Source organism: Rhizobium sp. 05N49 (assembly GCF_056396805.1).
In genome coordinates this window covers 339,618-396,143 of sequence record NZ_JBFTME010000003.1, presented here as the reverse complement: position 1 = coordinate 396,143, position 56,526 = coordinate 339,618, and the positions used below count along the sequence as shown (strand labels likewise).

The 56,526-nt window shown below is 59.4% G+C and carries 54 protein-coding genes and 1 tRNA gene (1 of these 55 cut by a window edge); 22 read left to right on the top strand and 33 right to left on the bottom strand.

Features of this window, described 5'->3' with window-relative positions:
* Together AC1DF8_RS09160 and AC1DF8_RS09155 are read left to right on the top strand one after the other, a co-directional pair.
* On the top strand, positions 1–1,181 hold the 3' portion of the coding sequence (locus AC1DF8_RS09160) for an ABC transporter permease (protein WP_478153053.1). 73 nt of this gene lie to the left of the window's left edge; the window shows 1,181 of its 1,254 coding nt (coding positions 74–1,254); its start codon lies beyond the left edge, outside the window; it ends in the stop codon at positions 1,179–1,181.
* Between the two features lie 193 nt (positions 1,182–1,374).
* Entirely contained in the window at positions 1,375–3,261 is a 1,887-nt protein-coding gene (locus AC1DF8_RS09155; protein ID WP_112544935.1) for an MFS transporter, read from the top strand.
* 83 nt (positions 3,262–3,344) lie between these two features.
* Here the strand turns inward: AC1DF8_RS09155 and lpxE are convergent, their stop codons facing one another.
* Together lpxE and leuB are read right to left on the bottom strand one after the other, a co-directional pair.
* Positions 3,345–4,079: a lipid A 1-phosphatase LpxE gene (gene lpxE / locus AC1DF8_RS09150; protein ID WP_183849690.1), complete on the bottom strand. Its 735-nt coding sequence runs from the start codon at positions 4,077–4,079 to the stop codon at positions 3,345–3,347.
* Positions 4,080–4,275: 196 nt separating this feature from the next.
* Entirely contained in the window at positions 4,276–5,388 is a 1,113-nt protein-coding gene (leuB, locus tag AC1DF8_RS09145; RefSeq protein WP_112970695.1) for a 3-isopropylmalate dehydrogenase, read from the bottom strand.
* 181 nt (positions 5,389–5,569) lie between these two features.
* Here leuB and AC1DF8_RS09140 point away from each other — a divergent pair, with 181 nt between their 5' ends.
* Positions 5,570–6,502: a pyridoxal-phosphate dependent enzyme gene (locus AC1DF8_RS09140; RefSeq protein WP_478153050.1), complete on the top strand. Its 933-nt coding sequence runs from the start codon at positions 5,570–5,572 to the stop codon at positions 6,500–6,502.
* Positions 6,503–6,564: 62 nt separating this feature from the next.
* On the opposite strand, the gene leuD is transcribed toward AC1DF8_RS09140, so the two are convergent.
* The 3 genes from leuD to AC1DF8_RS09125 form a co-directional block, all read right to left on the bottom strand.
* Positions 6,565–7,173, bottom strand: a complete 609-nt coding sequence (leuD, locus tag AC1DF8_RS09135) for a 3-isopropylmalate dehydratase small subunit (RefSeq protein ID WP_112970697.1) — start codon at positions 7,171–7,173, stop codon at positions 6,565–6,567.
* A gap of 146 nt (positions 7,174–7,319) precedes the next feature.
* Positions 7,320–7,739, bottom strand: coding sequence for a VOC family protein (locus AC1DF8_RS09130; RefSeq protein WP_112544930.1), 420 nt, complete (start codon positions 7,737–7,739; stop codon positions 7,320–7,322).
* A gap of 111 nt (positions 7,740–7,850) precedes the next feature.
* A complete protein-coding gene (locus AC1DF8_RS09125; protein ID WP_007824784.1) occupies positions 7,851–8,081 on the bottom strand; it encodes a hypothetical protein in 231 nt (76 codons plus the stop codon).
* Between the two features lie 113 nt (positions 8,082–8,194).
* On the opposite strand from AC1DF8_RS09125, the gene AC1DF8_RS09120 reads away from it, so the two are divergent.
* Both AC1DF8_RS09120 and AC1DF8_RS09115 read left to right on the top strand, forming a co-directional pair.
* A complete protein-coding gene (locus AC1DF8_RS09120; protein WP_183849686.1) occupies positions 8,195–9,100 on the top strand; it encodes an HpcH/HpaI aldolase/citrate lyase family protein in 906 nt (301 codons plus the stop codon).
* Entirely contained in the window at positions 9,100–9,306 is a 207-nt protein-coding gene (locus tag AC1DF8_RS09115; RefSeq protein ID WP_112970700.1) for a DUF1737 domain-containing protein, read from the top strand. The genes AC1DF8_RS09120 and AC1DF8_RS09115 overlap by 1 nt, the downstream gene beginning before the upstream one ends.
* 2 nt (positions 9,307–9,308) lie before the next feature.
* Here AC1DF8_RS09115 and AC1DF8_RS09110 read toward each other — a convergent pair whose 3' ends face one another.
* On the bottom strand, positions 9,309–9,746 hold the full coding sequence (locus AC1DF8_RS09110; RefSeq protein WP_007824789.1) for a metallopeptidase family protein: 438 nt from the start codon (positions 9,744–9,746) through the stop codon (positions 9,309–9,311).
* Positions 9,747–9,908: 162 nt separating this feature from the next.
* On the opposite strand from AC1DF8_RS09110, the gene AC1DF8_RS09105 reads away from it, so the two are divergent.
* The 5 genes from AC1DF8_RS09105 to bfr all read left to right on the top strand — a co-directional run bounded on the left by AC1DF8_RS09105 (position 9,909) and on the right by bfr (position 16,723).
* Positions 9,909–10,853, top strand: a complete 945-nt coding sequence (locus AC1DF8_RS09105) for an ImuA family protein (RefSeq protein WP_478153046.1) — start codon at positions 9,909–9,911, stop codon at positions 10,851–10,853.
* Positions 10,765–12,312: a Y-family DNA polymerase gene (locus AC1DF8_RS09100; protein ID WP_478153160.1), complete on the top strand. Its 1,548-nt coding sequence runs from the start codon at positions 10,765–10,767 to the stop codon at positions 12,310–12,312. The genes AC1DF8_RS09105 and AC1DF8_RS09100 overlap by 89 nt, the downstream gene beginning before the upstream one ends.
* Positions 12,309–15,788, top strand: a complete 3,480-nt coding sequence (locus AC1DF8_RS09095; protein WP_478153044.1) for an error-prone DNA polymerase — start codon at positions 12,309–12,311, stop codon at positions 15,786–15,788. Before AC1DF8_RS09100 ends, AC1DF8_RS09095 begins: the two co-directional genes overlap by 4 nt.
* A 109-nt stretch (positions 15,789–15,897) precedes the next feature.
* On the top strand, positions 15,898–16,272 hold the full coding sequence (locus AC1DF8_RS09090; RefSeq protein ID WP_112544925.1) for a (2Fe-2S)-binding protein: 375 nt from the start codon (positions 15,898–15,900) through the stop codon (positions 16,270–16,272).
* A complete protein-coding gene (gene bfr, locus AC1DF8_RS09085; RefSeq protein WP_027512212.1) occupies positions 16,238–16,723 on the top strand; it encodes a bacterioferritin in 486 nt (161 codons plus the stop codon). Before AC1DF8_RS09090 ends, bfr begins: the two co-directional genes overlap by 35 nt.
* Positions 16,724–16,809: 86 nt before the next feature.
* Here bfr and AC1DF8_RS09080 read toward each other — a convergent pair whose 3' ends face one another.
* From AC1DF8_RS09080 to rsfS, 6 genes are all read right to left on the bottom strand, one after another.
* The gene (locus AC1DF8_RS09080) at positions 16,810–17,343 is read right to left on the bottom strand and encodes an RNA pyrophosphohydrolase (RefSeq protein ID WP_113204266.1); all 534 of its coding nucleotides are present in this window, start codon (positions 17,341–17,343) and stop codon (positions 16,810–16,812) included.
* Positions 17,344–17,355: 12 nt separating this feature from the next.
* Positions 17,356–18,555 carry a divergent polysaccharide deacetylase family protein gene (locus tag AC1DF8_RS09075; RefSeq protein WP_478153041.1) on the bottom strand — a complete coding sequence of 400 codons (1,200 nt, stop codon included), beginning with the start codon at positions 18,553–18,555 and terminating at the stop codon, positions 17,356–17,358.
* A 77-nt stretch (positions 18,556–18,632) separates the two neighbouring features.
* Entirely contained in the window at positions 18,633–19,955 is a 1,323-nt protein-coding gene (locus AC1DF8_RS09070) for a S41 family peptidase (RefSeq protein WP_112544921.1), read from the bottom strand.
* The gene (locus AC1DF8_RS09065) at positions 19,945–21,354 is read right to left on the bottom strand and encodes a murein hydrolase activator EnvC family protein (protein ID WP_478153158.1); all 1,410 of its coding nucleotides are present in this window, start codon (positions 21,352–21,354) and stop codon (positions 19,945–19,947) included. Before AC1DF8_RS09065 ends, AC1DF8_RS09070 begins: the two co-directional genes overlap by 11 nt.
* 154 nt (positions 21,355–21,508) lie before the next feature.
* Positions 21,509–21,991, bottom strand: coding sequence for a 23S rRNA (pseudouridine(1915)-N(3))-methyltransferase RlmH (rlmH, locus tag AC1DF8_RS09060; RefSeq protein ID WP_112544920.1), 483 nt, complete (start codon positions 21,989–21,991; stop codon positions 21,509–21,511).
* A gap of 119 nt (positions 21,992–22,110) precedes the next feature.
* On the bottom strand, positions 22,111–22,554 hold the full coding sequence (rsfS, locus tag AC1DF8_RS09055; RefSeq protein WP_018114199.1) for a ribosome silencing factor: 444 nt from the start codon (positions 22,552–22,554) through the stop codon (positions 22,111–22,113).
* Positions 22,555–22,762: 208 nt separating this feature from the next.
* Here rsfS and AC1DF8_RS09050 point away from each other — a divergent pair, with 208 nt between their 5' ends.
* Positions 22,763–23,140, top strand: a complete 378-nt coding sequence (locus AC1DF8_RS09050) for a winged helix-turn-helix domain-containing protein (protein WP_018114198.1) — start codon at positions 22,763–22,765, stop codon at positions 23,138–23,140.
* Here the strand turns inward: AC1DF8_RS09050 and modC are convergent, their stop codons facing one another.
* The 7 genes from modC to obgE form a co-directional block, all read right to left on the bottom strand.
* Entirely contained in the window at positions 23,141–24,211 is a 1,071-nt protein-coding gene (gene modC, locus AC1DF8_RS09045; protein WP_478153037.1) for a molybdenum ABC transporter ATP-binding protein, read from the bottom strand.
* Positions 24,208–24,909, bottom strand: coding sequence for a molybdate ABC transporter permease subunit (gene modB / locus AC1DF8_RS09040; RefSeq protein ID WP_113144981.1), 702 nt, complete (start codon positions 24,907–24,909; stop codon positions 24,208–24,210). The genes modC and modB overlap by 4 nt, the downstream gene beginning before the upstream one ends.
* Before the next feature lie 75 nt (positions 24,910–24,984).
* Positions 24,985–25,776, bottom strand: coding sequence for a molybdate ABC transporter substrate-binding protein (gene modA / locus AC1DF8_RS09035; protein WP_113115909.1), 792 nt, complete (start codon positions 25,774–25,776; stop codon positions 24,985–24,987).
* Positions 25,777–26,269: 493 nt separating this feature from the next.
* Positions 26,270–26,869 carry a nicotinate-nucleotide adenylyltransferase gene (locus AC1DF8_RS09030; protein ID WP_246715634.1) on the bottom strand — a complete coding sequence of 200 codons (600 nt, stop codon included), beginning with the start codon at positions 26,867–26,869 and terminating at the stop codon, positions 26,270–26,272.
* A gap of 37 nt (positions 26,870–26,906) precedes the next feature.
* Complete coding sequence (locus AC1DF8_RS09025; protein ID WP_478153034.1) at positions 26,907–28,190, bottom strand: glutamate-5-semialdehyde dehydrogenase; 1,284 nt, start codon at positions 28,188–28,190, stop codon at positions 26,907–26,909.
* On the bottom strand, positions 28,183–29,352 hold the full coding sequence (gene proB, locus AC1DF8_RS09020) for a glutamate 5-kinase (protein WP_112544914.1): 1,170 nt from the start codon (positions 29,350–29,352) through the stop codon (positions 28,183–28,185). The genes AC1DF8_RS09025 and proB overlap by 8 nt, the downstream gene beginning before the upstream one ends.
* The gene (gene obgE, locus AC1DF8_RS09015) at positions 29,345–30,415 is read right to left on the bottom strand and encodes a GTPase ObgE (protein WP_113144976.1); all 1,071 of its coding nucleotides are present in this window, start codon (positions 30,413–30,415) and stop codon (positions 29,345–29,347) included. The genes proB and obgE overlap by 8 nt, the downstream gene beginning before the upstream one ends.
* Before the next feature lie 83 nt (positions 30,416–30,498).
* On the opposite strand from obgE, the gene AC1DF8_RS09010 reads away from it, so the two are divergent.
* Positions 30,499–31,365 (top strand): endonuclease/exonuclease/phosphatase family protein, encoded by an 867-nt coding sequence (locus tag AC1DF8_RS09010; protein ID WP_018114297.1) that lies wholly within the window; start codon positions 30,499–30,501, stop codon positions 31,363–31,365.
* 136 nt (positions 31,366–31,501) lie between these two features.
* Here the strand turns inward: AC1DF8_RS09010 and AC1DF8_RS09005 are convergent, their stop codons facing one another.
* The 4 genes from AC1DF8_RS09005 to rplU form a co-directional block, all read right to left on the bottom strand.
* The gene (locus tag AC1DF8_RS09005; RefSeq protein ID WP_112544912.1) at positions 31,502–32,089 is read right to left on the bottom strand and encodes a GNAT family N-acetyltransferase; all 588 of its coding nucleotides are present in this window, start codon (positions 32,087–32,089) and stop codon (positions 31,502–31,504) included.
* On the bottom strand, positions 32,086–32,742 hold the full coding sequence (locus tag AC1DF8_RS09000) for a GNAT family N-acetyltransferase (protein ID WP_112544911.1): 657 nt from the start codon (positions 32,740–32,742) through the stop codon (positions 32,086–32,088). Before AC1DF8_RS09000 ends, AC1DF8_RS09005 begins: the two co-directional genes overlap by 4 nt.
* Positions 32,743–32,867: 125 nt before the next feature.
* Complete coding sequence (gene rpmA / locus AC1DF8_RS08995) at positions 32,868–33,137, bottom strand: 50S ribosomal protein L27 (RefSeq protein WP_478153030.1); 270 nt, start codon at positions 33,135–33,137, stop codon at positions 32,868–32,870.
* 34 nt (positions 33,138–33,171) lie between these two features.
* Positions 33,172–33,489 (bottom strand): 50S ribosomal protein L21, encoded by a 318-nt coding sequence (gene rplU, locus AC1DF8_RS08990; protein ID WP_007824851.1) that lies wholly within the window; start codon positions 33,487–33,489, stop codon positions 33,172–33,174.
* A 304-nt stretch (positions 33,490–33,793) separates the two neighbouring features.
* Here rplU and AC1DF8_RS08985 point away from each other — a divergent pair.
* A tRNA-Ser gene (locus tag AC1DF8_RS08985) sits at positions 33,794–33,883 on the top strand.
* 53 nt (positions 33,884–33,936) lie between these two features.
* Here AC1DF8_RS08985 and rtcR read toward each other — a convergent pair.
* On the bottom strand, positions 33,937–35,544 hold the full coding sequence (gene rtcR / locus AC1DF8_RS08980; RefSeq protein WP_478153028.1) for an RNA repair transcriptional activator RtcR: 1,608 nt from the start codon (positions 35,542–35,544) through the stop codon (positions 33,937–33,939).
* 297 nt (positions 35,545–35,841) lie between these two features.
* On the opposite strand from rtcR, the gene AC1DF8_RS08975 reads away from it, so the two are divergent.
* The gene (locus AC1DF8_RS08975) at positions 35,842–37,260 is read left to right on the top strand and encodes an RtcB family protein (protein WP_478153026.1); all 1,419 of its coding nucleotides are present in this window, start codon (positions 35,842–35,844) and stop codon (positions 37,258–37,260) included.
* A gap of 77 nt (positions 37,261–37,337) precedes the next feature.
* On the opposite strand, the gene AC1DF8_RS08970 is transcribed toward AC1DF8_RS08975, so the two are convergent.
* The 4 genes from AC1DF8_RS08970 to AC1DF8_RS08955 form a co-directional block, all read right to left on the bottom strand.
* Positions 37,338–39,047: a flotillin family protein gene (locus AC1DF8_RS08970; RefSeq protein ID WP_478153024.1), complete on the bottom strand. Its 1,710-nt coding sequence runs from the start codon at positions 39,045–39,047 to the stop codon at positions 37,338–37,340.
* Positions 39,044–39,694, bottom strand: coding sequence for an OB-fold-containig protein (locus tag AC1DF8_RS08965; RefSeq protein WP_478153022.1), 651 nt, complete (start codon positions 39,692–39,694; stop codon positions 39,044–39,046). The genes AC1DF8_RS08970 and AC1DF8_RS08965 overlap by 4 nt, the downstream gene beginning before the upstream one ends.
* Positions 39,695–39,700: 6 nt before the next feature.
* Positions 39,701–40,846 (bottom strand): PspA/IM30 family protein, encoded by a 1,146-nt coding sequence (locus AC1DF8_RS08960; protein ID WP_478153020.1) that lies wholly within the window; start codon positions 40,844–40,846, stop codon positions 39,701–39,703.
* A gap of 110 nt (positions 40,847–40,956) precedes the next feature.
* On the bottom strand, positions 40,957–41,883 hold the full coding sequence (locus tag AC1DF8_RS08955) for a LysR family transcriptional regulator (RefSeq protein ID WP_478153156.1): 927 nt from the start codon (positions 41,881–41,883) through the stop codon (positions 40,957–40,959).
* Positions 41,884–42,048: 165 nt separating this feature from the next.
* On the opposite strand from AC1DF8_RS08955, the gene AC1DF8_RS08950 reads away from it, so the two are divergent.
* Positions 42,049–43,578, top strand: coding sequence for an MFS transporter (locus tag AC1DF8_RS08950; protein ID WP_478153018.1), 1,530 nt, complete (start codon positions 42,049–42,051; stop codon positions 43,576–43,578).
* Between the two features lie 177 nt (positions 43,579–43,755).
* Positions 43,756–44,013, top strand: a complete 258-nt coding sequence (locus tag AC1DF8_RS08945) for a DUF2934 domain-containing protein (RefSeq protein WP_478153016.1) — start codon at positions 43,756–43,758, stop codon at positions 44,011–44,013.
* A gap of 80 nt (positions 44,014–44,093) precedes the next feature.
* Here the strand turns inward: AC1DF8_RS08945 and AC1DF8_RS08940 are convergent, their stop codons facing one another.
* The 4 genes from AC1DF8_RS08940 to AC1DF8_RS08925 form a co-directional block, all read right to left on the bottom strand.
* A complete protein-coding gene (locus tag AC1DF8_RS08940; protein WP_478153014.1) occupies positions 44,094–45,605 on the bottom strand; it encodes an aldehyde dehydrogenase family protein in 1,512 nt (503 codons plus the stop codon).
* A 41-nt stretch (positions 45,606–45,646) separates the two neighbouring features.
* A complete protein-coding gene (locus AC1DF8_RS08935; protein WP_478153012.1) occupies positions 45,647–46,291 on the bottom strand; it encodes a ThuA domain-containing protein in 645 nt (214 codons plus the stop codon).
* A 114-nt stretch (positions 46,292–46,405) separates the two neighbouring features.
* Complete coding sequence (locus tag AC1DF8_RS08930) at positions 46,406–47,443, bottom strand: hydroxyacid dehydrogenase (RefSeq protein WP_478153010.1); 1,038 nt, start codon at positions 47,441–47,443, stop codon at positions 46,406–46,408.
* A 113-nt stretch (positions 47,444–47,556) separates the two neighbouring features.
* Positions 47,557–48,585: a LacI family DNA-binding transcriptional regulator gene (locus tag AC1DF8_RS08925; RefSeq protein ID WP_478153008.1), complete on the bottom strand. Its 1,029-nt coding sequence runs from the start codon at positions 48,583–48,585 to the stop codon at positions 47,557–47,559.
* Between the two features lie 263 nt (positions 48,586–48,848).
* Between AC1DF8_RS08925 and AC1DF8_RS08920 the strand changes: the two genes are divergently transcribed.
* The 6 genes from AC1DF8_RS08920 (at position 48,849) to AC1DF8_RS08895 (ending at position 55,768) form a co-directional block, all read left to right on the top strand.
* Complete coding sequence (locus tag AC1DF8_RS08920; protein WP_478153006.1) at positions 48,849–50,189, top strand: ABC transporter substrate-binding protein; 1,341 nt, start codon at positions 48,849–48,851, stop codon at positions 50,187–50,189.
* A 91-nt stretch (positions 50,190–50,280) separates the two neighbouring features.
* The gene (locus AC1DF8_RS08915) at positions 50,281–51,183 is read left to right on the top strand and encodes a carbohydrate ABC transporter permease (RefSeq protein ID WP_478153004.1); all 903 of its coding nucleotides are present in this window, start codon (positions 50,281–50,283) and stop codon (positions 51,181–51,183) included.
* Positions 51,180–52,064, top strand: coding sequence for a carbohydrate ABC transporter permease (locus AC1DF8_RS08910; RefSeq protein WP_113115474.1), 885 nt, complete (start codon positions 51,180–51,182; stop codon positions 52,062–52,064). The genes AC1DF8_RS08915 and AC1DF8_RS08910 overlap by 4 nt, the downstream gene beginning before the upstream one ends.
* A gap of 12 nt (positions 52,065–52,076) precedes the next feature.
* Entirely contained in the window at positions 52,077–53,132 is a 1,056-nt protein-coding gene (locus AC1DF8_RS08905) for an ABC transporter ATP-binding protein (protein ID WP_183849658.1), read from the top strand.
* Positions 53,133–53,262: 130 nt separating this feature from the next.
* The gene (galE, locus tag AC1DF8_RS08900; protein ID WP_478153001.1) at positions 53,263–54,246 is read left to right on the top strand and encodes a UDP-glucose 4-epimerase GalE; all 984 of its coding nucleotides are present in this window, start codon (positions 53,263–53,265) and stop codon (positions 54,244–54,246) included.
* Entirely contained in the window at positions 54,224–55,768 is a 1,545-nt protein-coding gene (locus AC1DF8_RS08895) for an alkaline phosphatase family protein (RefSeq protein ID WP_478152999.1), read from the top strand. Before galE ends, AC1DF8_RS08895 begins: the two co-directional genes overlap by 23 nt.
* Positions 55,769–55,774: 6 nt before the next feature.
* Here AC1DF8_RS08895 and AC1DF8_RS08890 read toward each other — a convergent pair whose 3' ends face one another.
* A complete protein-coding gene (locus AC1DF8_RS08890; RefSeq protein WP_478152997.1) occupies positions 55,775–56,278 on the bottom strand; it encodes a DUF1993 domain-containing protein in 504 nt (167 codons plus the stop codon).
* Positions 56,279–56,526 lie beyond the last annotated feature (248 nt).

The window sequence follows — 56,526 nt, the reverse complement described above, 5'->3', positions numbered from 1 at the left end:
TTGCGACCGCGCTCGGCGTTTCCGTCATCCTGCAGGAAAGGGCTCTTCGTCTCGGCAGTGCGCGGGCGGCTGACAAGTTCGATCTCGTCATCGGCGCGGGCGGCAGCGAGACCCAGCTCGTGCTCTCGTCCGTTTTCCTGCAGCCGTCCGCGCTGCCGCTAATGTCCGGCGACGTCCTGGCAAAACTTTCTGCCGATCCGCGCGTCGAATGGGCTGCCCCCGTTGGTTTCGGCGATTCCTTCTCAGGCTATCCGATCATCGGCACGACGACAGCGTTGACGGAAACGATTTCCGGCGGCTTTTCCGAAGGTCAAGGTTTCGCCAGCGAGGGCGAGGCTGTCATCGGCTCGAGCGTTAGCCTGGCTATCGGCAGCGAGATCAAACCGATGCACGGCACGATCGAAACCGGCGGCCATACGCATACGGAACTTGCCTATCGCGTAATCGGGCGCCTACGACCGACAGGCACAGCATGGGACCGGGCCATTCTCGTTCCGATCCAAGCCGTCTGGCATATTCATGGGCTGGAAGCGGGCGAAGAGCACGACCATGACCACGCCGCCGCGGAAGGCGCTCATGAGGAAGCCGACCATCATGCGGAGGCTGAAACCCATGCCGGCCTGAACGAGAACTGGACTGGGGAAACACCCGGTCTTCCGGCCATCCTCGTCAAGCCGAAGACGATTGCCGATGCCTACAAACTGCGGCAGGACTATCGTAATGGCACGACGATTGCCGTCTTTCCCGGCGAAGTCTTGACCAATCTTTATGCGACGCTCGGTGATGCCAAGCAGATTCTTGTTGCCGTTGCCTCTGGTGCGCAGGTGCTGGTCGCAGCCTCGCTGATCCTTGTGACTGTCATCCATATCGGCCAGCGCCGCAGGCAGATCGGTGCGCTGCGTGCCTTCGGTGCTCCCCGCAGTGCCATATTCGGTATTGTCTGGCTGGAGTTCTTTATTCTTGTTGCCGCTGGGGTCGGGCTTGGTTTTACACTCGGCTACGGTGCCGCGCTCATTCTTTCCGGCTTCTTCTCGCAAAGCAGTGGCGTCAACCTGCCCGTCGGCTTCGCCCGTGAAGACGGAGCGCTTGCTATAATGCTTCTTGCCTTCGCCACTGTCCTCGCCGCCTTGCCGGCGGTGCTCGCCTATCGGCAGTCTCCGGCCCAGGCTTTGCGGGGGTGAGCATTGCGGCGGGCCTGTTCCGCCATGCTGTGACCATCCATGCACAAAAATTAGACTAAAGTCATAATCCCAAAGCATCCCTCTTTCTGACTCGTCTTTTCTGTCAAACTCTCGTCAGGCGTGTCGTGGCCAGGGGTATGCTTCGAGGAGAGTAGGCCGCGACCGTTGCTCATCACTCTGTGGAGGACAGACAATGGCAAATGTCGCAAGCGTCGACGGTGCGAAAGCCGGTCCGATGACGGGCGAGGAGAAGAAGGTCATCTTCGCCTCGTCGCTCGGCACGGTTTTCGAATGGTATGATTTCTATCTATATGGTTCGCTCGCCACCTATATCGGCGCGACCTATTTTACCCAGTATCCGGAAGCAACGCGCAACATCTTCACGCTGCTCGCTTTCGCTGCGGGTTTCCTGGTGCGCCCATTCGGCGCGCTGGTCTTCGGCCGTCTCGGCGACCTCGTCGGCCGCAAATACACCTTCCTGATGACCATTCTCATCATGGGCTTCTCGACCTTCCTGGTCGGCATCCTGCCGGGCGCGGCCTCGATCGGCATTGCCGCTCCGATCATCCTGATCGGCTTGCGTCTGCTGCAGGGTCTGGCACTCGGCGGTGAATATGGCGGTGCGGCGACTTATGTTGCCGAACACGCGCCGAACGGCCGTCGCGGTTATTTCACGTCCTGGATCCAGACGACGGCAACGCTCGGTCTCTTCCTGTCGCTGATCGTCATCGTCTCGGTCCAGTCGATCATGGGACCAACTGCCTTCGCCGCCTGGGGCTGGCGTATTCCGTTCCTTGTCTCCGTCGTCCTGCTCGGCATCTCCGTCTGGATCCGGTTGAAGATGAACGAGTCGCCCGCCTTCCAGCGCATGAAGGCCGAAGGCAAGGCATCGAAGGCGCCGTTGACGGAAGCCTTTGGTCAGTGGCGGAATGCCAAGATCGCGCTGATTGCGCTTTTTGGTGCCACCATGGGTCAGGCGGTGGTCTGGTATGGCGGGCAGTTCTATGCCTTGTTCTTCCTGCAGAACGTGCTGAAGGTCGATCTTCAGTCGGCCAATATCATGGTCGCCATCGCACTCTTCCTTGGCACTCCGTTCTTCGTCATCTTCGGCGGACTGTCGGACAAGATCGGCCGCAAGCCGATCATCATGGCGGGTCTTCTAATTGCAGCGGTCACCTACTTCCCGCTGTTCAAGGCGATGACTTATACGGCAAACCCGGCCCTTTACGAGGCGCAGGCGACGATCCGGGCAACGGTTACGGCCGATCCGGCGGATTGCAAATTCCAGTTCAATCCGACCGGTACGTCGAAATTCACCAGCTCCTGCGACATCGCAACGGCGTTCCTGACCAAGAACTCTGTGCCTTATGACGTGGTGCCGGGTCCGGCCGGCCAGCCTGCAACCGTGAAGGTCGGTGACGATACGATCACCAGCTACGACTCCGTTGCAGCCGGTGCTGATGCGGCCAAGACCGGTGCCGCGTTCGAAAAGGGTGTCAATCTTGCCCTTCATGATGCTGGCTACCCGCTGAAGCGCGGCGCTGCCAAGGTTGCCGATGCCAAGCTCGATGCCTTCATCGCTGCCAATCCGGAGCTCACCCTCAATGCCGATGCGATACGTGCCGGCCAGAAGGAAACGCTGCCGGCCGACAAACTCGTTGCCGGCAAGCTGCTGACGGCGGATGAAGCAAAAAGCGTGACGGATATGGCGGTCTACACGATCCCCGGTGCCGGTTCGTTCGCGATGACGGCCGATCCTGCCCGCGTCAACTGGGTGGGGACGATCGCCATCCTCTTCGTGCTCGTGTTCTACGTGACGATGGTCTACGGCCCGATCGCGGCACTACTGGTCGAGCTCTTCCCGACCCGCATCCGCTATACCGGCATGTCGCTACCCTATCATATCGGCAACGGCTGGTTCGGCGGTCTGCTGCCTGCTACGGCCTTCGCGATGAGTGCTGCCGCCGGCAACATCTATTATGGCCTCTGGTATCCGATCGTCTTCGCAGCGATCACGCTGGTCATCGGTATTCTGTTCCTGCCGGAAACCAAGAACCGCGATATTCACGCAATGGATTGAGACGCGGTGGATATCCTGAAATCAAAGACCCGGCGCCCGAAAGGCGCCGGGTTTTTCATGTGTCATTTTCTCATGCGCATCTCTTATGCGTCCGGGAAGTATCGCTTGGACATCGGCCAGCCGTCCGGCGCGAGCCTGAAAAGCAGGCCGTAGCGGGCATAGACGATCGCCGTCAGCAGCGAGAACCAGGCGCCGAAGGCGAGGCCGGCTATGACATCGCTTGGATAGTGCGCGCCGACCATGACACGCGTCATGCCGAGCCAGATGGCGCCGGCGATGAACGGAACTCGGTAGCGCGGGAAGAGCAACGCGAAGGCGGCAAAGAAAGCGCCGACCGTGGTCGAATGGCCTGACGGAAAACTCTCCAATGCAGCACGGCCGGAGAAGGGCGTGAAGGAAAGCACGCCGAGATCCTGGAAATGTTCAGGGCGCGCACGACCGATCGTGCGTTTCAGAAGATTTGCAAGCAGGCCGGAAAAGACGACAGTCGTGAACAGATAGGCGCCGATCCAGCTCACATAGAGCGCCTGGGCCCTTGCCTTTGCGCTTTTCAAGAGTTTGTAGCCGGCTCTGCCGTGAAAGAAGAGCAGGACGCTGGTGAGGATCAGCCAGGCGGAATCGCCGAAATCGGTCAACATTTCCCCAAAGCGCTGAATGGGTTCCGGCAGGTGACCGGCACCAATCGGTGCATCGAAGATCAGCATGGAAAGGATGACGGCATTCAGGGTAACGAAAAGGCATGCGCGCCAGCGCAATGGTGGCATGACGCATCTATTTCTGCGCCAGCGCCTGTCCAGTGAGACTAAAAGTGCCCGCATCCATACTACCCATATAATCCTTTAGGACTAGGAATAGGCAGTGAAGATGCACAGGATTACGACAGAGACCGGGTTTGGTCAGATAATTCTCTTCGATCTTGGCAACGACTGCTCTTGGCGCTGATGGATGAGACCGGGCCAAATAAAAGGCCCTCCGCACGGGTGCGAAGGGCCGAAAAGCGTTTCACGTGAAATATCAGGCGGAAAGCGCCTTGAATTCGGCGAGAATGGCTTCGCCCATTTCGACGGTGCCGACCTGGCGGCTGCCCTGTGCCATGATGTCGCCAGTGCGGATGCCCTTGTCGAGCACGTTTGCTATCGCCTTTTCCAGGTTATCCGCTTCCTTGACCATGTTGAAGGAGTAGCGAAGGCACATGGCGAAAGAGGCGATCATCGCGATCGGGTTGGCGATACCCTTGCCGGCGATATCGGGCGCCGAGCCGTGCACCGGCTCATAGAGCGCCTTGCGCTTGCCGGTCTTGCCGTCCGGTGCGCCGAGCGAGGCAGACGGGAGCATGCCGAGTGAACCCGTGAGCATGGCGGCCACGTCGGAGAGCATGTCGCCGAAGAGGTTGTCGGTGACGATGACGTCGAACTGCTTCGGCTGGCGCACAAGCTGCATGCCGCCGGCATCGGCCAGCATATGCTCGAGCTGGACGTCGGAATATTTCGCCTTGTGGGTTTCCGTCACGACCTGGTTCCAGAGCACGCCCGACTTCATGACGTTGCGCTTTTCCATGGAGCAGACGCGGTTGTTGCGAGTGCGGGCCATTTCAAAGGCGACGCCGGCAATGCGCTCGATTTCGTAGGTATCGTAAACCTGGGTATCGATACCGCGCTTCTGGCCGTTGCCGAGGTCGATGATTTCCTTCGGCTCGCCGAAATAGACGCCGCCCGTCAGTTCACGGATGATGAGGATGTCGAGGCCTTCGACCAGTTCCGGCTTCAGCGAGGAAGCGGAAGCAAGCGCCGGATAGCAGATTGCAGGGCGCAGGTTTGCGAAGAGTTCCAAGTCCTTGCGCAGGCGCAGCAGGCCGGCTTCCGGGCGAACTTCATAGGGAACGCTATCCCACTTCGGGCCGCCGACGGCACCGAAGAGCACGGCATCGGCAGCAAGCGCCTTCTTCATGTCGTCTTCGGAGATCGCCGCACCATGCGCATCGTAAGCAGAACCGCCAACGAGGCCTTCATCGGTGACGAAACCGGCATTCATCGCTTCGTTCATGTAAGCGATGATCTTGCGGACCTCGCCCATCGCTTCGGGGCCGATGCCGTCGCCCGGCAGCAGGAAAAGATTGCGCACTGTCATGAAAGCCTCCGCGGAAAAACAAGCTGCGGCTTCTTAGACCCCGGAAATGGGCATTTCAAGCGAGAGAAGGGGTGAATCGGTACGCCTGGCTTGGTGTCATGTGATGTCCGACACGGTTGCTCCCGTGCTCGCAAACGGGCTAGAACGATAACCCTGCCCATTCTTTTTCGGATATTCGTCCATGTCTTTCGCGCCTCTCCATTTCGACACGCCTCTCTTCCAGACGGCACCTGATTACAGCGCCAGTGGCAAGCCGCTCTGGCTGAAGCTCGATGCGCTGCAGCCTTCCGGCAGCTTCAAGCTTCGCGGTGTAGGCCGGCTTTGCCAGCATGAGGTTCAAAACGGCGCGCGCGAGATCTTCTGCGCTTCGGGCGGCAATGCCGGCATTGCCGCGGCCTATGCCGGACGGGCGCTCGGCGTGCCTGTTACTATCGTCGTGCCCGAGACGACAGCGCCGGACGTGCGCCGGACGATTGCCGCAACAGGTGCCAAGGTGCTCGTCCATGGATCTGTCTTCGACGAGGCCAATGCGCATGCAATCGCTCTCGCTGAGAGCCGCAAGGCAACCTATGTGCATCCTTTCGATCATCCGCTCCTGTGGGATGGCCATGCCACGCTGATCGACGAGGTGGTGGCGAAAGGGGCCAAATTCGACTGCGTCGTTACCAGCGTTGGCGGCGGCGGGTTGCTTGCCGGAATCGTCGAGGGATTGAGGCGGAATGGGCTTTTCGACGTGCCTGTCATTGCCGTCGAGACGGAGGGAGCGGCATCATTTCATGCCAGCCTCAAGGCCAACGAGCGTATTTCGCTACCGGCCATTACATCGATTGCCACCTCACTCGGCGCACGGCAGGTGGCGCAGCATGTTTTCGATCTGCCAAAGCACCATCCGATTGAAAGTGTTCTCGTCAGCGATGCCGATGCCGTTGCCGCCTGCCGGAAATTTGCCGATGCGCAGCGCATCCTGGTCGAACCGGCCTGTGGTGCAGCACTGGCCGTCGCCGATGTCCACGCTGACCTGCTGTCGCGCTTTAACAATCCGCTCATCGAAGTCTGCGGCGGTATCGGCGTGTCGCTCGAAAAGCTTGACCTCTGGAAAGGGAAATTTCTCTGAGACCCGGGCAAGAAAAAGCCGGGCAGAAAGCCCGGCTTGATCTAAAAGCAATTTGATAGGGCTCAGGCAGCCCAGGGGTGCGAAGCGGCGTTCTTCTTTTCGAATTCGTCGATCGCCTTGCCCTTTTCCATGGTCAGGCCGATATCGTCGAGGCCGTTCAGCAGGCAGTGACGCTTGAATTCGTCGAGATCGAACTTGATCGAGCCGCCGTCCGGACCGGTGATTTCGAGGTTTTCGAGGTCGACGCTCAGAACGGCGTTGGAGCCGCGTTCGGCGTCGTCCATCAGCTTGTCGAGGTCTTCCTGACTGACCTTGATCGGCAGGATGCCGTTCTTGAAACAGTTGTTGTAGAAGATGTCGGCGAAGCTGGTGGAGATCACGCAGCGGATGCCGAAATCGAGCAGTGCCCACGGAGCATGTTCGCGCGAGGAGCCGCAGCCGAAATTGTCGCCGGCAACCAGGATCTTTGCCTCGCGGTATGCCGGCTTGTTCAGCACGAAATCAGGGTTTTCGGAACCGTCTTCATTGTAGCGGGCTTCGGCGAAAAGGCCCTTGCCAAGGCCGGTGCGCTTGATGGTCTTCAGATAGTCCTTCGGAATGATCATGTCGGTGTCGATATTGACGACCGGCAGGGGCGCTGCAACGCCCGTGAGCTTCACGAATTTATCCATGACCCATGCTCCATTTCAGCAAAACGTACTTTCTGAATTTGCATCTATTCCAGTTTTCCGCCGAAATGAAGAAGAATCTTTCGCCGATGCAGGCCACGCGACGTTTCGCGTGGCCTGCCGATTGCGTATGTCTTCTTACTAGGCCTTTACTTGGATGGGGCGTTCAGGCCCCAGAGCACGCCGAACGGATCACGAAGCTGGCCGTAGCGATCGCCCCAGAACATCAGTTCGACCGGCATGACCACTTCGGCGCCGGCAGCCACCGCGCGATCCCACCAGAAATCGATATCGTCGATGACAAGCTGGATGGCGAAACCTTCATGGCCTTTGAAGGGATGGCCGTATTCCGGATAGGCATCCGACAGCATTAGCGAGCTGCCGTTGATATAGAGGTGTATATGCATCGTACGGCCGCTTTCATCGGGCGGCACGATATAGGCCTGTTCGGCGCCGAAAGCCTTCTTGTAGAATTCCGCAGCCTTTGCCGCGCCATCGACCGTCAGATAAGGAAGCAGGCCATTCTTGACCGGCGGCATCTTGGCCTGGTTGCTTTCCATCGCGTCCATGCTCGTCCTCCATTCGTTTTTTGAAGTGCCGGCTGAATGCTCGGCTGCTTCAAGGACGTAGCAAGGGAGTGTGAGCCGACAATGTCGGTCAGAATTTTCAGGGAAAAGCGATCAGAGATCGATGATGGTGCCGCGGCCGTCGTTCCAGATGCGCATTTCGCGCTTGCCGTCAGCGCGGGCGCGGACGGGAGCCGGCTTCATCTTCATCGAAAGGGCGCGGCCGACCATGAGCACGGTCAGGATGCCGCCGACGGCGAGCGTGACCGAGAATGTGAGAAGCAGCATGGCTACGAAAACCGTGGCGCCGGCAAGCATGAAGAAGATGGAGCGAATGTTCTGCATTGGTTAGAGACCTTTCTACGGAAAGGAATGTGGTCCTTCTTTTTTCTCTCTGCAAGCCAAGCATGGCTTTTTGTTGTCTTGCCGGGTTTTGCGAAGCTTGGCACTAATAATCCATGAGCCGAACACCACCTCTCCGTTCCCTGCGTCTGCGCCGCTCTGTGCTGAGCGTGCCCGCCATCAATGCGCGGGCGCTTGAAAAGACCTATTCCCTTGATTGCGATGCAGTTATTTTTGATCTGGAGGATTCCGTAGCCCCCGATAAGAAAGCGGAAGCCCGAGACAATCTGAAAGCTTTTTTTGCCGGACCGCCGCTTGAGGGCAAGGAAAGGATCATCCGCATCAACTCTTTGTCATCCGGATACGGGCTGGTGGATCTGGAGCTGATAAAGACATTATCGCCCGATGCCGTTCTCCTGCCGAAGGTGGACGAACCGCAGGACGTCATGGCCATCGGTGATCTGCTTGCCGAAGCCTATGCGCCGGACGAATTGCGCATCTGGGCGATGATCGAGACGCCGCGCGGCGTGCTGAATGCCGCAGCAATCGCCGAATCCGGCCGCACACCGGGATCGCGGCTCGATTGCCTGGTCGTCGGGCTCAACGATCTGCGCAAGGAAACGGGCGTCTTGCCGCAGCCAGGGCGGACCTATCTCGTGCCCTGGCTGATGCAGGTCGTTCTGGCGGTAAAAGCCTACGGTCTCGATGCGCTGGACAGCGTGTTCAACGATTTCCGGGATGGCAATGGCTTCGATGCCGAATGCGGGCAGGGCCGTGCCATGGGTTTTGCCGGCAAGATGCTGATCCACCCGACGCAGATTGCAGCCGCCAACGTGCATTTCGGACCTGACGAGGAGGAGATCGCGGAGGCGGAGGCCATCATCGCCGCATTTGCCGACCCCGCCAGTGAGGGACACAACGTCATCAATGCGAACGGGCGGATGATCGAGCGGCTGCATCTTGTCCAGGCGGAAGCTCTGGTCCATAAAGCGCACCTGATTTCCGCAAGAAAGCCCGCCTGATGAAACTCTACCGCTTCCTGACCGGTCCCGACGACGCTTCCTTCTGCCACAAGGTGACGGCGGCGCTGAACAAGGGCTGGTCGCTGTCGGGCTCGCCCACCTATAGCTTCAACGCTGCGACCGGCCAGATGCAGTGTGGCCAGGCCGTCGTCAAGGACGTCGAGGGCAAGGATTATCACCCGGACATGAAGCTGTCCGAGCAATAAGGTCAGCGTTCGGCCGCTTCTTCGGCGCTTGCCTCAATGCGTTCCATGTCATCGTCGCTGAGGCCGAAGTGGTGGCCGATCTCATGGATCAGCACATGGGTGATGATGTCGCCCAGCGTTTCGTCGTTTTCGGCCCAGTAATCGAGGATCGGACGGCGATAGAGGCGGATGCGGTTCGGCATCTCGCCGGTTTCCACGGTAAAGCGCTCCGAAATGCCGCGTCCCTCGAAAAGGCCGAGCAGGTCAAAGGGTGTTTCAAGCGCCATATCCTCGAAAACTTCGTCATCGGGGAAGTCTTCGATTTCGATTGTCAGATTGGTCGTCAGCTTGCGAAATTCGTCCGGCAGATGGCTGTAGGCCTCCATTGCCAGCGACTCGAAGGTGCTGATCGTCGGCGCATGGCGATCCCGCCAATCATCGCTCCGGTCTACGTGGGCCATGAATATTCCTTCCTTTGCCGGCCCATATAGAACCTTTATCGCCGATTTTCGAGTGCGGAATCAAAGGCAGGAATAAATTCTTATAAAATGACGGTTGACTCTTTATTAGAGCTCTGGAATCCATAGGAACATAACAGGAACAAGACGAATGGAGAGACCGCCATGGCGCAGACCGCCCTGGCGCGCGAGCGGCTTTTTGCGCTCCGCGAAACCATTGCCCGACTGGAGGGAAAGTCCGCGCCGGCGCTGGCCGCAGCGGAACGGGAAGCCCTGTCGGAAGGGCGCGAGCGGCGGCAGGGGCGCATTCTGCCGCGCCTGCCTTTCGGTGTGGAGCAGTTCGATGACGCCTTGGAAGGTGGCCTTCAGCTCGATGCAATTACCGAATTTCGCGCGGCGAGTTCTTGCGATGCAGGGGCGGCAAGTGGTCTGGCGATGGCCATTGCGGCGCGATTGCAGAAGCAGGAGGAGGAGACCAGCAGGCTGCTGCCGCTGCTCTGGATCGGTGATGTTGTCGGTACACTGGAGGCGGGGCGCCCTTATGCTCCGGGGCTGAGGGATTTCGGGCTGAAGCCGGAGAGGTTTTTCCATGCCGCGCCGCGCAAGCTGGAAGATGCGCTCTGGCTGGCGGAAGCAGCCATCGAAAGTGCTGCCTTCTCGGCCGTCGTCTTCGAAGTGCGCGGCAATCCCCTGCATTTCGGCCTGACCGAAAGCCGCCGGCTCAGTCTCAGGGCGCGTGCGGTGCAGCGTCCGCTCTTTCTCCTCCGGCAGGCGGGAGAGGAGGAAGCGAGCAGTGCCGCCTTCCGCCTGCATGTCGAGCCGGCGCCGTCGGATCTGCGACCGTTGCCGGACGGATCAAAACTTTCCGGCAGCATCGGCAATCCGATTTTCCGTCTCACGCTGGAGAAGAGCCGCAATCCGGCCCCGCTCTCCTGTCTTCTGGAGTGGAACCCCCATGAACGCGAATTTCTCCCCGTCAACGAACCAAGCTTCGCTCGCCCTCCAGGCGAACAATCAACGCATTCTGTCGCTCAGCTTTCCGCATCTGCCAACGGACCGCATCGCCCGCAGGCGATGGGGGCTGTCCTGGCGTTCGAAAGGGCGTCCTGAAGCGGCCCCCCTCGTTTGTTCCGGCAAGCTCAACAATGCCATGCGGCTGACGGCGCTGGATGAATTCGCCGAGAAGCTGGGATTGCGGAAGGAGCAGGGCGTTGCCGAGGCGCGCGCCATGTATCCGGCGCTCGATGTCGTGGAAGAGGATCCTGCGGCCGACCGCCGGCTGCTGGAGGCGATTGCTGACTGGTGCGACCGCTATACGCCGATGGTGGCGCTCGATGGAAAGGATGGGCTGTTTCTGGATATTACCGGCTGCGCTCATCTCTTCGGTGGGGAGAGGGCGCTTCTTCAGGATATCCTGTCACGGCTCTTTCATATGGGGCTTGATGCGCGGGGCGCGATCTCCTCGTCGCCTGGTCTTTCCTGGGCTGTCTCCCGTTTCGGACAGGGTGGCGTCGTGGACGACGAGGAGAGTGAGCGCATGCTGATGCCGCTGCCCGTCGCGGCCCTGCGGCTGGAAGGCCAGACTGTCGATGCCTTGAGGAAGCTCGGTCTCAAATATGTCGGTGACGTTATCCATGCGCCGCGGGCGCCGCTGACCCGCCGCTTCGGGCCGGCACTGCTGTTGCGCCTCGATCAGGCGCTGGGCCATGAAGAGGAGCCGATTTCGCCCCGGCTTCCCGTTGCTAGCCTCTCTTCCGAATGTCGCCTGGCCGAGCCGATCGGAACGGAGGAACAGATCCTCGCCGTTACCGGGCAGGTTGCCATATCACTTAAACCCTCTCTGGAAGCGCGCGGCGCCGGCGGACGGGTGTTCGAACTGGTGCTGTTTCGTGTCGATGGCCGGGTTTACCGCATTTCCGTCGGGGCCTCGCGGCCGCTTCGCGAACCGAAGCTTATAGCGGGATTATTTTCCGAGCGCCTACAGGTGATCTATGACGATATCGACGCCGGCTATGGTTTTGAGATCCTGCGCCTGAATGTATTGCGGCATGATCCGTTCAACGATGCGCAGGGTGATTTCGAGGGAGATCGACAGGGGGAAATCTCGCTTTCGAGTTTTGTCGACCGTGTCGCGGCCCGGCTTGGCGCGGATTGCCTGCAGAGCTTCCAGCTTCGGGAGAGCCACGTGCCGGAGCGCGCCGTCATCACGGTATCGGCAATGGAGAACCTTCCGGCACGGCGCAAATCAGAGCAGAGGCGCGCGCTGCCTTTTCGTGAGGAACGTCCGCTGCGGCTCTTTGCAACGCCGGAGCCGGTCGAGGTCGCATTTGCCGAAGTGCCCGACGGCGCGCCGCAAACCTTCCGCTGGCGGCGCCTGCAGCATCAGGTGGCAAGAAGCGAAGGCCCTGAACGAATTGCCATGGAATGGTGGATCGATGGCGATGATGCCGAAGCGCGGGATTATTTCCGGATCGAGGATGAGGACGGCCACCGCTTCTGGATCTATCGCCGGGGTCTCTATGGAGACAGCCCCGATCCTCGCTGGTTCATGCATGGGGTCTTTGCATGAAACCCGAACCGGCATTTTTCGAGATCGGCGCGAAGACGAATTTCTCGTTCCTCGAAGGCGCTTCGAAGCCTGAAGAGATGGTCGTACAGGCCGCCTGCCTGAAGCTCGGCGGCCTCGGCATCGCGGACCGGAATTCGGTTGCCGGCGTGGTGCGGGCCCATGCGCAGGCACAGCAGCTTGAGGAGAGATACAGGAACAGGGATGCGATTTTAGCCGAGGCGAAGAAGAAGGGAAAAACGGAGATCATTTTCGATCCTATCCGGGTTCAGCCGGGTGCCCGCCTCGTTTTTTCGGATGGAACACCTGATGTCCTTGCCTATCCGTGCAACCGGAAAGGTTGGGCAAATCTCTGCCGTCTGCTCAGTGCAGGCAATCTGAAGGAAGAAGCGGTCAAGGGAACCTGCATCCTGACGGAAGCGGAGCTTATGGAATGGGGTGACGAGATGATGCTCGCCCTTGTCCCCGACCGGGCTGTCGTAAATGATCCGGGTTGCCAGCCTGTTCTTGAAGAATATCTGGACCGGTTCCGCAAACGGTTCCGCAAGGCGTTTTTCATGGCGCTGTCACCAGCCTATGACGGTCGCGACCGGCAGGCCTTTGCGGTGCTTGCCATGCTTGCCGCCCGCAACCGGGTGTCTCTAATTGCGACCAATCAGCCGCTCTATCATGACACCGAGCGCCGGCCGCTTTCGGATATCGTGATCGCCATACGGGAGCATGTGGAGATATCGGAAGCCGGATTCCTACTGGCACCGAATGCAGAGCGCTATCTCAAGGATTCACGTGAAATATCGAGGATCTTCCGGGATTATCCGGATGCGGTCGAGAATGCGCAGCTGTTCTTCGGGAAGCTAAGCTTTTCGCTGAATGAATTGAAGCACAATTATCCGCCTGAAAACGATCCTGGCGAAACACCACAGGAGACGCTTGAGAGGCTTACCAGAGCGGGTGCTATAAAGCGCTACCCTGATGAGGTTCCGAAAAAGGTTGATGAACAGATCGCCTACGAGTTGGATCTGATTAAGCGCAAGAATTACGCCTCATACTTTCTGACGGTCCATAAGATCATTCATCACGCCCGCCATGTGCTCAAGGTCCTCTGTCAGGGACGTGGTTCGGCGGCCAACTCAGTCATTTGCTATTGCCTTGAGATCACGGAAGTCGATCCTACAAAGACCACGCTTCTCTTCGACCGGTTCATTTCGATGGATCGGGACGAACCGCCCGATATCGATGTCGATTTCGAGCATGAACGGCGGGAAGATGTCATTCAATCCATTTATGAAAGATACGGTCATGAGCATGCCGGTCTGACAGCAGCTGTTACTAGCTACCGCACCCGTTCGGCCGGTCGCGAGGTCGCCAAGGCCTTCGGTCTGTCGGAAGATGTCCAGTCGGCAATCAGCAGTCTGGTCTGGGGTTGGTCCGAGGACAATCTTTCGGAACGGGATGCGAAGGCGGCCGGCCTCGATATGAAGGATCGGGTGACGTGGAACGTGCTGAAATACGCCTCCGAGCTTTTGAGCTTTCCGCGTCACCTTACCCAGCATGTCGGCGGTTTCGTTATTACGCGAGACCGGCTCGATGAGGTGGTGCCGATCATGAAGACGGCAATGCCGGATCGCTACATGATCGAGTGGGACAAGGATGACCTCGATAATGTCCAGATCCTCAAGGTGGATGTGCTGGCGCTTGGTATGCTGACTTGCCTGCGAAGGGCCTTCATGCTGCTTGAACTACACTACGATGTAAAGAAGACGCTCGCTGATCTCGGCAATAAGGAGCATGGAGAGGAGGGTGAGCCCGTCTACGACATGATGGGCCGCGCCGATACGCTTGGCGTTTTCCAGATCGAAAGCCGAGCTCAGATGAGCATGCTGCCGCGCCTAAAACCACGCGTGTTTTATGACCTTGTCATTGAAGTGGCGATTGTCCGGCCAGGGCCAATTCAAGGCAACATGGTACATCCTTATCTGAAGCGTAGAGAGTTGCGGGATAAGAATCTTCCCATCGAATATCCAAGTGAGAAACTAAAAACTGTTCTTGAAAGAACCCTTGGGGTTCCCCTGTTTCAGGAGCAGGCCATGCAGATCGCCATTACCGCAGCAGACTTTGAACCAGCAGAAGCAGATCGGCTCCGACGGTCGATGGCGACATTCAAGAGAACCGGCACCATTGATAGTTTCCAAAAACGGTTCGTGGATGGAATGATCAAAAATGGCTACGACCCTGAGTTCGCGGAGCAATGTTTCAACCAGATCAAGGGTTTTGGTGAATATGGCTTTCCAGAGAGCCATGCGGCCTCATTTGCTCTGCTCGTCTATGCATCCTCGTGGCTGAAAGCCTATTATCCCGACGTCTTCTGCGCGGCGATGCTGAATTCGCAGCCGATGGGTTTTTATGCGCCGGCGCAACTGGTGCGGGATGCACGTGAGCATGGGGTGAAAATCCTGCCGGCAGATGTCAATCTGTCGAATTGGGAGTGTACGCTTGAAGAGGCGGCTTTTGAGCCGGCAGCAATCGATTTTCGCCACGGCGAGATGCGGGATATCATCAAGACTCGCCATGCTGTTCGGCTTGGTCTTCTGCAGATCAAGGGTGTTTCCTCTAAAGATATGGGAAAGCTCGTCGAAAACCGCGGTGAGAGTTACCATTCTGTACGTGACCTCTGGTTACGCTCCGGCCTGCAGAAATCTGTCATCGAACGGCTGGCAGATGCAGATGCTTTTCAATCCATCGGACTATCACGACGCCAAGCGTTGTGGGCGGTGCGAGCACTGGATGTGAAAAGCGCGACTGAGGAACTGCCGCTCTTCGAGAAGGTTCGCCACATCGATCTTCAGCCTGAGCCGGCTGCCAAACTCCCTGACATGCTGCCGGGCGAACAGGTCATCGAGGATTACCGCTACCTGTCGCTCTCTTTGAAAGGGCATCCCGTTTCCTTCCTGCGTGAAGAGCTAGGCAGGACGGGCGTCACGCGCAATGTCGATCTGCTTCGCGTTACGAATGGGAGGCGCGTGATCATCGCGGGATTGGTGCTGGTACGCCAGCAGCCGGGTTCCGCGAAAGGTGTGATCTTCATGACGCTGGAGGACGAGACCGGCGTTGCCAATGCCATCGTCTGGAAGAAAGTCTTCGAAAAATACCGCGCCGTGGTCATGGGCGCCCGGCTCGTGAAAATCTATGGCAAATTACAAAGCCAGAGCGGCGTCATCCATACCGTTGTCGAACATATCGAGGATATGACGCCGCTGCTCGGTATCCTTCAGCGAGAGACGAAACGCTTCGGCGTCAGCGAACGCTCGGACGAGGTGTTGCGCGCGACACAGGATCACCGGCAGCGGAAGGAGGCGGATAGCCTGGCGCGGGACAACCTGCTCAGGAAGATCGGCGAGAAAAGACCATCAGAGAGGGCGAGGGACGGTGATATCGCGGAGACCGCGAGCGTGATGCCGCGCGGGCGCAATTTCCACTGATTGATCCTCGCGGCCTGGAAATTGATGCTTCTTAAGGACTTACGAACAAGCTCGCCAGTGTGTGATGTCCCGCGGCGGAATCGTGATCGAATGAGGGTCGCGAATTTTCTTGACAGTTCCTATCTTCTTTTGCAGAAAACACGATAGTAAGTGTCATGTTTGGAATGAAGACGTGCTCGTCTGCAGTTGCAATTACATAACCGACAAGGAAATCCGGGACGTTATCAACAATCTTCTCGATGAGGATTGCTGGCAGCTTATCGTTCCTGCGAAGGTCTATCACGCCATGGCCAAGCGCGGCCGTTGCTGCGGTTGCTTCCCGAACGTTGTCGATATCATCATCCAGACAACCGAAGATTATCACGCTCGCCGCCACTCGACGGAAGCGGAAATATTTGATTTCATGTCCCGCCTCAGAGAATTCCATGAAGAAAACAGGAGAGCGGACATTGAAAGGCGACAAAAAAGTCATCGAGCGGCTTAACGAGGCCCTCTTTCTAGAGCTCGGTGCAGTCAACCAGTATTGGGTTCATTATCGCCTTCTTGAAGATTGGGGTTATACCAAACTCGCCAAGAAGGAGCGCGCCGAATCGATCGAGGAAATGCACCATGCCGACCGCCTGGTCGCGCGTATCATCTTCCTCGAAGGCCATCCCAATCTGCAGACGCTTGCACCGCTGCGCATCGGTCAGAACGTCAAGGAAGTGCTGGAAGCCGATCTTGCCGGAGAATACGACGCCCGCACCGCCTACAAGAAGTCTCGCGACATCTGTCATGACGCCGGCGATTACGTTTCCATGAAGCTCTTCGAAGAGCTGCTGGCAGACGAAGAAGGCCATATCGATTTCCTCGAAACCCAACTCGATCTGCTCGAGAAGATCGGTGAAGCCAAATACGGCCAGCTCAACGCAGACTCGGCGAACGAAGCCGAGTAATTCACCATCGACATCCTATCTCGGCCGGTCGCCTTTCAGGCGGCCGGCATCGTTTATTGCGCATCGATGACAGCTTCGTTTGACGCTCAGTCTTCCGGGATCAGGCCGGAAAGATGACGGAATTCCGCCACGACCCGTTCATAGACAGTGCGCTTGAAGGGAACGATCAGGCCCGGCAGTTCCTCCATCGGCTTCCACTCCCAGGCGTCGAATTCCGCCTCATGGCCGCCGGGGGGCGGGTTGATGGCGACCTCGCTTTCATCGCCTTCGAAGCGGAAGGCAAACCAGCGCTGCGTCTGGCCGCGATACTTGCCCCTTAAGCCGATGCCGATCAGTTGCGGCGGCAGGTCGTAATTGATCCAGTCTTTCGCCTCGGCAAGCAGCGTCACGGTCCGGATACCGGTCTCTTCGTAAAGCTCGCGATAGGCCGCTTCCAGCGGGTCCTCACCCTTGTCGATGCCGCCTTGGGGCATCTGCCAGAGCTGCGGCGAGCCGTCATATTCAGAATTGCCGTCAGGGATGCGCCGTCCGGCCCAGACAAGGCCCTCGCGGTTCAGGATCATTACGCCGACGCAGGGGCGATAGGGCAGGTCCTCGGCTCTTACAGTCGCCTGGCTCATGGTTCTCTCCGCTCAGGGATTCTTGGGGTCGTTGACGAGTGCTGCAACGCCGACAATCTCAATGCCGCGCATGGCCGCTTCCTCGCTCCATTTGGAGATCGCGTCAATGCTCTCGTCGAAAGCCGAGGCAACCCCGATTGCCTGGCCGTTGCGGCGAGCGATACGCTCCAATTCGTCGAGTTTCTGCAGGATCGTGTTCACGTCGACCTGGCTGTCCAGTTGCAGATCGGCGAAAGCATAAGGAAGCTCCGTGCCTTTGGCGACCGCAGCCGTCTTGGATTGTGCCGAAGTGCCGTCGTCGAGGAACAGCAGCCCGCGCTTGCCGATATCGCGCATGATCGGCTCCATGGCCTTGGGATCGGAGAGGAAACGTCCGCCAAGGTAGTTCATGATGCCGGTATAGTTCGTGATCTCGCCCATGGATCGGTGCAGGCTTTCGATATTGCGTGCCACTGGCTTCGAGGTCAGTAGCGTATCCGGACCTGGATCATTCGCCGGGTAATCGAATGGCTCCAGCGGCACTTGCAGCAATATTTCATGGCCGCCACGACGGGCATCCTGCATCCAGCGCTGCAGGCTGTTGCCGCTGGCAGCAAAGGCGAAAGTGATTTCTTCCGGCAATTGCTTGATGGCGCGCTGCGTGCCGGTCTGGCTGAGACCGAGGCCGCTGAGGACGATCGCGATGCGTGTGACGCGCGTGCCGGACCAGGGACGCGCATATTGATCCATCGGCCGTTTGCCGTCGGGGCCCGTGATCGGCAGCCGGCCGAAGGGCGTATCTTCCAACAGATTGTCGTTGGGGATGGCCGCCATGCGGGGATCCTGACCCACCTGCATGGCGTCGACCAGAACCGGGCCGTTGCCGTCGCGTGGGCGCGGACTGTATTTGGTGACGACGGAGCCGTCTCCGGTCACCATGCGTTCCACGTTGGCGCCCGAGCTCGGTTCTGAGCGTGGCATGCCGTTTGCTGTCTGATTGCCCGAGGTCGGCGGTTGCTGGATCGTGTCGGTCGGCGGAGCGGCCGTGACATCCTGCGATGCCGGCGGTATCGACCGCTCGAGGCCATCGCCGTGAAATGCCGTGTAAAGAGAAAACCCGCCGATCGCGACAAGACAGATGCTCGCGACTATCTGCCCGATCCGCAATATGCCGGGGCGTTTGCGCGCAGCCTTGCGGTTGCGGCCTAAGGGTGCATGCAGGTCCGTTCCCAATTCCTTGCCCGCTCCAAAACCGGGAAACAGCAGAAAGCCTCAAGGCCGGACAATCGCCCGGCCTTGAAATCGAAGAATTACTTGGCGACCACGGCCTTTTCAGGGTCCGGCGGGAAGGACGGATCGGTCTTCTTGCCGCGCAGCAGGTCGAGTGCGTAGTTGAGCTGGACGTCGTCCTTTGGATCCGGCGGGACATAGGCGACCGAGCCCGAACCTTCCTCAGTCTCGCTCTGGCCCTTGATGTGGCCGCGCAGGGCGGATTCGCCCTCGGTCACCATCTTGCCCTGGAGATCGGCCGGAAGGGGCTCTTCCACCTTGATGTCAGGCGTAATGCCGGTGCCCTGGATCGAGCGACCCGATGGCGTGTAGTAGAGCGCCGTCGTCAGGCGCAGCGCGCCGTTTTCGCCAAGCGGAATAATCGTCTGGACGGAGCCCTTGCCGAAGGAGCGGGTGCCGAGAACGGTGGCACGACGCAGATCCTGCAGGGCGCCGGCAACGATTTCCGACGCGGAAGCCGAGCCACCGTTGATGAGAACGATGAGCGGCTTGTGGTCGGTCAAGTCACCAGGGCCGGCATTGAAGCGGCGCGTCTCATCCGGATTGCGGCCGCGGGTGGAAACCACTTCACCGCGCTCCAGGAAGGCATCGGATACGTTGATCGCCTGATCGAGCAGACCGCCGGGATTGAGACGCAAGTCAAGAACGAAGCCCTTGAGTTTGTCGGCAGGAACCGTCGCCTTGATCTTCTGGATCGCCTTTTCGAGATCCGGATAGGTCTTTTCGGTGAAGGAGATGACGCGCAGGTAACCGACATCATCCTCGACGCGCGACTTGACGGCCTGGACGGCAACGACGTCACGCACGATCGTCAGTTCGATCGGCTTGTCAGCGCCCTTGCGGATCAGCGTCAGCTTGATCGGCGTGTTGACGGCGCCGCGCATCTTCTCGACGGCGTCTTCGAGCTTCAGGCCGCGGACGGACTGGCCGTCGATCTCGGAGATATAATCGCCGGCGAGAACGCCAGCCTTGGCAGCCGGAGTATCGTCGATCGGGGTGATGACCTTGACGAGCTCGTCTTCCATGGTGACTTCGATACCGAGGCCGCCGAACTCACCCTTGGTCTGGGTGCGCATGTCTTCGGCGTCCTTCGCATTCATGTAGCTGGAATGCGGATCGAGCGAGGACAGCATGCCGTTGATGGCGCTCTCGATGAGCTTGTCCTCAGCCGGCGGCGTTACATATTGCGCACGCACGCGTTCGAAGACGTCACCGAATACCGAAAGCTCCTTATAGGTCGATGCTCCCGCCGCCTCTGCAGGCACGCCTGCGGAGTAAATGACGCTCATCGCGGTCGCGCCCATCAGTGCGCCGACCAGAACAAGAGAAGCCCTACGAATCATTGCGTGCCTTTCCAGTGTCTTTGGCGGTCCACCACGGTCGGGAATCGACCGGTTTACCGTCCTTTCGAAACTCAATGTAAAGCGTTGGCCGATCTGTTTCCAGCGCCAATGCGGTTGCGCTTGCCACTCTTTTAGCACCCATCACGGCCAGCGGTTCGCCGGAGAAAACGAATTTTCCCTGACGAGTGCTGATCGTATCCATGCCTGAGATAACCAGGTGGTATCCGTCGCCAGCGTCGAGGATGATCATCTGGCCATAGCTGCGGAAAGCGCCGGCAAAAACCACCAGCCCGTCAGCAGGCGCAGTCACCACCGTTTCCGGATTGGTCGCAACAGTCATTCCCATGGCCTCGTGTCCGGTGCCATCGGCATCTCCGAACTGGCGCAGAATATCGCCCGCCACAGGCAACTCCAGCTTCGCCTTCAATTCTCCGAAGGGATATGCGGGCGCAATGCGGTTTTTATCGGGCACTCCGCTGTCGGCCAGGGCCTTTGCCTGGGCGCGCTGCTCGTCCGTTAGGAGCTTGCGGTTTTCCTCTGCCTGCCGGGCGGCAGCGGCGGCGTCGCGCACGGAGGCGATCTCCGTTTCCATCGAGGCAACGAGGCTTTCGAGCGTCGTCGCCTTGCTTGCCAGTTCCTGGGATCGCTGCTTCTCGGCTTCCAGTTCGGAGGTATTGGTGCGGCTCAGCTTGTCGTTTTCGGCGAGCAGCAAATCCATGCGCCGCTCCTCCTCCAGGCTGTTTGCCATAGTGATGGTCAGATCTTCCTTCTCCTTGGCGCTTGCCGTTTGCAAGGCTGAAAGATTAGCAAGATCGGCCGCCAGCTTTTCGGTCTCCTTGCGGATGCCCGGAACGACGGCGCCGAGCAGAATAGCGCTGCGGACCGAGGCAAGGGCGTCGTCGGGTGTGACGAGAAGGGCGGGCGGCGGGTTGCGGCCCATACGCTGCAAGGCGGCAAGGACCTCGGCCAAAACGCCGCGGCGCTCGTGCAGCGAACGGCGAATGCCGTCTTCCTTGACGCCGATGTCAGCGAGCTTCTTTTCGCTGTCGAGAATCTTGCCTTCCAGGCCTTTGCGGCGCGCCGCGGAATCGATCAGTGCCTGGCGAATGCTTGCAGTGCTCTTTTCCAGATTGTCGATGCTGCTTTGAAGCTCGCTCACCTTGTCCGAGGAGAGGTTGATCGTCTTGGACAGCTTGTCGAGTTCGGCCCGCGTCTCGTCGCGCTTCTTCGCCAGTTCGGCCGCGGGGTCAGGTGGCGGTTGCTCGGCTGACGTGACCGGGGCGGTCTGTTCGGCTGCTGCGGGCGGAGGCGGCGCGTCCTGCGCCTGTACGGCAAAGGGGTTTCCCGAAATGGCAATGACGGCCGCACCGAGCCCTGCGGCAACGGCCGGCAAAAACAGGCGGGATCGCTTGGGGGCAGCTCTCGTCATGCGTGTCGGGGTTTACTCGTTCAAATCGCCCGGAACCTAAGCTGATTTGGGGCCGTTGGCCAGAAAGTTTGAAGGAGAAGAGGTCGTCACGCAAAACACGGCTGCGTGAGTGTTTTTGGCCGCGTCACACACGATGGTAGGGGTGGCCGGAAAGGATGGTCACCGCCCGATAGAGCTGTTCGGCAATCAGCGTGCGGACGATCTGATGAGGCCATGTCATCTTGCCAAGGCAAAGGGTCATGTCGGCCCGGTCGTAGAGGGAAGGATCGAGGCCATCGGCGCCGCCGATCGCGATCGTCAGGTCGCGTTTGCCCTGATCGCGATAGGTGCCGAGGAGATTGGCGAAAGCTTCGCTGTCCAGCGCCTTGCCGCGTTCATCGAGGAGAATGAGGATGCTGCCTTCAGAGAGCGACTTCTGCAGCATGGCCGCCTCCTCACGCTTGCGGGTCTCTGCATTGGAGGCGCGGCTTTCAGCCACTTCGGCGATGCGAGAGAATTCCAGGCCAACCGCAGGGCCGGCCTTGGCAAAACGGTCGAAATAGCGGGCGGCAAGATCCTTTTCGGGGCCGGACTTCAGCCGTCCCACCGCAAAAAGACCAATCCGCATTCATCCGCTCCTGCTATGCCGCGCTTCAAGAAGCGCAATGTGGACTTACCGGCCAGCGATCGAAAGCTGGCCCGGCCAGTTACCACGTCTCAAGCGCCGGGCGAATGCCGGGCTGCCTGTCAGTGCCGCGTTTCCTCGTCCATATCCGGAGCCGCCCACATCTTTTCGATGTTGTAGAACTCGCGAATTTCGGGACGGAACACATGCACGATGATGTCACCGGTGTCGATGAGGATCCAGTCACCGCCTTCCTGACCCTCGACGCGGGCTGTACCGAAACCCTCGTCCTTGAGATCAGTCAGAAGATGATCGGCGATCGCCATGACGTGCCTGTTCGAGCGGCCGGAGACAACAACCATGTAGTCTCCCAGCGCCGATTTTCCGGCAATGTTGATGGTGACGATATCTTCAGCTTTGGAGTCCTCGAGGCTGACGAGGACGGCTTCCAGAGCACGGGCGGCGGCATCGGCGCCACGTTCCGAACCCTTCGGGAGAACGGCAAGCGTTTTTCCCTTGGCGTGTACTGTTGTCAGTGCTTTCCCTTTCCTGGAATGACAAACCATGCACAACACAGATCCGGTGTCACCGGATCATGGTTAAGATAGGCATCAAACCATTAACGTTTCAAGACGCGGCGCAGCGCGCGAACGGCCAAAAGCCGCATTTGGCGTCACGAAATCGAGATTTCGACCCCAGGTCGAATGGAGTTGCGATGTACAGCGTCTGCGGTCGGGCGTAAAGTGCCGATAATGTCTCCAAATTCCGACCGATATGACCGAACCCGCCAAAAATTCCCTTACGCCCGTCCTGCGAATCACCTTTCCCGATGACGATCGCCTCGGCCGCGGCAAGATGGAGCTGCTCGAGCATATCCGCGAGACAGGTTCGATCTCCGCTGCCGGCCGCGCAATGGACATGTCCTATCGCCGCGCATGGCTGCTTGTTGCCGAGATGAATCGCATGTTCAAGGCTCAGGTGGTTGAATCACAGCGCGGCGGCCAGAAGGGCGGCGGTGCGGCATTGACTCCATTCGGGGACCAATTGCTGGCGCGCTTTCGCAACATGGAAAAAACCGTGCGCAGCAGTCTTGCCGACGATCTCACCTGGCTGGAAAATAACCGCAATCCGCAGCCGGACGACCGGCGTTGATCAGGCTTCCAGCGCGACAGTCTTGATAACGGCGAAAGCGGGCATACCCGGATTTAGCCCCAGGCGCTCGCAGGACAGTGCGGTGATACGGGAGAGCACGGCATCACCGGCGCAATCGAGGCGGATCTCGACGGTTCCATCCTCCGCCGGTGAAACCTGCGAGATGGTCCCTTCCAGAATGTTGAGAGCGCTTAACCCTTCCGGCTTTTGTATTGCCAGCATCACGTCTCGGGCGGGGATGCGGATGCGCACGGTTCTGCCCGCGGCCGGCGCGGCACCTGGAACATAGAGCCTGCCGGCCTTCAGCAGCACCACCGAAATTCGATTGGTCAAATCGATACTCTCGACTGTGCCTTCCAGCACGGCGCCCGCCTCTCTTCGGTCTTCCGGCAGCAGCGAGGAGCGGCTGAGGACTTCTGTCGCAGGACCTGCCGCTTCCACCTTGCCGTCACGCATGACGACGACCTGATTTGCGAGGCGCGCGACTTCGGCGATCGAATGGCTGACATAGACGATCGGAATATCCATCTCGTCGCGCAGACGCTCGAGGTAGGGCAAGATCTCGCCCTTGCGGGCTTCATCCAGTGCGGCCAGGGGCTCGTCCATCAGCAGGAGGCGTGGCGAGGCAAGCAGCGCGCGACCGATCGCGACACGCTGCTTCTCGCCTCCCGACAGCTTTGAAGGGCTGCGGTCGAGCAGCTGGCCGATGCCGAGCAGATCGACGACGCGATCGAAATTTTCAGTATGCGCGGATTTCGGCGTGAACCACCGGCCATAAGAGAGGTTCGAGCGGACGCTTAAGTGCGGAAAGAGGCGTGCTTCCTGGAAGACATAGCCGAAGCGACGGCGATGCTGGGGAATGAAGATGCCCTTTGCCGTATCCGTCAGCGCCTCGCCGTCGAGCAGGACCCTGCCATCAGTCGGTCGAGTGAGGCCGGCGATGATGCGGATCATGGAGGTCTTTCCGGAGCCGGAACGGCCGAAGAGAGCGGTCACCCCGCGTTCGGATGTAAAGGCGGCATCAAGCCCGAAGGCACCAAGGCGATGTCTTGCTTCGACGATGAGTGTCATTCCGGATCGATCCTCCGGCCGGCGAGATAGGCGAGATATTCCGAAGCGAGAAGAGCCAGCATGGAGATGGCGATGGAAATAAGGGTAAGCCGCATCGCGACGGCATCACCGCCCGGCACCTGGGTAAAGGTGTAGATGGCGGTCGACAGTGTCTGCGTCTCGCCCGGGATGTTGGAGACGAAGGTGATGGTGGCGCCGAACTCGCCCATCGCTTTGGCAAAGCAGAGGATCATGCCGACGATGACGCCGGGAATGATCAGCGGCAGCGTGATGGTCAGGAAAACCCAGGCCGGGCTCGCGCCGAGCGTCCCGGCAGCTTCCTCCAGTTTCCGGTCGACGGCTTCGATGGAGAGACGAATGCTACGCACCATCAGCGGGAAGCCCATGACGCCGCAGGCGAGCGCCGCACCGGTCCAGCGGAAGGCCAGTACGATGCCCAGATATTGATCCAGGAGGCTGCCGATCGGGCCACGGCGTCCGAAAAGGACGAGGAGGATAAAGCCGGTAACGACCGGCGGCAGGATCAGCGGCAAGTGGACGATGCCGTTCACTACGGACTTTCCCCAAAAGCGACCGCGCGCGAGCAACAGGGCGACCAGGATGCCGAGCGGCAGGCTCGCCACAGTGGCGACGGAGGATATACGCAGGCTCAGCAGGATCGCTGTCCATTCCTCATCGCTCAAACCGAACATATCCAAGCGTCATCTTCTCCGAAACAGTGAAGGCCCGCCGAAGCGAGCCTTCACGCTAAGCTCTGGGCGCCAATTGCGCAATTATTTCAGGATGGTGAAGCCCTGTGCAGTGAAGAAGGGAGCAGCCTTGTCCGACTTCAGGAAGTCGAGATAGGCAGCAGCATCCGGGTTCTTGCTCTCGGCAAGCAGGGCGATCGGATAGATGATCGGCGGGTGGGAATCAGCCGGGAAGGTGCCGACTATCGCAACGCCCTTATCGGCGGCCGCATCGGTCTGATAGACGATGCCGTAAGGCGCTTCGCCGCGGGAAACGAGGGCGAGGGCAGCACGCACGCTTTCAGAATAGGCCACCTTGCTTTCCACGGATTTCCAGACCCCGAGCTTGTCGAGCGCTGTCTGGCCATACTTGCCGGCCGGAACCGACTTCGGTTCGCCCATTGCGAGCTTGCCATCCCCGATCAGGCTGGCGAGATCGAAGCCCGATTTGATCTCGACCGGCTTCTGCTTGCCGTTTTCGGCGACCAGGACGAGTCGGTTGCCGAGCAGGTTGGAGCGGGTGTCGGCCTTGATCAACTTCTTGTCGGCGACGTAATCCATCCAGTTGAGGTCAGCGGAAATGAAGACGTCGGCTGGGGCGGCGTTTTCGATCTGCTTGGCAAGCGCACCGCTTGCGGCGTAGGAGGCGACGGCTTCCTTGCCGCTTTCCTTCGCCCAGGCTGCGTTGGCTGCGTCGAGCGCATCCTTCAAGCTTGCAGCTGCGAAAACGGTGACCTTTTCGGCGGCTTCAGCGGGCGCGGAAAGCGCTGCTGCGCCAAGCCAGATCGCCGAGATTGCGGCGGTTGCCAGTTTCATCCAGCGGCGGCGATTGTGCATGATTTTCTCCCCAAGAACGAAATATCTAGACGGATATAACGGCAGGTAAGGTTTGGCTAGGGCTGCGTTTCATAAAATATATCGGCAGCAAAAAAGCGTAGGTTTCACGCACGGCTCCTCACGCATTCGTGAGATGCATGGCTCATGGCGAGCCAAGAATTGCCGAGGCATAAATGTGGCAGTTCAGCCTTGCAAATGACAAGCTGAGAGAATGGAAAGCCTAAATCGATCTGTTATTGCTGATTAAAATGGCAGCCGTCGTCGTCGTATCTCGACGAGGCCTGCATGATATGCATTGCTGCAATGCACTTGTATATATTCACCTTCTGAACAAATGTGCTAAAAGACAATCATCCGACGGCTTCTCCTCCTCCCATAGCCGTCCGATAGGATCGACAACACTCCTCCTCCCAGTTGTCGATCAAGTTTTAAGCCCGACGCACCTCCTCCCGCGTCGGGCTTTTCATTTCTGGAAACTTCTAAAACAATCCGATTATTCCGCGGCCTTGTGCTGGTCGCCGTTGCGGATGGCTGTCGAGCTCAAGGTTGAGCGTGGACCGTGAATGAAGGTCCAGGCGGGCGCCGGCTTCTTCCAGAGCACACGGGCGTCATCTTCGTCGATGCGCGCAAAGGCAAAGGTCTTGGCCATTTTCGAGGAAAGGTAGGAGAGCGTCGAGCCTGGCCGGTCGATGACGGCGATCGGGAAGGTGCGCGCGATATTCTGCCATTTCTGCCAGCGATGGAAATTTTCCATGCTGTCAGCGCCCATGATCCATATGAAATGCACATGCGGATTGCGCGCCTTTACGCGGGCGAGCGTACTGGCCGTGTAGCTCACGCCAAATGCCTGTTCGAAGGCCGTGACCTTGATGTGCGGGTCGGTGGCGATCGCCTCGCTGCGCGCTATGCGCTCCGAAAGTGGTGCCAGATGATATCGGCTTTTAAGCGGATTGCCCGGTGTCACCATCCACCAGAGCTGGTCCAGCCCCAGGCGGCGAATGGCGATTTCGGCGACCAGGGCATGGCCTTCATGCGGCGGATTGAAGGAGCCGCCGAATAGGCCGACGATCATGCCGCGTTCGCAATGCGGCATGCGCAGATACTGCCGGCCTATATGCTCCGTGGTCACGTCAGGGCCGCGTCTGTCCGTTGCCGCGAACGCGGTATTTGAAAGAAGTAAGCTGCTCGACGCCTACAGGGCCGCGCGCATGCATCTTGCCAGTGGCAATGCCGATCTCCGCGCCCATGCCGAATTCACCGCCATCAGCGAATTGGGTGGAGGCGTTGTGCAGCAGGATGGCCGAGTCGATCTCGGTGAAGAAGCGCTCGACGACTTCTGGGTCTTCGGCAAGCACGGCTTCGGTATGGTTCGACGAGTATTTCTGGATATGACCGATCGCGCCGGAGATGCCGTCGACGATGGCAACGGAAATGATGGCATCCAGATATTCGGTCGACCAGTCTTCTTCGGTCGCAGGCTTCAAGCCCGGCACGACGTCGACAACAGCGGCCGAGGCGCGAACCTCGCAGCCGGCCTGGCTCAGAACCTCGATCAATGGTTTCAGATGCGTGCCGGAGACGGCCTCGTCAACCAGCAGGGTTTCGGCTGCTCCGCAGACGCCGGTGCGGCGCATCTTGGCATTGACGATGATATCCTTCGCCATTTCGAGATCGGCGGAGGCATCGACATAGATATGGCAGAGGCCTTCGAGATGGGCGAAAACCGGCACGCGCGCTTCGCTCTGCACGCGGGCAACAAGGCTCTTGCCGCCACGCGGCACGATGACGTCGATTGTGCCATCAAGCCCGCGCAGCATGGCGCCGACGGCGGCGCGATCGGTGACAGGTACGAGCTGGATCGCATATTCCGGCAGGCCGGCTGCCTTCAGGCCCTCGACCATGCAGGCATGGATCGCAGCCGAGGAACGGCGCGAATCCGAACCGCAGCGCAGGATCACTGCATTGCCGGCCTTCAGGCAGAGCGCACCGGCATCGGCCGTGACGTTCGGCCGGCTTTCAAAGATGACGCCGATGACGCCGAGTGGTGTTCGCACACGCTCGATCTTCAGGCCGTTCGGCCGGTCCCAGGCGGCGATGACTTCCCCGACAGGATCGGGAAGAGCGGCAATCGCGCGGATGCCCTCGGCCATTTCCGTGACGCGCTTGTCGTTCAGCGTCAGGCGGTCGATGAAGGAGGCGAGCATGTCCGTGCCCTCCACATCCTTCAAATCCTTGGCATTTTCTGAAAGGATATGGGCCTTGTTCGCAAGGATGGCATCCGCCATCGCGTTCAGAGCCTTGTTCTTGGCATCGGTAGAAGCGAAGCCCAATGGTCGCGCGGCGGCCTTGGCCTTGCGGCCGATGTCGTTCATCAGCACGTCAATGTCAGGGCTTTGCGCAACAGTATCAAGCATAGCTTGCGTCCTTCTTCTGCCTTTCCGATTTCGAGCCGATCTGCGCCGTCATGACCATATCGTCGCGGTGGACCATGGCGGCGCGGCCGGGATAACCGAGGATTGCCTCGATCTCTGCCGATTTGCGGCCGGCGATCTGGCGGGCTTCCTCTGCGTCGTAGCTGACTAGCCCACGGGCGACCTCGCGGCCTGAGGGGGCGATGATCGCAACTGTATCGCCACGGGCGAAATTGCCGGAGATGCTGCGCACACCGGCGGGCAAGAGGCTCTTGCCGGCGCCGAGGGCCGTGACGGCACCCTCATCGAGATGCAGCATGCCAGCCGGCTGAAGCTGGCCGGCGATCCAGGTCTTGCGGGCGGTGACGGGCGTGCCCGAAGGCGCAAACCAGGAGGAGCGCGCGCCGTTTTCGATCGCCGACAGCGGACTTTCCGTCTTGCCTGACGCGATGATCATGGCGCAGCCCGATGTTGTCGCGATCTTGCCGGCATCGATCTTGGTGCGCATGCCGCCGCGTGAGAGTTCCGAGGCCGCACCACCGGCCATGGCCTCTATCTCGGGCGTGATTTCCGCAATGGTCTCAAGGAATTGCGCATTCGGATCGAGATGCGGCGGAGCTGTGTAGAGACCGTCGATATCGGAGAGAAGGATCAGCAGGTCAGCGCCGGCCATGGTAGCGACGCGGGCAGCGAGGCGGTCGTTGTCGCCATAGCGGATCTCGCTGGTCGCGACCGTGTCGTTCTCATTGATGATCGGCACCGCGCGGATCTTCAAAAGCTGATTGATGGTGGCGCGGGCATTGAGGTAACGGCGGCGCTCTTCGGTATCGCCGAGCGTCAGCAGGATCTGGCCGGCGACGGTGTCGTCTCGTGAAAGGCTTTCCGACCAGGCACGTGCCAGCGCGATCTGGCCGACCGCCGCTGCTGCCTGACTTTCCTCCAGCTTCAGGGCGCCCGGGGGAAGATCGAGCACTGAGCGGCCGAGCGCGATAGCGCCTGACGATACCACAAGGATATCGACGCCTTTGGACTTCAGCGCAGCGATATCGGCGCACATGGCATCGAGCCATGATTTCTTCAGACCGGTCTTGCGATCGACCAAGAGCGCCGAGCCGATCTTGATGACGACGCGGCGATAGCGATCCAGCGGTTTACGGCTACTCATCGCTCTCGTCCTCGTCGCTGAGGATCATGTCGCGATGGCGCAGCTTGGGGGTCTTGGCCGGCTTTTCCTCGGTGTTGGCTTCGACGATGATGTCGCGCAGCGCGCGCAGCACTTCCGTCATTCCCTTGCCGGTAACGGCCGAAATCAGGAACGGCGTCTTGCCGCAGGCCTTTGCAAGTTCCTTGGCCTTCTTCTTCAGCGTCGCGTCGTCGAGGACGTCGATCTGGGATAGCGCAACGATTTCCGGTTTGTCGGTAAGGTCGTTGCCATAGGCTTCGAGTTCGTGCTTGACCGTCTTGTAGGCCTTGCCGACCTTTTCCTCCTGGGCAGAGACGAGATGCAGCAGTACGCGCGTGCGCTCGACATGGCCGAGGAAACGGTCGCCGATGCCCACACCCTCATGCGCACCTTCGATAAGACCGGGAATATCGGCAAGGATGAATTCCCGCTCGTCGATTGTCGCGACACCGAGGTTGGGGTGCAGCGTCGTGAAGGGGTAATTGGCGATCTTCGGCCGGGCGCGGGTCACGGAAGCGAGGAAGGTGGACTTGCCGGCATTCGGCAGGCCGACGAGGCCGGCATCCGCAATCAGCTTCAGGTGCAGCCAAATGGTTTTTTCTTCGCCCTCGAGGCCGGGATTGGCCCAGTCCGGCGCCTGGTTGACCGAGGATTTGAAGTGGGCGTTGCCGAAGCCGCCGTTGCCGCCTTTTGCGAGGCAGAAGCGCTGGCCTTCCTCGGTCAGGTCACAGATGAGGCTTTCCTGATCCTCCTCGAGGATCTGCGTGCCGACGGGAACCTTGAGCGTCACGTCGTCGCCATTGGCGCCGGTACGGTTCTTGCCCATGCCGTGCATGCCGACCTTGGCCTTGAAGTGCTGCTGGTAACGAAAATCGATCAGCGTATTGAGGCCATTGACGGCCTCAACCCAGACATCGCCGCCGCGCCCGCCGTCACCGCCGTCGGGCCCGCCGAACTCGATGAATTTCTCACGGCGGAAGGAGACGCTGCCCGCGCCACCATCACCCGACCGGATATAGACCTTTGCTTCATCGAGAAATTTCATTTTACTTCCAGTACTCAGTGCGTTTGGGCGACCCCTCTTGGCCCATTCGATATAGGCGGTTCAGGCGGAGGTCAAAGAATATCGTGATTTTTGCGAGCTATAACATACAGTACGGCTTCGGTCTCGACGGCAGATACGATCCGGAACGTATCGCCGGAAGCCTCGAAGGTGCTGATGTCATCGCGCTCCAGGAGGTGACGAGAGGCTTCGTTCGGAACGATTATGCCAATATGCCGGATATTATCGCGGCTCTGTTTCCCGACCATTTCTGGGTCTATGGACCGGCCTGCGACATGCATGTCGAGGCGCCGAAGGGCCGGATTTCGCTGCCGCGCGATACCCGTTTTCAGTTCGGCAATATGGTCCTGTCGCGCTGGCCTATTCTGTCGACGCGCACGCTGCTTCTGCCGCGCAGCCGTACGATCGACAAGATAAACCTGCAGCGTGCTGCTACGGAAACCGTTATTGCGACCCCCGGCGGCGCTGTCCGCGTCTATTCCGTCCATCTCGATCATGTCTCTATCGACGAACGCCTTGCGCAGCTTCGCCATCTCGGCGAGCGCATCAATGCCTTCGTTCAGGAGGGCGCATCGCTGAGCGGGGGCAGCGAATTCGGGCTTCCAGAGCTGCCGCTGCCGGAGGATTACGTCATCATGGGCGATTTCAACATGGAGCCGGAATCGCCGGAATACTGCGCCTTCGCCGGATCCGTCGACGGATTTTACGGCCGTACGGCGCGGATCGGCACGCCGATCGACGCCTTTGCGGCGCTTGGAGCCTATACGCCCGGAAGCTACAGCTGGATGGATCCGGAAGATCACGGCAAGCGGATGCATATCGATTACTGTTTCGTCAGTTGCGGCCTCAAGGACCGGTTGAAATCCGCTGTCATCGATACGGATTCGCCAGGGTCCGATCATTTTCCCCTGCGGGTCGAGATCGGCGATTGAAAGGACGCCGCCCTTAAAGCGTGCCGCGATCTTTCAGATCGCTCACTCGCCTTAAGGTCTTTGTTTCGTGCATGCCGTTACCGCAAAACCACTGCACGTTTTTGCGCGACAGGCATCATAGCGGCGTCCTTCTATATCAGGCGACCTTTTTCTGCTGCAGAGCGCCAGGCTGCAGCACGGTTTCGATATGGGCGACCATGGTGTTGCGGGCGAAAGAGTAGATTTCGCTGCAGCCGGTCATCCGGAAACCGAGCTTTTCCTGCAGCCGGAGGGATGCAGGATTGTCGGCAAAGACGCCCGAATGAACGGGAACGTCAGGCATGCGCCGCGAGAAACGTTCCAGCACGGCTTCCGCCGCCTCGCTCATATAGCCGCGCTGCCAGTAGTAGCGGTTCAGCCAATAACCGAGGTGCCAGCGGCCATGACGAAGTTCTATCGACACATTGCCGATATGAACATCATCACTGCCGGTGATCGCCAAACTCCAATCAGGCATTACGCCTGACGTAACCGGGATCAGCCAGTCCAACGCATCCTGCCGGTCGAAGGGGGCGGGAACGCGGGCCAGCATGCGGGTGACCGCGAAATCGGAAAGCGATTCCGCGATTGCCGGAGCGTCACTCAGCCTGTGCGGGCGAAGCGTCAGCCTTGCCGTGGTGATGACCGGCGCAGGGCCGGGCATCATGGGCTTGCTCTTGGGCCGCTGAAGGGTAACCGAACTCATGAGATTGCCCCCCAGCTTCTCAGCGACATCCAGGTCTTGCGGTCGAGCCGGTACCATTCGACCGGCACGTTGCTGCCGAGCGCCAGCGATGCGGCAAGGCCGGACCCCTGGAACTGGAAGCCGCACTTCTGGATGACGCGGCGCGAAGCGACGTTCATGACCCGGCAGCGGGCATCGATCTGCTCGACCTGCTGCCGCGTCCTGAACACCATGTCGACGAGCGCATGGCATGCTTCGGTCATATAACCCTGGTTCCAATAGGGTTCGCCCAGCCAGTAGCCGATCTCGACGGTCTTCTCGTCGGTATGCGGCTCTACCCCGCAGCACCCCATGAAGGCACCGTTTTCGGCTTTGGTGATGGCATAGACGCACTTGCCAATCTCGCCATTTCGCGTACGCCAAACAAAGTCGGCGGCATCATTGGCGGTATATGGGTGCGGCATACGCGATACCATGGTGGCGACTTTGGCGTTGTTGGCGAGATGGGCAAGGGCGTCAATGTCTTCCTCGTGGGGCGCGCGCATGACGAGCCTTTCCGATAACAAGACAGGGCAATCGGTCCTTAACCGCTCCGGCCTCAGCCGTTCCATGGAAGACCGCTGGTCTTCCCGGGATGACCGTGATTGGTCAACCCTTATCAATTCGCCTTGCATGTTCAGTCCTCCTGTTTGGACAAAGAAAAAGGGGAGATGGCGCCCCATCTCCCCTGTTTTCTGGACTGAACCTGGTACGGTCAGCCGGGTCGATGAGACGCCGGCTGTTTTAGAGCGCTACCGGCTTATTCCRCTGCTTCCGCTTTCGGCATTACAGACACGTACACGCGACCATTGGCCTTCGTTCGGTAGTCCACATTGCCTGCCGTAAGCGCAAAAATAGTATGATCCTTGCCGAGGCCGACATTGGCGCCCGGATGCCACTGCGTACCGCGCTGGCGAACGATGATGTTGCCTGCTACGACATTTTCGCCGCCGAACTTCTTCACGCCGAGGCGCTTGGAATCGGAATCGCGACCGTTACGCGAGGAACCGCCAGCTTTTTTATGTGCCATTGGAGTTCTCCTTTAAACCTGAAACCCGTTGATCTTACTTGGCGGCCACGATGTCCGTGATACGGACAACCGTGTGATGCTGGCGATGGCCGCGCGAACGCTTCGAATTTTGACGACGACGCTTCTTGAAGGCGATGACCTTCTTGCCGCGGGTCTGGTCGACGACTTCCGCCTTGACGGAGGCGCCGGCTACGAAGGGCGCACCGATCGCTGCGTCGGCACCTTCGCCGATCACGAGGACTTCGGTGAATTCAATGGAGTCGCCAGCGGAGGCTTCAAGCTTCTCGATGGTCAGCACGTCATTGGCTGCCACACGGTACTGCTTACCGCCGGTCTTGATGACTGCGAACATTATTTTATCCTTTCATGTTCGATCCAGCTCTCCCCGCAAAGCGCAGGTGGCTGTCTTCTTATCAGTCGAAGTTAAGCAGGGATTTCAGGGTACTAGCCCGGAACTCTGGTCTGCCGGTGAAACCCCGCGCGAGCGCGAGGCGGGCAAGGGGCGGATTACTCCGCTCCTATTGCGGATGCGGGATACGCGAGTGACAGAAAGGTGTCAAGGCAAAAGGATGGAAAAGCTTGAGATTTCGGCTTGCCAGCCTGTCATTTGCTCGTTATGAGAACGCCCGCGCCGAACAAGCGCCGACCAAATATGCGGAGAGGTGGCAGAGTGGTCGAATGCACCGCACTCGAAATGCGGCATACCTGCAAGGGTATCGTGGGTTCAAATCCCACCCTCTCCGCCACTACAAAATCCGGCGATCCGATCACACCGAAAGCCTGYCCAAGGTCCCGGCATTCAACGGGCTGTGCGGACGTCTTCAAATCTCAATCCGAAGCGCGCCAGATATTTCGACAGGCGATCTGCGTCGTTACTGCTCTTTTTCTCAAGGCGTGAGCTTGCGAACAGGGCTCGGCCTGCGGCGCTGATATTTGCATGTTCCCGGCATATGCGGACGACGGCTGAAAGCTGGGCCGAATCGAAAAGGTCCAGCCCGGCGACCGCGTCTCGGCCGAGGATCTCGATGAGAATATCGTCATTCGACAGGCTCTGGGCCGAATTCCTCCATGAGGCCTTCAGTCTGCGAATTTCGTCCTCGACCGCTTCCACGGTGATCCGTCCTTGTGGGGCAAGCGTCGCCATGCGGGTGATCGAGGCGGAAAGATCGCGGAAGTTGGCGCTCCAGAGAGCCTCTGGGCTGTTTGCGAAGGAAAGGTAGCGCTGGCGAGCCTCCTTGTTGAAGGTGATGTTCTGACCTTCCAATTCTAGAAAACGTCGCAGCTCGAATTCGAGGTTGGGCTCTATGTCTTCCCGGCGCTCGCGCAGGGCAGGAAGCCCGAATGTCCAGAGGTTCAATCGCGCAAGGAGATCTTCGCGAAACTGCCCCTTCTGCACGGCTTCGCGCAGATCCCTGTTCGTGCCGGCGAGGAGCTGGAAGTCGGCGGACACTTCTCGGTCCGCGCCAACCGGCAGGAAGCGCTTTTCCTCGATGGCACGCAGGCACATGGCCTGTTCATCTGCACCCAACTCACCGATCTCGTCCAGAAAGAGAACGCCCTTGTCGGCGGATTTCAAGAGACCCGCTCGTTCGCCGGCGGCACCGGTAAAGGCGCCTTTGACGTGGCCGAAGAGGGTGGACATGGCCTGGTCGCCGCGTAACGTCGCGCAGTTCACCTCGACGAAAGGTCCGGTTACCTTACGCTGGGCCTTTTTCAGTTCGTAGATCCGCTTGGCAAGCTGCGATTTGCCGGCGCCTGTCGGCCCTGTGAGCAGCACAGGTGCGCTCGAGCGGATGACGACGCGTTCGATTTCATCGATCATCCGGTTGAAGGCGGCATTGCGCGTAGAAATGCCGGATTTCAGGAAGGATGTGGCATCGTCCCTTTCCGAGGCAAAGCGCTTAGCGATTTCATCGTATCGTGAGAGATCAAGATCGATAATGGCGTGCGTGCCTGCAAAGTCCCGATCCGGTTCGCGGCCGCGCGGCGGCGAGAGCTGTAAAAGGCGGCCGGGAATGATCCGCGCCTCAGTCAGCAGAAACCAGCAGATCTGGGCGACATGCGTGCCGGTAGTGATATTGACGAGGTAGTCCTCGCTCTCCGGATCGAAATTATAGTTGCGGGCAAAGTCTCGTAGGCTCGTATAGACCTCGGAGAAATCCCAGGGATCCTTGAGATTGATGATGTTCTGGCGGACTTCGGTTGCCGGTGAGACGGTTTCGATATCCGCAATAATCCCTTTTGCCAGCCATTCCGAATGGTTGTCGTGAATGAGCTCAAGGCGATCGATGAACATTCCGGGCTGCCGGCACAGACCAACGTTCGGCCGCCATCGGTTCCAGCGTTCTTCGTGGCGGCCGAGATCAAGCGTCGTCCCAAGGATGCTGATGGCAACTCGACGTTTCATGGGTTATCCAATTTTATAAGGTTTATATTTTAAGATACGGTATGAAAACTCGAATGAAATCGCAATTCTAGGCTGAAAGTTCTTTTCGAAGTTTTTATCCGTTTTAAAACAATTGGATAGCAATAAATTTCTGCTGTTTCTGTGCTTTGGGCGTCCAATTGGCACACCACTTGAATTGTATCCGGCGTCACAAAATTTGCGTGACACGCCTTTGGCAAAAGTCTGATGCGAAAAGATCGTCGCCTGGGTGGTGTGGAAAAACGAACGAATAGAAGGACTGCAGAAGCAGAAAAGACAATGGTTAAAGTCGTAAGCGGACAGGATCTGATCGACGCAGGCATGCTGCAGGGCAAGTGGTTTCGCCCGGCGCTCGATGCTGCCAATAAGGTTGTGAGCGAAAATGGTTCCATGGATGAGGCGATGGCGGCTGCGCGGACATTCCAGCCGGGGCCGACGCTCGCGCTGCGCACGTCTGGCGACATCGAGATCTATTCGAACATCCGCGCTGAAAACTCTTTCGAGCAAGACAATGTCGAGAAGGTGAATGCGACGATGCGCGAGCTTGTCCGCACGCCCGTCATCCGTGCGGCAGCAATCATGCCGGATGCCTGCCCGGCCGGGCCTGTTGGAACCATTCCGGTCGGCGGTGTCGTCGCATCGGAAGGAATCCATCCGGGCATGCACTCTGCGGATATATGCTGCTCGATGGCGATCTCTATCTTTCCGAGCGTCGATCCGAAATCGCTGCTGGATGCCGTTCATGCCGTGACGCATTTCGGTCCGGGTGGCCGTCCACGCGGTGCGCAGATCAAGCCGTCTGAAGCCACGCTTTCTGCTTTTCAGCAGAATCCGTATTTGAAGGATGGTGCGTTCAGCGCGGGAATTGAACACTTCGGGACGCAGGGTGACGGAAACCACTTTGCCTATGTCGGAACGATGAAATCGAGCGGCGAGACGGCTCTCGTGACCCATCACGGTTCACGGGCCCCGGGTGCGCGTCTCTATGATCGTGGGATGAAGGTTGCAAACCGCTTCCGCGAACAGATCTCGCCGGAAACGCTGCGCGATAATGCCTGGATTCCCAGCGATACCGAGGAGGCAGAACTCTACTGGGCGGCACTTCAGACGGTGCGTCAGTGGACGAAGGAGAACCACTATGTCATCCATGATATGGCGGCGGAAAATCTCTCCGCCAAGGTCGCTGATCGCTTCTGGAACGAGCACAACTTCGTTTTCAGGAAGTCCGATGGCCTCTTTTATCACGGGAAAGGTGCGACCCCGGCGTTCGACAAATGGGCGGCAGATGCAACGGATCTGACGATCATTCCGCTCAACATGGCGGAACCGATCCTCATCGTTCGCGGTTCGAATGCCGCGCATGGCTTGGGCTTCTCACCGCACGGTGCCGGCCGAAACTTCTCGCGCAGCGCCCATCTGCGGCGTCTTGCAGAAGAATACGGTGCCGACTCCCGCGGGCTCAGCCCGAACAACATCGCCGATATTCTGGCGAAGGAAGCGGCTGGGATCGACGCGCGTTTCTTCTCCGGCTTCGCGGATATTTCCGAATTGCCGGGTGCCTACAAATCGGCTGCCAATGTCCGGGCGCAGATCGAACAGTACGGTCTTGCCGAGGTGGTCGACGAGGTGATTCCTTACGGAAACATCATGGCGGGCGACTGGCAGAAAAACGCGCCTTGGCGGAAGAAGCGCCGGTAGTCCGGATGTGCGCAGATGTGGCCTGTACAAAGAAAAAGGGCGGAGTAATCCGCCCTTTTGGGTTTTGGATATTAGATTTATCTCGGTGGATATAGGTCCTCGATTTTTAGATCAACATTGAGGTCAGCGGGTTCCTGCCGGGCAGCCGAATTCGGTTGGAGGTTTCCGAGCAGCGAAGAAACCGCGTTGTCTCCAGCAAAGCCCGCTTCTTTCAGAAGCTGGTCGAGGACGGGCTTGTTGGCCTGATAATTCAGCAATTGGCCCGCAAGTCCGTCACCGAGCCCTATGCTTCCGCTTCGGGCGTCGCCGCCGCGTCCCAGCATGCCGCCGGTGTCGAAAATACGGATATCGGAAATCTTCTCGATCGGCTTCACCGCCTCAGCCAGCGCCTGCGGGATGATACGGATACGCTCGCGTAGGATTTCGTAGTCGATGATCGCCGCACTCAACCGGTTGCGTGCTTCGTTCAGCAGGGCTTCGCTTTCGGCCGCCGCCTTGCCGGTCTCCAGAACGCCCTTCGCTTTGATGACCGCGGCGTCTGCCTCTGCCACCGCGAGCGTCTTGATGGCGTCCGCCTGGTCGACGGCGGCCTGTTTTTCAGCTTCGGCACCGACGGTCACGGCCGTCGCGTCGGTTTCCGCCTTCTTGCGGGCGTCGATGACGGCGATCTGACGTTCGCGTTCGGCAATTTCGACGGCCTTTGCGGTCGAAACCTTTTCCTCCGCTGCGATAGCCAGGGCCCTTGCCTGTTCCGCCTTAGCCTTGGCTTCGGACTCCTCGCGGCTCTTGGTGGCGACGGCAATGGCGCTTTCCTGTGAAACGATCTGCAGGTCGCGGCGGGCTTCGGTATCGCGCTGCTGCACGGCGCGGGATGCGTCGATATTCGCGCTTTCGCGGACCTGCTTGGCGAGAGCTTCGCGCTCGGCAATCGCCTGCTCGGTGGTGATGCGGGCCTCTTCTTCCGCGCGCTTGGCAGCCTGCTCCTGCTGGGCGGTTTCTGCGCGCGTTGCGGCCGACTTATTGGCGATGTCACGCTCCTGGTTGAGCTCGGCTTCGCGCTTGGTGCGCTCGATTGCCAGTGACTGCTGGCGCGCTTCGAGATCTTTCTGGGCGATGGCGACTTCCGTGTCGCGGACGATCTCGTTGCGTTCCTTCTTGCGGCTTTCGGTGATGCGGGTCAGCGTTGCAAGGCCCTGCGCATCGAAGAAGTTGTTGGCATTGAAATGCTTGATGTCGGTCTGGTCGAGGCGGGTCAGGGAGACCGATTCCAGCTCGAGGCCGTTCGATTGCAGGTCAGCGCCGACGGCCTCCTGCACCGCCTTGACGAAATCCATGCGCTGTTCCTGCAGCGCATCGAGGTTCATGGTGGCGGCGACAGAGCGAAGACCGTCCACGAATTTCGCCTCGATCAAAATCCGAAGCTGTTCCGCATCGTTGGTGCGATTGCCGAGGGTCTGCGCAGCGAGCGCGATCGATGAGGCGTCGGGTTTGACGCGCACATAGAATTCCGCACCAATATCGACCCGCATACGGTCCTTGGTAATGAGTGCGTCACCTTCGCCGCGCCGTACCTCAAGCCGCAGCGTCTTGAGATTGACGCGCGCTATCGATTGAAAGATCGGAAGGACGACCGAGCCGCCATCGAGGACGACCTTCTGGCCGCCGAGACCGGTGCGAACATAGGCCTCGTCCCGGCTGGATCGAGTGTAGAGTGTTGCGAAAACCAGGCCGATGCCCAGGATCAGTACAAGGCCGATAATGGCCGGCAATAGCAGATCGAATATCATGGTGACTCCCCGGTATATGTATCTGGCGCCTTCAGCATGTTTGACGGCGGAGTGACGGCTATGAAAACATTGGATTTATGGTCGACAATGAGGACCTGGGCGCCGATCGCCATGGGCCGTTCGTTCGGCGCGGCTCTAGCCCTGAACGTATGCCAATTGCTGTGCCGGTCCTTAATGCGAACACAGCCGGGCAGCCCTTGATCCAACGGGCCGACTGTCACTTCGCCAGTCCTTCCAATGAATTCGGCGAGGTCAACGGCATAGGTCTCATCACGTGGTACGAGCCGCCCGACGATCCTGGTCAGGGATCGGACTTCAGGGATCGCGACAAGAAAAGCAGGCACCGCGGCCACGAGTGTCGGCAAAGGCAACCAAAGGGTTCGGGCAATCGCCTGGAAAACAAAGCCGTTTAAGGCAAACATGCCGAGAAACAGCATCAGCAGCACCAGAACCGGAACTCCGCCATAGTTGAGCCATGACAGAAGCCCCGACACGCCGCTGCCGTGATCGTCGGGTAATGCCTTTCCGATCAGCTCGCTGAGCGAAAACCCAATCAAAAGGCAGCACATTTCCAGAAAGGTTAGTGCAGCCAGTATGATTGCCGCAACAGCAAAGGGGGTGGAGTGAGGGTCGAGGAAAAGATCCATCGGCGCTTAATTCTGACCGGCCTTGAGCTGCGCGAGCCGGGCTTCGATAGCCTGTTCCCGATGCAGACGGTCAAGTTCATCCAGTTCTGCGCTTGCAGCCTTATCCTCTGACGGAACTCCCGTGAGGCGTGAGACGGCCGCGGCCGCGCGGGCTGCCCCGTCAGTCGGCCGATTTCGGCCGGCTGCAGTGTCGGAAGCTTCATGCAGATGCTGAAGACTACGCTTCAAAGCGGCCAGCTTTTCTTCTGCCTCACGGCGTGTCGCCAGGATTGCCTGAAGCGCTTGCTGGCCCTCATCCAGCTGTGTTCTAGCGGCCGATAGGGCATTGTCGAGTGCAGCAAGCTGCGCCTCCAGATCGATCTGTCTTGCCACGCCCGCCTTCGCAAGGTCATCTCGATTGGCCGACATGGCTGTGCGGATCTTGTCATCGAGGGCGCGCCGATCAGCTTCGATCTCGCTGCGTCGGGTCTGGATGCGATATTCTTCCGCCCGTGATTTGCCGAGGTCCACACGGGCCTCATCGGCAGCAGAATCGATGTCACGAAGCGCCTGTTCGACGACCGCGATTTTGTTTGCTCCTTCGGCCTTGTCGACGGCAGCATTCGCAAGTCCGGCGATAAGGCGACCTACGCGCGACAATATCCCTTCACTTGTCATGATATTGATCTCCCTTCGGTTTGCATGCGGAGTGACGCCGATATCGATCTGAAAGGCACCGTTGTTGGCAACGAGTTGAGCCGCAAAGATGTTGATCGACCCGTTCGAATAGCCCGCCACGTCGTAAGGAACGATCATTCGGCCACGAACGGTCGCGAGTGACAGCGTTGCGGGTCCCTTTATCGAGAACAGTTTTTCATCCAGAGGCAGTTTTGCCGGTGATATCGGATGGTTGCGATTGGATGCGAAGTCGCGCAGACCGAGGGTGACCAGCCTGGCCGGCAGACCGGTTTTCTCCCGAACGGTCTCATAAGCCAATTCGTGAAGCGTAACGAGATTGGCTCCGTCTTCTTCCGTCAGCATCTCGTCGAGCATGGCGAGCATTTTCGCGTAGGCGGCAAAGGTCTCGTCCAGAGCCTGTTTTGCCTCAGGGTCAGGCGAAAGGTCATAGCGCAAAATCGATGTGTGAGCGGTTTGGGCCATGCCTTTAAACATAAAGCACTGCTTTTGTGCTTTCAAGTCCAGGTTTCAGTTTTTAGTTGAAATTTTATCCGGCGGATGAATCCCTGGGTATGTATGGCGCATTCAGGACATAAATGATTTTCTCAAGCGTGGCGTGCAATAGGGACGCTCTCGCAACGATCGGAAAAGAGCTTTTCGCTGAGGAAATCGACAAGCACGCGGACCTTGGGCGAAAGGTGCCGGTTGGATGGCCAGAGCAGGTGGAACTGGGCGGGGGCATCGATATGGGCATCGAGCACCGTGCGCAGCCTGCCATCTGCAAGAGGATCGCGGGCGAGGAAATCCGGCATGCAGCCGATGCCCATGCCACTGACGGTGGCGCCGCGAAGGGCTTCCATGTTGTTGCAGGTCAGCACCGTGCGGGTTCTGATTTCCGGATGATCGGGAGAGAGGCTGAGCGGCCAGGGCTGCAGTTTTCCGGAATTCGGGAATCGGAAGCGGACGCCTAAGTGACCTTCCAGGTCACGTGGGCAATCCGGAGTGCCGTGTTTTTCTAGATAGGCGGGAGCCGCGGATAGCAGAAGCTGGAACGGGCGAAGTGCACGCGACATCAGCCGCGAATCCGGCAAGGTTCCGCTGCGGATGGCGACATCGACGCCCTCTTCGATCAGATCGACAATCCGGTCGTTGAAGTCGAGATCGAGTTCGACCTCCGGGTAGAGGTTCACGAATTCCGGCAGGATCGGCAGGATCAGATGGTAGCTGACCAGCGGTACGCTCACGCGCAACCGCCCCCGAGGGATCGCAACCGCCTGAGCGAGCGAGGCTTGGGCGTCTTCCAGGTCATCAAGGATGCGCCGGCAGCGCTCATGGAACAGGCGGCCTTCTTCCGTCAGTCGCAAGCTCCGCGTCGAGCGCTGGAACAGGCGGACGCCGAGCTGTTGTTCAAGCGCGGTTACGGCCTTGCCGACAGCGGATGCGGAAAGGCCGAGAGCACGGCCGGCGGCGACGAAACTTCCAAGATCCGCCGTTCTGACGAATGCCGTGAGGCCACCCAGAGGCTGGTCCATATACAGATCCATTCGAGCGGTTTCTTCCTTTATATGCGGAACAAACCATAAGTTATCGAAGCATTATCCTCAATTTATGCTGCTTTCCGCATTCGAAGTCCAGGCGTTTCAGCGCCGCCCGTGCCCCTCCCAAGCGCGTCCCACCCTCGAACCAGCGGATATCTGATGACCGTTCCCCACAAGTCTAAACCTGCAAGTATCGCGGAGAAAATCTTCGTCTTGATCGCCGTCTGCTCCGCAGCGGCGGCTATGCCTCTTACCTTTACAGGTCCCGCCGTGGCCCTGCCGGCAATCAGTGCCGAACTCGGCGGCAGCCCCATTGCCCACAACTGGGTCACCAATGCCTTCATGCTTACCTTTGGCAGCACGCTTATGGCCGCCGGTGCGCTCGCGGACAGCTATGGCCGCAAACGCATCTTCCTGTGCGGCCTTGCCGCCTTCATCCTGTTTTCCGGCGGGCTTGCCTTTTCGCCAGATATCGTCTGGTTCGACGGCCTTCGCGCGCTCCAGGGTTTCGGCTCGGCCGCGGCTTTCTCTGGCGGGATGGCATCGCTGGCGCAAGAGTTCGACGGAAAGGAACGCATGCGTGCCTTTAGTCTCGTCGGCGCGAGTTTCGGTATTGGCCTGGCCTTCGGACCGATGGCGTCGGGCATGATGATCGAAGCCTTCGGTTGGCGGGCGATCTTCGCACTCGTTGTTGGCCTCGCCATCATCGCTTTCATATTCGGTGCGGTATTCCTGACGGAAACCCGCGATCCCGAGGCAAGGGGGCTCGATTGGCCGGGCGCAATCAGCTTCACGCTCGCTCTCTCGCTCTTTACTTATGGCGTGCTGCAGGCACCGGAGAGCGGCTGGGGCGATGCCCTTACGCTTGGGCTCCTTCTGGGCTCGGCGCTGCTGATGGCTCTCTTCTGCTTCATCGAGCACCTCGTAAAGCGGCCTATGCTCGATCTGACGCTTTTCCGGTATCCCCGTTTCGTCGGCGTGCAACTCCTTGCGGCTGCTCCAGCCTATGCATTCGTTGTCCTGCTGATCCTGCTGCCGGTGCGTTTCGTCGGTATCGAGCGTTTGAGTGCGGTTGCTGGGGGACAGATGATGATCGCGCTTTCCGGCCCGCTCCTCATCCTGCCGATCGCGGCCGGGTTGCTGACCCGGTGGTTGCCGGCAGCGACGATCTGCAGCGCCGGTCTCGTCATCTCGGCTGTCGGTCTCTTCTGGCTCGCCCATATTCCCGTCGGTTCGGACCATGTGGCGCTTGTTGCACCCCTGCTGACGATCGGTATCGGCATCAGCCTGCCCTGGGGCCTCATGGACGGGCTTGCCGTCAGTGTCGTGCCGAAGGAGCGCGCCGGCATGGCAACCGGGATTTTCAGCACGACCCGCGTCGCCGGCGAAGGGGTGGCACTCGCCATCGTGAGTGCGGTCCTCTCCGCGCTGACGCAGTCCTATCTTGGAACAAGCCATGAAGCGATCGTGGCGGCACAGCGTCTGGTGACGGGCGATCTCAAGGGTGCGGGCCAGGCTCTTTCCGGAATGGGCGAACTGGAACTCATCCATGCCTATAATGATGCTTTCGGCCTGCTTCTGTGGTTTCTAACCGGCATCACGGTTCTGACGGCAATCGTCATTTTCACTTTCATGGGACGAGGCGTCGGCAAAGCCGGCGAAGCGGCTGAAGAGTCTGTTGCTGTTTGAACGGAGAAGGGCGGACAAACGTTTCCGCCCTTTTAACTATAGCCACTGAAAAACTACTCTTTCCGACGCAATTTATCCTGCAATATTACATCCGTCAGTAACGACTCCTAAAGTCCGGGCTGTCACTTTTATTTCCATTGGCATTGCGTGAGCATATTTACTGGCTGGGGTTTTGAAATGAATCGTAATCGGGATGATTGGGTCAACCAGCGGGCATATGCCATCTGGGAAGAAGAAGGCCGGCCGCACGGTCGGGGCGAGAGCCATTGGGCACAGGCGCTCAGGGAGTTCGAACAGCTCGAAGCTACCAAGGCTTCTGCCGACGGCAGTGATCTCATCGAAAAACTGAAGGCAGCCGGACGCTTGATGCGGACCTATGACGAGGCCGAGGCACAGGATAATCAGAGCAGCCGGCGCAAGATGGCAGGCCGCTAGGTTGAATCTGGCCACGCGGCAAAAGCCATTTCCATGCGAGCTTGTATAAGCCGCCGACCATCAGGCCGRCGGCTTTTGCATTATTGCGCCAGGCTATCCGCAAGCGTGATGTGAACGTTCTTCAGCTCCGAATATTCATCGAAACCATGACGACCGAGCTCGCGGCCGATCCCGCTTTGCTTGTAGCCACCGATCGGCATTTGCGGCGTGCCGTCGCCCATGCCGTTGATCCAGGTACGGCCGGCCTTGATGCGGCGGATCGCCTGCAGGGCAGTCGATAGATTGCTCGACCAGACGCAGGCTGAAAGGCCGAAAGGTGTATCATTGGCCAAGCGGATTGCCTCTTCGGGATCCTTGAAGCGGAAGCTTGCAAGAACCGGGCCGAAGATCTCCTCACGAGCAATCGACATATCCGGTTTCACGCCGGTGAAGATCGTCGGCGCGTAGAAGGCGCCGCCTTCGCCGAGAATGGTGCCACCGCTATAGATCTGTGCGCCATCCGCCTTGCCTGCGGCCACATAGCCGGAGACCTTCTCGAGATGGGCTTTGTGGATCAGCGCGCCGACGGTGCTGGAATCGTCGAGCGGATCGCCGGTGACGATCCTTGCCGCCAGAGCCTCGACCTTTTCCAGAAGCTTGTCGGCGACGGATTCATGAACGATCAGGCGACTGCCGGCAATGCAGACCTGACCCGAGCAATGGAAGGCGCCGCCCGAAATCTTCGCGGCAGCGGCATCGAGATCGGCATCGGCGAAGACAACCTGCGGACCCTTGCCGCCGAGTTCCAGGCCGACCCTTTTGATATTCTGGCCGGCAATCGCGCCGATGATGCGGCCGACGCGCTGCGAACCGGTGAAGGTGACCATGTCGACATCGGGATGCTCGGCGAAGATCTGGCCGACATCGGCGCCATAGCCTGTTACGACATTCAACACACCGTCCGGCAAGCCAGCCTCGCGGGCAAGTTCTGCGAGGCGGATGGTCGAGCCCGAGGTGAATTCGCTGGGTTTGATGACGACGGTGCAGCCTGCGCCAATCGCCCAGGGAATGCGCTCGGAGCCAATCAACAGCGGGAAATTCCACGGCGTGATGATGCCGACGACGCCGGCCGGCTCGCGCAGCACGAGACCGAGCGTATTGGCACCCATATCATTATGCGTTTCGCCTTCCAGGCCCTGTGCGTGGCCGGCGGCATAGTGCCAGAGCGTCGCGGAAAAGCCCATCTCGCCGCGCGCCTGGTTGATTGCCTTGCCGACCTCCAGCGCCTCGATGGTGGCAAGCTCCTCGATGTTCGCTTCGATCAGATCAGCGACGCGGCGCATGATGCGGGCACGCTCGCCACCAGTCATTTTCGGCCAGGGGCCATTGTCGAAGGCGTTGCGGGCAGCTGCAATTGCAGCCTCGGCGTCGGCACGCGAACCTCTCGGAATGGCGCCGACGATATGGCCGGGGTGAGCAGGACTTTCGCGGTTGATCGTCTCTCCTGACTGGGCGGGAACGCTCCTGCCATCGATCAGCATGGAATAGCGGCGGTCCTGCAGAAGGCGCGGATCGTCTAGGCGCGGCGCGATGAAGCGATATTGGACGGTCATGACTTTGTCCTTGATTGCTGAGTGGGACTGCTGATGGGCGACTACTGTCGGGCGGCCCAACTGAGGCCGCGCCGGAGAATGAGAGGCATGTAGGGATGGTTGAATTCGGCGGCGACATGACCGAGTGCCGAATAGAAGATGCGGCCCTCGCCGAAATGCCGCTTGAAGACTACCGGCATCGCGATATTGCGCGCGGCCGGATCGTACTGGCCGGTAAAGGTTGTGGTGGCGAGGATTTCGACCGAAGGATCGTAGTGCAGGTAATATTGCTCCGAGCGGTAGTCGAAATCCGGGATACCTTCCATCAGCGGATCGTCCTGCCGCGTCACCGCGACCCGGAAGTCGATGATATTGCCGGGATGGGCGACCCAGGTGACGCCTGAGACGTAGCGGAAGGGGGCGCTTTCCTTGAAGGAAGTGGCAAGGCAGCCATGATGGCCGCCGAGGCCAAGCCCGCCACGTACTGCTTCAACAAGCGCATTGGCATGCGGCTTTTCCAGCGTCTCGCCGGTGATTACAGGGACCAAAAGGTCGGTTTTTGCAAGCTGCGGAGAGCCGAAGATGTCGAGATCATTGGTGATCTCGACCGCAAAGCCGTCTTCACGCAGCAACTCGCCGACGATATTGGCGCATGGTTCCGGCTCATGGCCTGCCCAGCCGCCCCAGACGATGATCGCCTTCTTCATCCTTCCTCCTTCAGAGCGTTTCCGTTCTTTCTTTTGAACTACGAAAATTCTCTATCTCTTTGTCTTCACGCAATTCCGGAGGTAAGACCGCTGCCTGCTTTCACCGGAATTGCTCTAGGCCTGATGCAGCAGACCTTCGATGGTAACACTATGGCGCAACGGCTCGCCGGCCAGATAGCGTTCTATCTCTTCGACCACGAGGCGGCCAAGACGATGGCGCTCGCATCCGATGGCGCCAGCAATATGTGGCGTCATCAGTACATTCTCCAGCGTATAAAGAGGGGAATCGACCGGCGGTGTTTCCGGCTCCGTCACATCGAGAATTGCCCAGAGCCGGCCACTGACGAGTTCGGCCTCCAGTGCTGCGCTATCGACAATGCCGCCACGGGCGGTGTTGATCAGCGTTGCGCCGTCGGGCATGCGGGCCAGCATGCCGGCGTCGATCATGCCGCGGGTGGATGCGAGCAACGGCGCGTGGATGGAAATCGTGTCGCAGCTTTTCATCAGTTCGTCGAGAGGAACAAGCGTTGCGCCCATGCGGCGCGCCTCTGACGCATCGACCAACGGATCGTGCAGCAGGATTTCGATGCCGAACGGTCGCAGAAGCTCAATGACACGACGGCCGATGCGCGAGGCGCCGATGATGCCGACACGCTTTTCCCAATTACCGGCGTCGCCGTCATATTGCTGGGAAACGCCGATGAAGCTGCGCTTCGACGTATAGTCCCGGCGAAACCGGAAAACCTGCTTGTTCGCAAAAAGAATGGCGGCAAGTGTAAATTCGGCGACAGGAACGGCATTCGCATCCGCAGCATTGGTAACGACCACGCCACGCTCGAAAACTTCCGGCGCGACGAAATGCTTCACCGACCCGGCCGCATGAGCGATCAGCCGCAGTTTGGGGGCAGTGTCGAGGACCGCTGCATCGATCATCGGGCAGCCCCAACCGGTTACGAGGATCTCCGCATCCGTGAGAATCTGCCTTGCTGCAGCGGTAGAGAAATCGCCAATCGGCAATTCGCCCGGCATTCGGCAGGCCCGCTTCAACCTGGCTGTATCAGCAGTGGCAAAGAGCTTTTCAATGCCAAAGGGTCCGAAGGCGAAAGCAAGGGCCGGGCGGGCTTTCTCTGCGATCGAAGCATCCTGAAGCAATTGCACTCTCCCTTGCGCCAAGAAGAACTTCGCGCAGTACCGGAGCGGTCAAGCCGCCTCCCGCATCAGATCGCATGGATGCGCAAGTTGCGCAAGTTAATTACGCATGTTTCTCAAGTTTGCGCAATTTGCGCAACGGTCTCACCGCGCTGCAAGTTGACGCCGCATTCGATCTGCAGGGGCGTGGCACTGGGATCTGCAAGCCGCCGCTGTACAAGGCCGATGGCCTGCCGGGCCATCTCGGCACAGTCGACGCGCATTGTCGTCAGCCTTGGATGCATGAGCGCGGCATAGGGAAGGTCGTCGAAACCAATGACGGAGATCTTTTCCGGCACGGGAATGCCGGCCGCCCCGAGGGCGTTCATGAGACGGAAAGCACCCATATCGTTGGCGCAGAAAACGCTCGTCCAACCGGCTTCGCCGCGGGCACGCTTCTCCACCTCAGCCAGCAATTCCGCATCGGTGCCGCCAGCAACGCTGATTGCCGTAGAGACCGCATCGGGACAGGCCTCCAGCGCTGAATAGAAACCGCGGCGGCGCTGGGTCGTCGTCCAGCGCGTATGATCGTGGATATAAAGAAGATTCCGGTGACCCGCGTTTAGCAGGGTGCGGCCTGCGAGTTCGGCTCCAAAGAAATTGTTGGGCGCCACGCAGTCAAAGCGCATGGCGGGATCATAACCATTGACCAGCACGGCGTGGCGCGTGCCATCGAGGAAATGCGATGCAAGATTTTCGGAGAGGTCGATGCCGACAAAGATCGTCATGTTCGCCTCTTCATTCTCCTGGTCGCGCAGCATGCGCTCTGGATCAAGGGAGGTCTCGTCCACCATGCGGATGGAGAGCGTGAAGCCTCCGTCTCGGGCGCTGCTCTTCAGGCCGGCGATGACAGCTTCGTAGAAGGGCGCAAGGCCGCCCGTGGCAAGGCTTCCCGTCACATAGGCACGCAGGTGGCGCATTTGCGCGGCCGGCTGGCGTCCGCGTCCGAGATAACCGGCATCCTGCGCAAGTTTGCGGATTTGCATGCGGCGCTCGTCGCTGATGCCTCGCGCATCGGACAGTGCGCGCGAAACAGTGCTGACGGAAACGCCCGCTGCTTTTGCGATCGCAATTTGGTTCGCGTCGGGCTTACCTGATTTCTTCACTACCTGTCCTCCTGAACCCTTCGATCAAACGAGGATTCCCGCGACAAATCCACCCTTTGCCACGCATTTTCAATAGCTCTTCGCAGCTTATCGCAGCGCAAGAGACGGTATGTTGCGCAATCAAATTTGCACAAAGCTGAAATTTGCGCAATTGACAACGCAAATTGCGCATGCAGAATTGCGACCCTGTAGAAGGACGGTCCCGCGGCGCGCATTGCGTTTGCGCTCAGTCCGGTGCCGTCGGTTTCGGGAGGAGGAGTTCCATGACAAACGACATGAAACGCGAATTCATTCAGGCGATGATCAGTCGCCGCCAGCTTCTGCAGGCTGCCGGCGCCGGTGCTACGGCTGCCGCCATGTCCGGCTTCGGCTCGGTTGCGAGCGCGCAGGAGAAGGTGGAGCTGACCATCTGGGCCTGGACGCCCGACACGCAGAGCGAGATCGACCTCTTCTCCAAGGCCTTCCCGAATATCAGCGTGAAGCTCGAGAATGCCGGCCAAGGCCCGGACGAATATGTGAAACTGCGCAACGCTATCCAGGCCGGCAGCGGCCTGCCCGATGTCGGCCAGGTCGAATTCACGAACATTCCGGGTTTTCGCCAGCTGCAGGCGCTGCTTGATATGGGCCAGCATGGCGCCAACGAGGTCAAGGACAAGTTCATCGACTGGACTTGGGCTTCTGCTTCGGATGGCGATGCCGTCTACGGTATTCCGTGGGACTCCGGCCCGATGGGTATTCTTTACCGTGCCGACGTGCTTGACCAGCACAAGATTGCAGTTCCGAAGACCTGGGCCGAATTTTCCGCCAACTCCAAGGCGCTCTCCAAGGCCGCGCCCGGCACTTACCTTACCAATTTCGGTGGCACGGCAGACGGCGGCTGGGTGATTGCACTTCTCGCGCAGGCCGGCTGGAAGCCCTTCGAGCTCAAGGGCACGGATCTCAAGCTGAACCTCAACGATGCGATCGCCAAGAAATGGGCCGTCTTCTGGCAGGACCTGATCGATGCCGACGCCGTCGGCGTCAAGACGCCGGTCTGGACCACCGACTGGTTCACCGGGCTCGATGAAGGCACCTATGCGTCGTGGATGACGGGTGCCTGGGGCGCCGTCTTCATTCCGCAGTTTGCCAAGAAGAGCAACGGCCACTGGCGCGCAGCACCTCTTCCGCAGTGGGAAGAGGGCAAATATGTCTCCGCCAATCTCGGCGGATCCACCTTCGCCGTCTTCAACACGACGAAGCATCCGAAGGAAGCCACGCAGCTTGCCGTCTTCCTCGGCAGCAATCCGGAAGTGGCGCGCATGTGGACGACCAAGCAGTACCTCTTCCCGGTTCTGAAGGAGCTTACCTCCGATCAGGAGCTGATGGGCCACAAGTACGATCTCTATGGCGGCCAGGCCGTCAACGAGGTCTTCGCCGAAAGCGCCAAACACGTCGACTCTTCGTTCCAGTATGCGCCGTTCCAGGATTATCTCGCTGCCCAGGTGCAGCAGGAATTCTCGGCCTCCATCGGCGGCAAGGGCTCGCTCAGCGATGCCTTCGATCGCTTGCAGGAAGGGGTCAGCGCCTATTGCTCCGACCAGGGCTACACCGTCTCCCAAGGATGAGCCGCGGGGATGCGGGATTTTCTTCCCGCATCCTTTTGCATCACGCGCGCCATGCCGGCGCATTTCGCATTGAACTGCCGGAGACGGATACATGGCCGGTTTGAAAAGCCGCAAGCGGCGATACCGGGTGAGCAAGGGAATTGCGCCCTATCTCTTCCTCGCGCCTTTCGCACTGCTTTTCATCGCCTTCCTGATCGCGCCGATGGCCTATGCCTTCACGCTGGCAATCTACAAGACAACAGTGGTTGCCGGGACGAAATTCGTCGGCGCGGAGAATTTCGCGCGCGCGCTCGGCGATCCCAAGTTCTGGCAGGGCGTCATCGTGCTGGTGAAATTTGCCCTGATCCAGATCCCCGGCATGGTGGCAGCGGCGCTACTTATCGCTCTCATTCTCGATAGCGGCACGGTTTATGCAAAGAGTTTTTTCCGCATCAGCTTCTTCATTCCCTATGCCGTGCCGGCCGTTATCGCGACGTTGATCTGGGGCTATCTCTACGGCCCGTCGTTTGGACCGTTCACACAGCTTGCCACGGCCATCGGTCTGCCGCCGCCGAATTTCCTCGGGCCGAGCACGATATTGCCGTCGATCGCCAATATCGCGAACTGGGAATATACCGGCTATCAGATGATCATCTATTACGCCGCCCTGCAGGCCATTCCGGCCGATCTCGAAGAGGCGGCCTCCATGGACGGGGCGAACAGCTTTACCTATGCGATGCGGGTGAAATTGCCGCTGATCGCTCCGATGGTCGTCGTCACCATCATCTTCTCGATCATCGGCTCGCTGCAGCTCTTCTCCGAGCCCTATTTGCTGCGCAATCTGGCGCCGACTGTCATCAACAATGCCTTTACGCCGAACTACTACGCCTACACGCTCGCCTTTACCAACCAGCAGTACAACTATTCGGCTGCGGTTTCCTTTGTGCTCGGCGGCGTCACGGCGGTGATCTCCTATGCCTTCATGCTGATCGTCAACCGCGGAGGCCGCAAATGACCATCGTCGGCAAATCGAAACGCTCTTCCGCCTTTCGCCGCAATCGCTGGACGCTGACGGCAATCCTCGCTGTGATCTGGCTTTATACGGCGCTGCCGCTGTTTTACGTCCTGGTGGCGGCATCCAAATCGAACAACGACCTCTTTACCACCTTCGGGCTGTGGTTCTCGGGCGACTTCCGGCTTTTCGAGAATATCCGCCAGGTCTTTTCCTATCAGGGTGGCATCTTTGCCCGGTGGCTGCTCAATACCGTTTTCTATGCAACGGTTGCCGGCATCGGCGCGGCACTGTTTTCAACCATGGCCGGCTATGCGCTGGCAAAATATGACTTCCGCGGCAAGCGCCTGATCTTTGCGATCATCCTCGGCGCTGTCATGATCCCGCAGACGGCGCTGGTCGTGCCGCTCTTCCTGCTGATGTCGAAGGTAGGCATGGTCAATACGCCGTGGGCGGTCATCCTGCCGTCGCTGGTCTATCCCCCGGGCGTCTTCCTCATGCGGGTCTATGCCGACGATGCCATTCCGAATGAGCTGATCGATGCCGGTCGAGTCGATGGCGCAGGTGAATTCCATATCTTCTCGGCGCTGACGCTCAGGCTTCTGATGCCGGGCTTTGCCACCGTGCTGATCCTCTCTTTCGTGGCGACCTGGAACAACTACTTCCTGCCGCTCGTGGTGCTGAGTTCGGCCGAATATTTCCCCGTCACGGTGGGGCTGGCGCAATGGTACGCGACGGCGACCGTCGGTTCGGGCGGCGGGGCGGCTCTTTTCACGCTGGTACTGGCCGGCGCACTCATCAGCATCGTTCCCGTCATCATCGCATTCATCGTCATGCAACGCTTCTGGCAAGGCGGCCTCGGCGCCGGCGGCGTCAAGGCGTGAGGAGACTGGCACATGGCCGTCATTGAACTTCGCAAGATCCGCAAATCCTTCGGTGCACTCGACATCATCGGCGGACTGGACCTCCATATAGAAGACGGCGAATTCGTCGTCTTCGTCGGTCCGTCGGGCAGCGGCAAGTCAACGCTGCTGCGCCTCGTCGCCGGTCTGGAGGAGGCCACCTCCGGCCAAATCCTGATCGACGGCGAGGATGTTACGGAGCTCGGCCCGGCAGACCGCAGCCTGTCCATGGTCTTTCAGTCCTATGCTCTCTATCCGCACAAGACCGTGCGCGCCAATATGGCCTTCGGGCTGGAGGTGGCGCGCACGCCGAAGGCGGAGATTGCGCGGCGCGTGCAGGCGGCGGCGGCGTCGCTGAGGCTCGAACCGTATCTCGACCGCAAACCGAAGGAGCTTTCCGGCGGCCAGCGGCAGCGCGTGGCGATCGGCCGTGCCATCGTGCGCGATCCCGTCGCCTTCCTTTTCGACGAGCCCTTATCGAATCTCGATGCGGCACTCCGCGCGGAAATGCGCATCGAGATCGCCAAGCTGCACCAGCGGCTGAAAGCGACGATGATTTACGTCACCCATGACCAGGTCGAGGCGATGACGCTTGCCGATAAGATCGTGGTCCTAAAAGATGGAGAAATCCAGCAGATCGGCTCGCCGATCGATCTTTACGAGAAGCCGGCCAATCTTTTCGTCGCGCAATTTCTCGGCTCGCCGAAGATGAACGTCTTCGACGCGGAACGCGTGGATGGCGGACTACGCGTGGCCAGTTCGGGGCGCCTCGACCTCGCTTCGGCGCCCGCCAATGCAGCCAAGCTTGGCGTACGGCCGGAAGACATTACCGTGACCGCTGTCGGCCAGGGTAATCTCGACGGCAAGGTGGACGTGGTGGAGCGACTGGGCTCGGATACTTACGCCTATGTCGCCCTTTCCGACGGTGCGCTGGTAACGGTGCGGCTTGCCGGAAATGCCCGGCTCACCGTCGGCGAGGCCATCAGCCTGCAGTTCGATAGGAATGAACTGCATCTTTTCGACGGGGCCGGCCATGCAATCGCCCTGTAAACACGTGCATTTTCATATACAAGCCGCCTCTAATCTTCTTATTTTTGCAGATATGTAACCGAGATAACTTTTTACTGACGTGTAACTTGGCTAAGGTCCGCGCATCTGTGGCTTGCAAAAGGTGAGATGCATGGCAGGTGAAACGGTACTCGTCGTCGGCGGTGCGGGATATATTGGCTCGCATACGTGTCTTGATCTGGCGAACAAGGGTTACAAGCCCGTCGTCTTCGATAATTTTTCCAACGGCCATCGCGAATTCGTCAAATGGGGACCGGCGGAAGAGGGCGATATTCGCGATAGGGCCCGTCTCGATGAGGTGCTGGCAAAGCATAAGCCGTCGGCAATCCTGCATTTCGCGGCGCTGATCGAAGTCGGCGAATCGGTCAAGGATCCGGTCTCGTTCTATGAGAATAATGTCATCGGCACGCTGACGCTGTTGTCGGCGGCGCAGGCCGCCGACATCAATGCCTTCGTCTTCTCGTCCACCTGCGCGACCTATGGTCTGCCGCAGAGCGTGCCGCTCGATGAGACGCATCGCCAGGTGCCGATCAATCCCTACGGCCGTACCAAATATATCGTCGAGCAGGCGCTTGCCGATTACGACCAGTACAAGAGCCTTCGCTCCGTCGTGCTGCGTTATTTCAATGCCGCCGGTGCCGATTTCGAAGGCCGGATCGGCGAATGGCACCAGCCGGAAACGCATGCGATCCCGCTGGCGATCGATGCAGCGCTCGGCCGTCGCCAGGGGTTCAAGGTTTTCGGCAGCGATTACGAGACGCGCGACGGCACCTGCGTGCGCGACTATATCCATGTTCTCGATCTTGCTGACGCACATGTGCGCGCCGTCCAATATCTGCTTGATGGCGGTGAATCCGTCGCGCTCAATCTTGGCACGGGCACCGGCACGACGGTGAAGGAACTGCTCGGCGCCATCGAAGACGTCTCCCGAAAGCCGTTCCCGGTCGAGTATATCGGTCGTCGCGAGGGCGATTCGCATACGCTGGTTGCCAATAACGACAAGGCGCGGGACGTGTTGGGCTGGGTGCCGCAATATGATCTCTCGCGGATCATCCAGTCGGCCTGGAACTGRCATGCGCGATCAAACCATCACTAAACGCGGCTCAAAGCCCAACGTTCTCGTCATCACTGCGGACCAATGGCGCGGCGATTGTCTCTCTTCTGTGGGGCACGCCTGCGTCAGGACGCCCAATGTCGATGCCCTGGCTAAAGACGGGACGCTCTTCCGGCGGCATTATGCCGGTGCCGCTCCCTGTTCGCCGGCGCGGGCCACGCTCTATACCGGCCTCTACCAGATGAACCACCGGGTCTGCCGGAACGGTTCGCCGCTCGACCGGCGTTTCGACAATCTGGCGCTGGCAGCAAGGCGGGCGGGTTACGACCCGACGCTGTTCGGCTATACGGATACGGCGCCCGATCCGCGCGATATGGATGCCAATGACCCGCATTTGACGACCTATGAAGGTGTGTTGCCGGGTTTCACTGTCCGCCAGCTTCTGCCGGAGCATGAGAGGCAGTGGCTCTCATGGCTACGCTCACGCGGCCGCGCGGATGCCACCAGCCGCGATGTCCATATTCCGGTCGGGACTGTCGGAGGGGAAATCTCGAATGCGGCGCCAGCCTATTCACGCGGAGAGACGCAGACCGCCTTCCTGACAGGGGAATTCATCCGCTGGATGGGCGAGCAGGATGCGCCATGGTTCGCGCATATTTCCTTTTTGCGGCCGCACCCGCCTTTCTCCGTGCCGGAGCCCTTCAACCGGATGTTCGGGCCTGGGGAAGGCCCTGCTTTTGCGCGTGCGACGGACCGTGAAAGGGAACAGCAAGGCCATCCCTATCTCGCCTATGCCATGCCGCGAACTCAAAAGGGCAGCTTCATCCATGGAGCGGAGGGACCGCTCAGCGATTTGAGCGCTGCCGACTTCGACGCCATCCGGTCGATCTACTATGGGATGATCGCCGAGGTGGATGACCAGCTCGGTCGGATCTGGCAGGCGCTGAAGGATGCGGACGAATGGGACAACACGATCATCGTCTTCACGTCCGATCATGCCGAGATGGCGGGTGATCACTGGACGCTCGGCAAGGGCGGCTATTTCGAGGGCAGCTATCATATTCCTCTCGTCATCCGCGATCCTCGCGCGGCTTCAGCCGGCGGTATCGTCGAGAGTTTCACCAGTGCTGCCGATGTGTTCCCGACGCTCTGCGATCGGCTCGGCATCAGACCTGCCAATGATATCGACGGGCGCTCGCTTGCGCCTTTCCTCGATGGCGGTATGGCGCAGGGCTGGCGGGATGCGGCGTTCTGGGAATTCGATTTCCGGGATATCGCCCATGGCGAAGCGGAACGGCATTTCGGCCTTCGGCCGAACGAGCTGAATCTTGCCGTCATCCGCGACGAGCGATTCAAATATGTACATTTCACTTCATTGCCAGCACTGCTCTTCGATCTCGTCAAGGATCCGATGGAGCTGCGCAATCTTGCCGATGATCCGGCCTATGCTTCGGTGCGGCTCCACTATGCCGAACGGCTGCTGTCGCTCAGAGCGCGACATCTGGATCAGACGCTTGCCTATACCGAGCTGACGGAAAAAGGGCCGGTGATGTACCGGCCCTGAGCGGCGTCAGAAGTTTCCGAGGAAGTCCCGCTTGCCGACCGGCGCACCCTGATTGCGCAGGATGGCGTGTGCCGTCGTCACGTGGAAATAGAAGTTCGGCAGCGCGAAGAGCGCGACATATTCGATGCCGGGAACGACAGAGCCGTTGCGGCCCGGAACCGTGATTTCCCTTAGATCGCTGCCATCAAGAGCTTCGGCAGAAAAGCTCGCAAGGTAAGCTTCGGTCTTGGCCATACGCTCCCGCAGGTCGGCGATCGTCGTTTCATTATCTTCGAACTTCGGCGCCTCAGTTGCCGTCAGGCGGGCGAGCGCGAACTTCGCGCTATCGCTGGCGCGCTGATACTGGCCGGAAAGCGGCAGCATATCCGGGGCAAGGCGTGCATTTATGAGGATGGTCGGGTCGATTTTCTTTTCCTCGGCATAGGCTTCCGCCTTGTCGAGATAGGTCTTCAGACTGGCAATGCCGCGCTGGAACATCGGCACGGTCAAACGATACATCGAAATGGACATTGGTCCTCTCTCCAAATTCTTTAAAAAACGGCTGTGTGCGCAGGCCGTTGGGGCTCCGCCTAGATGGGGATCTCTACGGCTTTCGCAATACGCGCCTGTGACGGTCCTTTCCCATGATGGCCAGATTGCAACAGACCAATCATGCACAATTCACCTTGGCAGAATGGCTTCTACTCCGCAGCGACAGCGGAAATCGGCAAAGAGACTTGACGTCGTTTCGGAATGAATATTCCGCGAAACAAATTTTA

What these genes read in the sequence shown, in the direction of transcription:
- AC1DF8_RS09155 (WP_112544935.1), top strand. Translation starts at nt 1,375, where the DNA reads ATGGCAAATGTCGCAAGCGTCGACGGTGCGAAAGCCGGTCCGATGACG.
- lpxE (WP_183849690.1), bottom strand. Translation starts at nt 4,079, where the DNA reads ATGCGGGCACTTTTAGTCTCACTGGACAGGCGCTGGCGCAGAAATAGA.
- leuB (WP_112970695.1), bottom strand. Translation starts at nt 5,388, where the DNA reads ATGACAGTGCGCAATCTTTTCCTGCTGCCGGGCGACGGCATCGGCCCC.
- AC1DF8_RS09140 (WP_478153050.1), top strand. Translation starts at nt 5,570, where the DNA reads ATGTCTTTCGCGCCTCTCCATTTCGACACGCCTCTCTTCCAGACGGCA.
- leuD (WP_112970697.1), bottom strand. Translation starts at nt 7,173, where the DNA reads ATGGATAAATTCGTGAAGCTCACGGGCGTTGCAGCGCCCCTGCCGGTC.
- AC1DF8_RS09130 (WP_112544930.1), bottom strand. Translation starts at nt 7,739, where the DNA reads ATGGACGCGATGGAAAGCAACCAGGCCAAGATGCCGCCGGTCAAGAAT.
- AC1DF8_RS09125 (WP_007824784.1), bottom strand. Translation starts at nt 8,081, where the DNA reads ATGCAGAACATTCGCTCCATCTTCTTCATGCTTGCCGGCGCCACGGTT.
- AC1DF8_RS09120 (WP_183849686.1), top strand. Translation starts at nt 8,195, where the DNA reads ATGAGCCGAACACCACCTCTCCGTTCCCTGCGTCTGCGCCGCTCTGTG.
- AC1DF8_RS09115 (WP_112970700.1), top strand. Translation starts at nt 9,100, where the DNA reads ATGAAACTCTACCGCTTCCTGACCGGTCCCGACGACGCTTCCTTCTGC.
- AC1DF8_RS09110 (WP_007824789.1), bottom strand. Translation starts at nt 9,746, where the DNA reads ATGGCCCACGTAGACCGGAGCGATGATTGGCGGGATCGCCATGCGCCG.
- AC1DF8_RS09105 (WP_478153046.1), top strand. Translation starts at nt 9,909, where the DNA reads ATGGCGCAGACCGCCCTGGCGCGCGAGCGGCTTTTTGCGCTCCGCGAA.
- AC1DF8_RS09095 (WP_478153044.1), top strand. Translation starts at nt 12,309, where the DNA reads ATGAAACCCGAACCGGCATTTTTCGAGATCGGCGCGAAGACGAATTTC.
- AC1DF8_RS09080 (WP_113204266.1), bottom strand. Translation starts at nt 17,343, where the DNA reads ATGAGCCAGGCGACTGTAAGAGCCGAGGACCTGCCCTATCGCCCCTGC.
- AC1DF8_RS09070 (WP_112544921.1), bottom strand. Translation starts at nt 19,955, where the DNA reads ATGATTCGTAGGGCTTCTCTTGTTCTGGTCGGCGCACTGATGGGCGCG.
- rlmH (WP_112544920.1), bottom strand. Translation starts at nt 21,991, where the DNA reads ATGCGGATTGGTCTTTTTGCGGTGGGACGGCTGAAGTCCGGCCCCGAA.
- rsfS (WP_018114199.1), bottom strand. Translation starts at nt 22,554, where the DNA reads ATGGTTTGTCATTCCAGGAAAGGGAAAGCACTGACAACAGTACACGCC.
- AC1DF8_RS09050 (WP_018114198.1), top strand. Translation starts at nt 22,763, where the DNA reads ATGACCGAACCCGCCAAAAATTCCCTTACGCCCGTCCTGCGAATCACC.
- modC (WP_478153037.1), bottom strand. Translation starts at nt 24,211, where the DNA reads ATGACACTCATCGTCGAAGCAAGACATCGCCTTGGTGCCTTCGGGCTT.
- modA (WP_113115909.1), bottom strand. Translation starts at nt 25,776, where the DNA reads ATGCACAATCGCCGCCGCTGGATGAAACTGGCAACCGCCGCAATCTCG.
- AC1DF8_RS09030 (WP_246715634.1), bottom strand. Translation starts at nt 26,869, where the DNA reads ATGCCGCATTGCGAACGCGGCATGATCGTCGGCCTATTCGGCGGCTCC.
- AC1DF8_RS09025 (WP_478153034.1), bottom strand. Translation starts at nt 28,190, where the DNA reads ATGCTTGATACTGTTGCGCAAAGCCCTGACATTGACGTGCTGATGAAC.
- proB (WP_112544914.1), bottom strand. Translation starts at nt 29,352, where the DNA reads ATGAGTAGCCGTAAACCGCTGGATCGCTATCGCCGCGTCGTCATCAAG.
- obgE (WP_113144976.1), bottom strand. Translation starts at nt 30,415, where the DNA reads ATGAAATTTCTCGATGAAGCAAAGGTCTATATCCGGTCGGGTGATGGT.
- AC1DF8_RS09005 (WP_112544912.1), bottom strand. Translation starts at nt 32,089, where the DNA reads ATGAGTTCGGTTACCCTTCAGCGGCCCAAGAGCAAGCCCATGATGCCC.
- AC1DF8_RS09000 (WP_112544911.1), bottom strand. Translation starts at nt 32,742, where the DNA reads ATGCAAGGCGAATTGATAAGGGTTGACCAATCACGGTCATCCCGGGAA.
- rplU (WP_007824851.1), bottom strand. Translation starts at nt 33,489, where the DNA reads ATGTTCGCAGTCATCAAGACCGGCGGTAAGCAGTACCGTGTGGCAGCC.
- rtcR (WP_478153028.1), bottom strand. Translation starts at nt 35,544, where the DNA reads ATGAAACGTCGAGTTGCCATCAGCATCCTTGGGACGACGCTTGATCTC.
- AC1DF8_RS08975 (WP_478153026.1), top strand. Translation starts at nt 35,842, where the DNA reads ATGGTTAAAGTCGTAAGCGGACAGGATCTGATCGACGCAGGCATGCTG.
- AC1DF8_RS08970 (WP_478153024.1), bottom strand. Translation starts at nt 39,047, where the DNA reads ATGATATTCGATCTGCTATTGCCGGCCATTATCGGCCTTGTACTGATC.
- AC1DF8_RS08965 (WP_478153022.1), bottom strand. Translation starts at nt 39,694, where the DNA reads ATGGATCTTTTCCTCGACCCTCACTCCACCCCCTTTGCTGTTGCGGCA.
- AC1DF8_RS08960 (WP_478153020.1), bottom strand. Translation starts at nt 40,846, where the DNA reads ATGTTTAAAGGCATGGCCCAAACCGCTCACACATCGATTTTGCGCTAT.
- AC1DF8_RS08955 (WP_478153156.1), bottom strand. Translation starts at nt 41,883, where the DNA reads ATGGACCAGCCTCTGGGTGGCCTCACGGCATTCGTCAGAACGGCGGAT.
- AC1DF8_RS08950 (WP_478153018.1), top strand. Translation starts at nt 42,049, where the DNA reads ATGACCGTTCCCCACAAGTCTAAACCTGCAAGTATCGCGGAGAAAATC.
- AC1DF8_RS08945 (WP_478153016.1), top strand. Translation starts at nt 43,756, where the DNA reads ATGAATCGTAATCGGGATGATTGGGTCAACCAGCGGGCATATGCCATC.
- AC1DF8_RS08940 (WP_478153014.1), bottom strand. Translation starts at nt 45,605, where the DNA reads ATGACCGTCCAATATCGCTTCATCGCGCCGCGCCTAGACGATCCGCGC.
- AC1DF8_RS08935 (WP_478153012.1), bottom strand. Translation starts at nt 46,291, where the DNA reads ATGAAGAAGGCGATCATCGTCTGGGGCGGCTGGGCAGGCCATGAGCCG.
- AC1DF8_RS08920 (WP_478153006.1), top strand. Translation starts at nt 48,849, where the DNA reads ATGACAAACGACATGAAACGCGAATTCATTCAGGCGATGATCAGTCGC.
- AC1DF8_RS08915 (WP_478153004.1), top strand. Translation starts at nt 50,281, where the DNA reads ATGGCCGGTTTGAAAAGCCGCAAGCGGCGATACCGGGTGAGCAAGGGA.
- AC1DF8_RS08910 (WP_113115474.1), top strand. Translation starts at nt 51,180, where the DNA reads ATGACCATCGTCGGCAAATCGAAACGCTCTTCCGCCTTTCGCCGCAAT.
- AC1DF8_RS08905 (WP_183849658.1), top strand. Translation starts at nt 52,077, where the DNA reads ATGGCCGTCATTGAACTTCGCAAGATCCGCAAATCCTTCGGTGCACTC.
- AC1DF8_RS08895 (WP_478152999.1), top strand. Translation starts at nt 54,224, where the DNA reads ATGCGCGATCAAACCATCACTAAACGCGGCTCAAAGCCCAACGTTCTC.
- AC1DF8_RS08890 (WP_478152997.1), bottom strand. Translation starts at nt 56,278, where the DNA reads ATGTCCATTTCGATGTATCGTTTGACCGTGCCGATGTTCCAGCGCGGC.